Below are 50642 nucleotides of genomic sequence, written 5' to 3'. Positions count from 1 at the left end.
AAGCACCGAACCCTGCTTTTCTAAAAAAAAAAATATTAACCACCTAAATCGCCTGAGTGCATTTAAGTATTTAGCGGCTGCCCGTACCTCGCAGGTTTCAGAAACCTGCGAGGTCTTTAAAATAAAAAAATCCCGTTTAACCTCTCCAGGCAAAACGGGATAAAACCTAAAACAAAATCCGTTTCATTTGACAAAACGTAACAACTTGTGCGTTGTTAAAATAATAGACCATAAATTCTGTTTAAGGTTTAATGCCCAATGGATATTTTTATTTAATTTAAGGCAGATTATATAAAATATTTATAAAAGCCGCTGTGTATTGCCAATCAATAGATTGTTAATCTACCAGAAGAAATGATAAAACCACCAATATCAGCATTAGTAACGATTTGTGATTATTTTTTTTATTAATGCTGCGCAGTTTTATCTAAGTTTGTTCAATATTAAATTATTTAGGAAAGAAAATGTCGGTACGGGGTAACCAGTTTAAAACCAATACATTCAGAGATAAAGGTGCAGAAAACGCATCAGGCAGGCCTTCATCAAGTCGTCAGCCAAAAGAAAAAAGAGAATTTTTACCAAGGTTTGATCTGGCAGATGGACGTGCAATTAAAATTGTAGGTCTGTTTTTTGTGATCTTATCCTTATATTTTTTAATTGCCTTTACTTCGTATCTTTTTACCTGGCAAGACGACCAGAGCTATGTAATCGATGCAAATGGTGGCTGGAGTAATCTTTTTAAAACCACCGAAGAATTAAAAACTGCAGGTGTTACCATTCCGGTTGTTCAAAACTGGTTGGGCAAGTTTGGTGCTTTATTATCGCATCAGTTTATTTACGAGTGGTTTGGTATTGCCTCTTTTCTGTTCGTGCTTGCCTTTTTTATTATCGGATACCGTTTACTGTTTAAAGTTAAAATCCTTTCGATCTCAAAAACTTTAGGTTATAGCTTTTTCTTTTTGCTCTTCGTTTCCTTAACCTTAGGTTTTACGCATAGTTTCTGGTCAGAATCACCACATTACCTGGAAGGGGAATTTGGTTACTGGAGCAATAAATTATTAAGTGCCCAAATTGGCGCGGCAGGTGTTGCCGGGCTCATTGCTTTTGCCGGATTAACCATTTTGATTATTGCTTATAACATCGATTTTAAATTTCCTGAACGTAAAGCAAAAGAAGTTTACCTGGATAATGATACACCTGATTATGTAAACGACATCAGGGAGCAATCAACAAAGAATAAAATAGTTGAAGAAAATCCTGAACCGATTGAATTTCCGGTACGCGATAAACCTCCTGTAAGTAGCGAACGTAAGCAGCAAAATGTGGTGTTGCAACCGAGCCGTTATGAAGAAAAAGAGGCGGAAGAAGAAGTTGTTCCACCGGTTGTATTATCTCCACTGGCTACTAATTTACCATTGGCAACCGCTGCGGCTGCTGCTATGCCTTTAACGGTAGAACCACCAATTGAAGCAGAAAAAGAACCGGCGTTTACGATTGAAAAAACCGAAGAAGAGAAAAAATCAGAAGATTTGGTTGAGCAGTTTGGTAATTACGATGAAAAACTGGATTTGGCAGGTTATAAATACCCAACCATTGATTTATTGGAGAATTACGGAACCAATAAAATTTCGGTTAACGCAGAAGAACTGGAAGCCAATAAAAATAAAATTGTTGAAACGCTTAATCACTACAATATCGAAATTGATAAGATTAAGGCAACAATTGGCCCAACGGTTACGCTTTATGAGATTATTCCTGCACCAGGAGTCAGGATTTCGAAAATTAAAAACCTGGAAGATGATATCGCGCTTTCATTAGCAGCCCTGGGTATCCGTATTATTGCGCCAATGCCCGGTAAAGGTACAATTGGGATTGAGGTGCCAAACCAACACCCCGAAATGGTGCCGATGCGCAGCATTTTAAATACCGAGAAATGGAGCCAAACCACAATGGATTTGCCAATTGCCTTAGGTAAAACCATTAGTAATGAAGTGTTTATTGCTGATTTAGCTAAAATGCCTCACTTGTTGGTAGCAGGGGCAACAGGACAGGGTAAATCGGTAGGTATTAATGCCATTCTGGTTTCACTGCTGTTTAAAAAACACCCTGCACAATTGAAATTTGTGTTGGTCGATCCGAAAAAGGTAGAATTAACTTTATTTAACCGTATCGAAAGGCACTTTTTAGCTAAACTCCCGGGAGAAGCTGATGCCATCATTACCGATACCAAAAAAGTGGTGAATACTTTAAATTCACTTTGTATCGAAATGGATCAGCGTTATGATTTATTGAAAGATGCACAGGTAAGGAACCTGAAAGAATACAATGATAAATTTATCAAGCGTAAGCTTAACCCGAATAACGGTCACCGGTTTTTACCTTTTATCGTTTTAGTGGTGGATGAGTTTGCCGATTTAATGATGACTGCGGGTAAAGAGGTTGAAGCACCCATTGCGCGTTTAGCACAGTTGGCGAGGGCAATCGGGATCCATTTGGTACTGGCTACACAGCGTCCGTCGGTGAATATTATTACAGGTACCATTAAAGCGAATTTCCCGGCGAGGTTAGCGTTCAGGGTATTGTCTAAAATCGATTCGAGGACCATTCTGGATAGTGGCGGTGCAGATCAGTTAATTGGTCGCGGGGATATGCTTTTATCTACAGGAAGCGACTTAATCAGGCTACAGTGTGCTTTCGTTGATACACCTGAGGTAGACCGGATTTCTGAATATATCGGCAATCAGCGTGGTTATTCTGATGCTTATCAGTTGCCAGAGTATGTAGATGAAGCAGGAGAGGGAAGCAAAGCCGATTTTGATCCTAATGAACGTGATAAGTTCTTTGAAGATGCTGCCAGATTAATTGTAATGCACCAGCAAGGCTCTACCTCGCTTATTCAACGTAAATTAAAATTAGGATATAACAGGGCAGGCCGGATTATCGATCAATTAGAGGCTGCAGGTATTGTTGGCCCGTTTGAAGGAAGCAAGGCCCGTGAAGTTTTATATCCGGACGAATATTCTTTGGAACAATTCTTGAATGGTATGGATAGTAAAGATTAGATTAAACCATTTAACAGAAATCTACTCTAACGTTTCAAAGAAAGAAAAAACTTAAAAAAGAAAAGATGAAGAAATTAATTTCAGCATTAATGGTTGTTGTTGCTTTTACAACATCAACTTATGCTCAAACTGATGCGAAAGCTAAAGCAATTTTAGCTGATGTGAGTAAAAAATACAAATCGTATAATATTGTAAAAACTGATTTTACCTTCACCCTGGATAATCCAAAGGCCAAAGTAAAAGAAACCCAGCAAGGTACTCTTTATGTTAAAGCCAACTCTAATAAATATAAAGTGGCCATGACGAACCAGGAATTATTTAGCGATGGTAAAAGCCAATGGACTTACCTGAAAAAAGATAAAGAGGTACAAGTAAGCAATGTAGATAATAGTGGTGATGCGATTAATCCTGCTAAAATTTTTACTGTTTACGAAAAAGGATTTAAATACGTTTATACCGGCGACGAAAAAGTAGGTGGTAAAACTTACGAAATGATCGACTTAACACCCATTGATGCTAAAAAATCAATTTTTAAAGTTCGTTTAAGTATTGATAAAGCGGCTAAACAGATTGCAAACGTAGTTTTATTTGATAAAAACGGAAATAAATACACGTATAATGTGAAAACTTTTTCGCCAAATGTAAATGTACCAGAAACTACCTTTGCTTTCGATGCCAAAAAATATCCTGGCGTTGAGGTTGTAGATTTAAGATAATAGTAAATTCTGCATAAGTGGGATGAAACCTGAAAGGTTCAGTTGGAAACAGCTGAACTTTTTGTGTTTTTATCACTCCAGGTATTTTGTATACTGAGATGCGCTCAGGTGACTAAGGTGGTGAAAAACTATAGTTATGTATTTTGCTCATTTGGGTTGGTACTGTTGGCGGTTATCTGCAAGAGCGAAAATGATAAAAACTTACTTAATTAAATCTGTATTGTTTACATTTGTTCCAATGTCTTTGCCACTAACAAACCATACTTTAGAGAAATTAGAAACCCTGCTTTTTGCAATGGGTTATAAGGTACGTTACGAAAAGGGGAACTTTAAAACAGGCTCCTGTTTATTGGAACATAACAAAGTTGTTGTGGTAAATAAATTTTCTAATCTGGAAGGAAAAATAGCTGCATTGGTTACCTTGGTTAAACAAACCAACGCTGATGAAAATCTGCTGGAAGAAAAACAGCGTCAGTTTTATCAATCCCTACAACAAACCGAATTATTTTAATGGAGATACAAGGCAGAAATTATAGCTATAGAAAGGAAAGTTTAAGCTGATGAAAGTTACTTTTTTAGGTACTGGTACATCGCAGGGCGTTCCTGTAATTGCATGTAATTGTGAAGTTTGTTTATCTCCTGATAAAAACGACAAACGTTTAAGAACCTCTGTTTTAATAGAAACAACTGACAAAACCATCGTAGTGGATAGCGGTCCGGATTTTCGTTACCAATTGCTGCGCGAAAATGTTAAAGATTTAGATGTCGTTTTGTTTACCCACGAGCACAAAGACCATATTGCTGGCCTGGATGATATCAGGCCGTTTAATTATCTCCTACATAAGGTAATTGATGTATATGCTACAGAAAGGGTTCAAACGGCACTTAAAAGAGAATTTTATTATATTTTTGCTGAAACCAAATACCATGGTCTGCCGCAGATTAATTTACATACAGTAACCAATGGCGAAGACTTTAAAATTGGCGAAAATACCATCATTCCATTTGAAGTAATGCACCACTTATTGCCGATTACCGGTTACCGCATTGGCGATTTTAGTTACATTACCGATGCAAAAATGATATCGGAAGAAAGTTTTGGGAAAATAAAAGGATCAAAAGTATTGGTAATTAATGCTTTGCAAAAAGAGCCGCATATATCGCATTTTACTTTAAACGAAGCCATTGCCTTTGCTGAAAAAGTTGGAGCAGAAATGACTTATCTTACGCATATTAGCCATAATTTAGGTAAACATGAGGATATAGAAAAGGAACTGCCAAGTCATATCAGACTGGCTTATGATGGTTTACAAATAGAATTGTAAATCGTTGTTCCTAAAATCCAAAATTAAATTATATTTGCAGCACAAACCCAGGTGGCGAAATTGGTAGACGCACCAGCTTGAGGGGCTGGCGCCTGTATGGGTGTGGGAGTTCGAATCTCCTCTTGGGTACGCTAAAAGCTTCGGTTCTACCGAAGCTTTTTTGTTTATTAATGGCTTCAGTTTATATTATTTAAAAACTTAAAGCAATATCCTGAGCTGCTAGCTAAACTTATTGAACCATATTGTTAAAGGTAAGCCCGATAGCTCCTCTTGGGTACTATTTAAGTATTTATGCTTAAGATATTAAACAGAATTTGAATAATTTTGTAGTCCGTTTTTTTTTAATAAGTAAAGTCGAATAGCGCCTAAAATACTGATGGATTTTTTCCTGTATGCTTCTTAAATATTTTATTAAAATGACTGGCATCCGTAAAGCCCAATCTTTCGGCGATTTCATTAATGTTAAATCGCTTCTGTGCAAGTAATTTTTCTGCCGTTTTTAGCTTAAAATTAATAATATGCTTTTGTAAAGATAGGTCTGTGTGTTTTTTTACATATATGCTAATATAATTCGGTGACATTAAAAAATGAGACGCAATATATTGTATTGAAGATTTTTTGCGATCAAATGCATATATTCTAATGTAGGTTAATATATTGTTTAGCTTTTCGGTCTCTTTATCCAGATTGTCTGACTCAACAGACCGGGTTTTATTCAGGTTTCTGGTAATTAAAACCATTAATGAACCAAATAGCTCTAAGACGGACTCATTGTTAAACGGTAATGTGTTTTGAAATTCATATTTGAGTACTTTTAATATGGAAAAAACATTGATGTTATCTTGTATATTACTTATAATATTCCCTTGATTGATTGGTGTAGAAATCAATACATTTTTTAGTGCTTCTTGCCATTGAGATCTTTTTTTTGTGCCCATTTTTTCAATAAGAATCTGTTCGGTAAATTTTACATAGGTAAATACTGTTTTTTCCTTTATAACAAATTCATGAGCATCTTCTGGTGTTAGCAAAAATACATCTCCTTTTTTATAGGGATAATTCATTTCATTTAATAGATGATTTCCCCTCCCTTCTTCTATAAATATCAGTTCGTAAAAATTATGTTTATGTAATTCGTATTCCCATTTTTCCAGTTCGAGAGAAAAAACATTGATGTTATGAAAATTATTAAAACGTTTCATGAAAATGTATTTGTACAAATAAACAATGAATTTTTACAATAATCGAATTTCCTTAGCGCTATACTTTTGTGCAGGTAAACAGAAAATTATGAAAAAACAAATATCAATACTGGCAATAGCTTTGTGTTTAATGGTTGCTTCCTGCAATAAAGTAAATCATAAAGAAGCAAAAAAAACAGGAGCAGATAAAACTCACTGGCCAAACGGAGCCCAATTGGTTATTTCCATTTCAATGCAGTTTGAAACCGGTGGACAGCCCGAAGGCGCTGAAAGTCCATTTACACCAGCACTACCAAAAGGTAATCCCGATTTACCTGCCGAAAGTTGGTACAGGTATGGTGCTAAAGAAGGTATTTATAGAATGTTAGCTCTTTGGAAAAAATACGATATTAAAGTTACATCACATGTGGTAGGCGCTGCAGCAATAAAATATACTGAAGTAGCAAAGGCAATTGCGGCAGAAGGGCACGAAATTGCAGGCCATGGCTTTGCCTGGGGTAACCAATGGGATAAAACCTACCAGCAGGAGCTTGAATTTGTAAGAAAAGGAACAGATACAGTAGCAGCCATAACGGGGCAAAGAGCGGTAGGTTACAATTGTAATTGGTTACGTCGTAGTCCTAATACTTTAAAAGTATTACAAGATTTAGGCTACATCTACCATATAGACGATCTCAGCCATGACGAACCCTTTATTATTAAAGTGCGCGGTAAGAATTTTGTAACGATTCCTTATACCATACGTAACAACGATATTGTAAATATTGAGGGGAAACACTGGAGCCCGGATCAGTTTTTAGCCCAGTTAAAGATGGAATTTGACCAACTATATACAGAGGGTGCAACAAAACGCAGAATGATGAGTATTAGCTTCCATGATAGGATAGGAGGGCAGCCGGCTATGGTACATGCCGCAGAAGCGTTTATAAAATATGCCAAACAAAAAAGTGGTGTTGTATATATGCGTAAAGATGAAATTGCCAAAATGGTGCAAAATGATCCTGAAACACCAATCGATAATTCGGAAGCTAAATACAATAATTGATTTTTTGCAACACATAGGTTTCGCACTAAATAATAGAAGCCATCCTATTCTAAAATGATCATGCATTTACCAGAGAAAATTTAAATAATAATCACATTTATTGACTAAAAATATGACTTTCGATAAAAATAAAGCACTTGCTTACCTATTTCTCAGAGCGAGTATAGGATTGAGTTTTTTTGGACACGGTTTGGTACGCATACCCAAATTATTTGTTTTTAGGGATTGGATGGTGGGTAGTTTCGCAAAATCCATGCTGCCAGAACCGATTACCTATGCCTTTGCTACAATACTGCCCTTTGCCGAATTGTTAATTGGTTTACTCATCATTTCCGGATGGCGCATTCGGATCGGTTTGCTTTCAGGAGCAATATTGGTTTGCACACTGATTTTTGGCTCTTGCCTGATCGAAAATTGGGAAGCAGTATCAGCACAACTTATTTATGCAATTATACTTTTTGTGCTATTATGTTTTGCAGAACACAACCGATATGCTTTCGGGTCGAAAATATCAGTATAAATACTTAGAAAACGACACTCCGATAGTTATTGGTCGTTTTTGTTGATTATAATATCATTATTGAGTGTAAAATCAGAATCAAGGTTAATAAACCAGGCGTTATTGTAAAAAATTGTTGCTAATAGTTGTTAGCAAATCACCATTGTTAGATTTTTCAAAGATAATATCCCGGCATTTATTGAATAGGATAAATTCCTTTAATGTATCCACAAACTTATCAATGGTTTTGGCATCAAGTTCTACAGGTTCAAAATGGAGGTTATGAATAATGAGTGTTTTTTGCTTGCGGTTGGCTTTAGCGTCCATTCTTGCTATAAATTTTTCACCTGACAGGATCGGAAGTGAGAAATAGCCAAATTTTCGCTTTGTAGCAGGTACGAAACACTCAATCTGGTAATCAAAGTCGAAGAAATCTTTTAAACGGGCGCGGAATACGTTCAGCGTATCGAAAGGTGACAGGATAAAAACCTCTTCTTCAACACGCATATTAATGTCTGTGCCGGCAAGCATATATAAAGGACCTTTTATATCATCTACAGTTACCGTAGATACTTCGCCGGCCTGAAGCATTTTTTCGAGTTCTTTTTTAACCGGATTTCCTTTCACACGACGTGCACGCCAGGCCATTTCTTTTACTGAAGAAATTCCCAGCGCTCCAAGGGTTCGGCGGATCACGTAACGTGCATAATCTTCATCAGTAGGTATCGCCTGATCGGTATCCTGAGGTACCATATCCAGGGGCAGGTGATAAACTTTCTGAAAAGCGCCGTTGCGACTGATCATCAGTTTACCTTCCAGGTAAAGTCTTTCGAGTGCAACTTTTGCCGGCCGCCAATCCCACCATCCCGAACTGGCCTCTACGCGGTCGTTCTCGAAATCTCCTACCATAACAGCCCCATCACGCTCCACCTGCTCTAAAATTTGATTCATTAAATCTGTTTCTCTTTTTGTTAAGGCAATACCCTTTGTTTCAAATGCCTTTTTAACCGGTAATGAAAAGCGAAAATCGTGCATGGGCAGAAATCCTGCATCAGAAGTGAAGTATTCGAAAATATCACCCTGTTCGCCAAGTTCTGCCAGCCATTCTGTTTGATAATCTGGTACGCGGGCAAACATGGCATGGTGGTGGGCACGTTCTACCACGTAATTGGTATCCAGTTGTACATAACCCAACTGTTTAATTACCTCGTAAACGGCATCAATCCCTGTGCCGAACTGTGCTTTTTTTGATAGTCCCGCTGCGTGTATAATGATTTTTCGCGCCTGTGATCTGCTCAGTATGATGGGTTCCATGATACTAATATATTGATCATTTATGGTGCTGCAAAAATTAGCTTAACCCTTTTTTTCTTTTGTTAAACTGGATATTGCGAATGGGTTGGGCATTCTCCATTTAAGTTCGGAGATCAATGTCGCCATAAATATCAATCCGCCACCAACTAACAACCGTGATGTAATTTCTTCTCCCAGAATGAAATGAGCTGCAAAAGCACCAAATATGGGCTCAAAAAGATAGATAATCGATACCCTTTCTGCACTGATGTATTTCTGTGAGATATTGGATATGGTGTACATGTAGGCGGTTGAAAATAGTGCGCAGAAAATAATACCCACCCAAAAGGTATGTTCCTGAGGAATCCATGTTGCGTTTTTTTGGAAGAGCGCTAACGAAAAAGTCAGTATGGCGCAGGTGGCAAACATAGGCACAATGGTAGGAACGATATCTCCGGCCTTCGATTCTTTTTCAATCTGGATTAAATAGATTGCAAAACAAAAGGCGCCAACTATGGTGTATAAATCGCCGGTGCCGATTTTAAAGTTATCTGTTATTGAAATTACAAACAAACCAATTAGTGCGGTAAAAGCTGCGATCCATATTTTTAGCGGGGCCGATTTTCTGTAAATAATGAGTTTGATTACGGGGATCATCACTACGGTAATTCCCGCCACAAATGAACATTGCGATGCGGAAGTATGGGTAATGCCCAGTGTTTGTAAATAAATGCCCAGTACAAGTGGAATGGCCAGGCTGGCCCCGGTTTTTATTGTGGCATAATTTAGTTTTTTTACATGTTTCCAGAAAATTACCGATAAAACCATAGTGGCCAAAAAGAAACGATAAAATAAAAACAGCACAGGTTGATGCTGTCCGATGGCTAATTTAGTAACCGAAAAAGAAATTCCCCAGAAAGCTGTACCCAGGATCAATAAAATCAGAAAAAGGTTTCTTCTTTCCATTAAGATGCTTTTAATTCGTTTATGTTAGGCAATGCTTTTTTCATCAACAGATCGGTTTGCTCATCGTTTCCAAGCCAGAACGAATGTTTGCCAAATGGTGTAAAACCATTTTTCTCATAAAACCTTAAAGCCCTGGAATTTTCTTCCCAAACACCAAGCCACACCTTGTTGACCTGTATTTGGTAGGCAATATCAATTGCTTTTTGGTACAGTGCCTGTGCCACCTTTTTGCCATGGAACGCTTTTAGTACGTAAATACGCTCGATTTCGAGTGCATTATCCATTTTTTCATTTTGTGCTTCACCAACATTGATTTTTAAATAAGCAACCACATTTCCACCTACCAGGGCAAAATAAAACTGAGAATTCTTATTGTTCAGCTCCGCTTTCAATTTCTCTTCCGAAAAGCTATTCTCCAGGTAATCTTTCATGTTTTCTTCCGTATTTACCTCTGCAAATGCTTCAAAAAAGGTATTTCTCCCAATCTCCTGTAATTTTATGATGTCTGTACTGGTTACCTTTTCAATTGTGATCTGCTCCATGGCACGAATGTAAGGACTTCTTCAATGTTATAAAATGCTATTATTTCATTTATTAATGCGTATTTTGCATTAATGGATCTTCAGCGAATCAAGTATTTTTTAGCCCTTTCTGAGCAACTTCATTATTGGAAAACGGCCGAGAAGGTAAACATCACACAATCAGCACTTAGCCGGCAGATTCAGGCACTTGAAAGTGAGTTAGGCCTACAGCTCTTCGAGCGGAATAAACGCAACGTAAAACTTACCCCTGCAGGAAAATTTTTAAAAGAAAAATGGGAAGTAGAATTAAGTGAGCTCGAATATATCCACCAGTTTGCAAAACAGCTTCATTTGGGCGAACGCGGAACAATTACCATTGCACATCCCGATTCGATTTCGGCCTCGATTATGCCCGATATTCTGGCTAAAATTACCGAAGCGTTTCCACAGCTCCAGATTAAACTGGTACAGGTTTTATATGAAAATCAACTGGATTTTTTAAAGAATTACAAAATCGATCTGGCCATTACCCGTGATATCAATAGCGAACCGGGTATCAGGACAAAAAAGATATATTCCGATCACCTGGCTTTAGTGGTTCCACTGGAACATCCTTTTAAGGTTTTTGATGATTTGTCTACTGAAAACCTTAAGCAGCAGAAATTCATCCTGCCCACAAAAGATGAGGGGAGTAGTTATAGTGAAATTATCCAGGGACTTTTTAAATCCTATAATTTTGTTCCGGATGTATTTCTTCATTCAGAATTTGGTTCTACCATTATCGCGCTGGTAAGAAAGGGCTTAGGCATTGCCATCTTACCCGATTCCTATATGCACCACCAAAGTCCGGGATTGCGCTTTATTCCACTACCTTTTAAAACCGATTTATTGATCAATTGGCGCGCTGATGATCACAATCCCGTGCTTGCCAATATTTTGAAGCTTGTTTTTGAGGATTAGAAGCCTCTCTTACGTTACAAATTTTATTGGGATTTATTAATTAAAAGCATTAAAATAACCTTTCTGTAGATATTGATCAGCCGCTTGAAATTTATTTAAAAATAACGTAGATCTTAGTTTTAGATTCGAAATATTTATTTATATCTTGGCAACGGATTTAAAAAATACCTTGCTTTTCTGAACAAGAAAATGATGATGTTTCGTCATCGATGAAGAATATTTGACACTCGGCACTACCTGCAATCTTTATGGGGAGAACACGTACTATACGTACGGTTTCGGTTCCATACTCCGAGAGTTTAACCGTACGTATAGTACGTGTTCTCTGGAGTTGATTGATATAGTCCTATGAAAATACGAAGGATTTTGAATTCAGGCCCTGTTTTGTAAAAGAGACAGGGCTTTTTACTCTAAAATTAAGCTTCAAATGGCAGAAAAACTCAGTCGGCAGCAAATATACGACCGTATTCGGGCTACGTCTAAAGACAGTTATATCCTGGAGGAAATGCAACGCCTTGGTTTTTGGGAATCATCAGAAATGCCAGGTCTGTCAGAAGTGCTAATCAAAAGAGAAGCTGATGCAAGTCAAGAGTTGAATAATCTTTTGGCGCAGGATAGAAAATACAACAGCCAGGAACTGATGCTTAAGGAAATGCGGAAAGCCCGTATGAAACTTGCGAAAGAAAAACGGGCAGAAACCAAGCAGAGAAATAAGCAAAAAAGTATTGATAAAGCTGAAAACTGGAAAAATGTCCAATCGCAGCAAATTATTTACCTGGGCGATGGTGTTTCAGCTGGTTTAAACCATACCCAATCTGATCAGGATTTACTGCAGAAATTTAATCTGCCTGTTTTTGCTCAGGTTACCGATTTGGTTGCGGCTGTAGGGATAGATCTGGCGGCCTTAAGGTATCTGCTTTATCAACGGAAGGTGTCAAAAATAAGCCATTATCATAGTTTCGAAATCCCCAAAAAATCGGGTGGAAAAAGGTTGATATCTGCACCAAAGTCGCGTTTAAAAGCATTACAGCATTGGGTATTGGAACATATATTGGATCGCATCCCGATCAATAATACAGCTCATGGTTTTATTAAAGATCGATCTATTATTAGCAATGCAAAGCCCCATATAGAAAAAGACATTGTGGTGAATGTAGATCTGAAAGATTTTTTTCCAAGCATCAGCTATAAAAGGGTAAAAGGTCTATTTAATAAATTTGGATATTCGGAACAGTTATCAACCATATTTGCACTCATCTGTACCTATGCCGAAACCGAAACAGTTGAAATGGATGGGGTAACATATTATGTACAGAAAAGCAACCGGTTTTTGCCGCAGGGCTCACCCGCAAGTCCGGCAATAAGTAACCTCATCTCTTATAAACTGGATAAAAAAATACAGGGCCTGGCCGATAAATTTAATTTTAACTATACCAGATACGCTGATGATCTGAGTTTTTCTACCGATAAAGGAAATGAGAAACATATTGCAGCTTTACTCTTTTTTCTGAAAAAGATAATTGAGACGGAAGGATTTACTATTCATCCCGATAAAACGCATATTATGCGCAAGGGGAATCTGCAAAAGGTAACCGGAATTGTGGTAAACAAAAAACTAAATATACAGCGTAACCAGTTGCGTAAATTTAGGGCGTTATTGCACCATATCGAAACGGAAGGGTGGAAAGACCGGAAATGGGGAATTGCCAAAAACCTGATCAATGCCATTGAGGGTTATATCAACTTCGTAAAAATGGTAAACCCTGAAAAAGGGGCTGCTTTTAAACTACAGCTCGATCGGATTATATTAAAATATGGCTATCCGGCAATTAAAGAAGAAGCTGTGATTGCAAAAACTGATATTCCGGTACCGCAATCAACCGATGTTGAACCTGAAATTCCCGAAAGCACACCGCTTGAATCAAAGCAGTACGATTGGTGGAACATCCTTTAAACCTTTTCCGATATGAAACTCATTCAACAAAGTAAGTTATTTTTTAAAGAGGGGAAATCTGATAAGGTTTATGAGATTGATCTTTGCGAGCTTTCGGCCAGCGAATTTCTCGTTAATTTCAGGTATGGAAGAAGAGGAAGTGTTTTAAAAGAAGGGACCAAAACACCGGCTGCTATTTCGAAAGAAAAGGCAGATTTACTTTTTGCCGAACTCGAAAATGAAAAGCGGAAAAAAGGTTATCAGACCGAAACAGAAGTGTTTATGGAGCTTCCATCATTAGATGCCGTGGATCCCGGTTCGGTAAATGGTGCCATTTTACAACGTTTGCAGGATGCTATAGTGGGCAGAAACAGTTTTAAAACTGAATGGAAAACCAGTAGGGTAATATGGAAAGCTGGAATATTGAATGTTACAGAAGCCATTCCTTTTATCATAAAATTGGGTACCAGGGGCGATGACATGCAAACTTATTCGGCTTTGTGGGCACTGAATAAGCTCGAAGCTACCACGGCAAAACCTTTATTTGTTACGCTGGCCAATAATATCAAACAAAAAAATCATATTGTAACCCTGGCCTGGGAAGGTTTACTCACCATTTCAGGTGCGGATGAGCAACCTGCACTGCTTGTACAGCTGCTCGAAAAATTGCCGGCAGAGGTTCGGTATGCAATAGAAACAGATGATTTAAACCTGCTTAAAACTGTTTTAATGCAGTACACGGCCGATAAAGAGGTAGACTTTGCCACTACGCTCTATCTTTTGGCAAAAATAAAACCTCAGCTTTTACCCGTTTTAGTCGAAATCTTAAAAACGTGGCAATTTAGGCCACCTTATTTTAAACATATCCGTGCCATTTATAAACTGGCTCAGTTAAGAAACGACGTATCGGTACTTGCTGTGCTTTTTTATCAGTTCGAAAAGCAGGAGGCGATGTTTAAACGCACCACAGCTCTCGATTCGGGACAAAGGCAGCATCTTGCGGTTATAAACCAGATGGTAAGGGTTGGCGCTGAACTTAAAAGTAAAGATAGTAAGCTTGCATTTTCGCAATTTACCAAAGCTTATTTCCAAAAAAATGCAGTCGAATTTATTAAAAATGCCGGTGCATCTGCAAATGCCGGAACCTATCTGAAACTAGCGGTAAATACATTGCTCCAATACCGCGAAAAAGATTATTCGGCAGCAGAAGAAAAACCTTTCAATACTTACGGTAAATACGATTATAAAACCAAGCGTTATTCATACTTACTGTTAAAATACCCCGAATGTTCAGCATCACTGTTATTGTCGACCATTTTATTCGGCAACGATCCGTCGCGGAAATTACAGCCTAATTTAAAATTTATAACCGGTAGCAGAATGGTAATAAGCAGCAGTTATTATTATTCGGAAAATCAAAGCCAGGCACCTCAATATCCAGCAGGAAGTGTTTCGATAATTGATACGGCCAAAAATATCTTTAAAAGCCTTTTCGGGAAGAAAAGTGTCGATTTGCCCCATGAAGCGCCTAAAGCCGTTGCTTCCGCAATTGAAAAACCTGAACCTGTTGTAGAGGAACCGAGGTTTGAACTTTACCCCGCATATTGGGATACCATGCCCGAGGCCTATGTGCAGTTATTGATGCAGGCACAGATGAACAGGATACATCTTTTTGCCTACGAACGGCTTAAATTGCACCCCAGGTTTGAAGAAATTGTTAACCGGTTCGATCAGCGTGCAGTTTTACAACTGCTCGATAGTGATTTCGAATTGCCCGGCAGATTTGGTTTTGAAACACTCAGAACGAGGGAAAGTGAATGGGCCGGACAAATCGGGTTTGTTGCCCGGGTGCTGGATTGTAATAACGGGGATGCACGACAGTGGGCACAGAAAAAGGTAGATGAAAATATAGGCTTATATTTTAATGATATTGAATTTATATTACCAATTATCTTCAATTCACATCCCGAAAGCAATACCTGGATTAATGAATCATTACAAAACCATGCATTTGCTGAAGAAAGGGTGCAGGCCATTTTAGGTAAAACGATTGCCGAAATGCTGCAGTTTGAAAATACCGATATCAATAATAATAAAGCAAAAACAGCTATCTCCAGATTGATGGTTATTGCCGGGGCGTATATGGAAAAAATCAGCTGGGAAGTTGTTGAACAGTTAATTTCGTCTGCATTAAATGCCAATAAAATACTGGCGGGCAAAATTCTGCTCATCCGATCTAAAAACACCGAGCCAACGGCCATTCCGTTTTCTCTAACCGAACTTTTCCTGATTGACGAACTGCCTGAAGTAAGGCAAAATGGCATCGCACTCTTAAATCAATACCCTGATGCTTTTGTTGTAAAAAACATTAAACTTTTGCTTCATCTCATCGATAGCGATTTTGATGAGGTTTCGCTCGCAATATTGGTTTTGCTTCAAAAGCTTATTGCCAGCTATCCGGAAGAGGGAAATACCATTATCCCTTATTTTGCCTATGCATTAATGAGAAAGGAAAAATTTGAAGGGGCACATGCACGCATCAGTCAATTTTTACTGCAGGAACTAAAACCTTATTGGAATAGCGGGCTACAGCCAAAAGATATTACAAAATTGATGCATGCCCAATATCGGATAAGCCATTTAGCTGCATACGAGATTTTAAGGGCCCGTCATGGAACCGAAAATTTCTCATTAAAACAGATTATTTCTTTTGGAAGTCATGAAATCCTCGCCGTACGTCAATGGAGCTGGAACTATTTTAACCAAAATGTTGACCGTATCCGTAAAGAAAAAAATCAATCGCTCTACTTACTTGATGCCAAATGGGACGATACCAGGGCCTTTGCCTTTCACTATTTTAAAACAAAGTTTACCGTAACCGATTGGGATCCGGATACACTAATCGGTATTGTAGATTCGATTAAACCTGATGTGGAAAGCTTTGGAAAGGAAATGATTACCCTATATTTTAATGCCGAACATGCTGTAGATTATCTCACCAGGTTAAGCGAACACCCAAGTATAAACGTACAGGCCTTTGTAAGCAATTATCTTTCGCTTTATGCAAAAGACAACCCTGGTTTGTTAAAAGAGTTAACTTTTTACTTCCGTTCGGCACTTACCCGGGTAAATAAGGGGCGGGTTGCCAAAAACAGGATATTTAGCTTTTTGCACCACGAATCGTTAAAAAATGTTGAAACCGCCATTTGGGCAGTAAGCATTTTGGATGATGTTTCAGCCCAATCTACCGTGCAGGATAAAGCAAGCTGCATCGATATCCTAACCGGGATTAAAAAACATTATCCTGAGCTGGATATGCAACTTATGATTAAAAATTAAAGACATGTTATTCAATTATAAATACAGCGGAAACACGTCGGTTAGTAATGATGCAAATGGAACTGCAATGAGTTTTGCGCCGGATGCATTGCGCGATCCAACTTTTTTTGTCGGCAAATTAAATAGGAAAATAGCTTTTCGCGAAGCCATATCTGCACTTCATGATGTTGTGGTTTCAGATCTGCGGTTTAAACCGAAAGATAAGACCGAATATAAAGTATGGGCTGCCGAACAGGAAAAAATTTGGCTTGGCGAATACATGGCCGGTTTTCAGATCGGGGAGGTAAAAGCAAGGATAGAGGAGGTGCGTAACGAACTAAAACAGATTTATCAGGAGAAAAACCGCTTTTTAGGACCTTTTAACCGTGCCAAAAGCAATTATTTTGATTACCTGTATAAAAATGACAGAGATGCGTGGATTGTACTCGATCCGGTAATTACGGTTCATCCCGATGAGTTGTTTTTTGAGTGTTTTAGTCAGGATGAGTCTTCTTATGGTAAACTCAGTTGTAATTACAATGTATTTACAGAGATTAATGAGTTTAAATGTGGCACCACGAATATTGATTATTCTGCTGCACTTTATGGCGAATTTCAAAAAATAAGGGGATATAAAGATACTTCTTTCAAAATCGATCCATCCGGATTTGAATCTAAAACATCGGGTGAAGAACTTTATAAGGAAGTTAAAATAGATCTGCCCGACTCCTGGGTGAGGGGCTTTTTGCAGGTAAGCGCCGCAATGACTTTGCCTGCAACGGTTTTCGAACTGCACCCGATGGATATTTTTAGCTTGTGCCAATATTTACGGCGGTTTAAAGAAAATAACGGACCCCGTGCCCTGCGTTTTATTCTCGAACCCGGAAAAGCTGTGCGACTTGTAATTGAACCATGGTACGAAACTTTAACCTTTAGCCGTTCAATTTATACCGGATCTGAAGAGAAAACCATCAGAATTTGGGGAAGGCGCAGGTTAATGATCCTGGAACGGTTGATTCCTATTGCTAAAAGTTTCAAGGTAGTGTTGTTGGGATCGGGTTTGCCATCTTTTTTTATGGCCGACCTCGGAGATATGACTTTTACGCTGGGCTTATCAGGCTGGACAAATAATGATTGGAGCAGGGCCGGAAATTTTGATCTGATGGCACCCCGCGGACCGGTAGACCTAGTTACCAAACAGCAGGTTTTTGGCGCACTTAAAGATACCTGGTTTAGTTCTGCCGATGATCTTGCAAAGAAATTAAATTTAACCAGTGCCATTGTTTCAACTGCACTTACTGCTTATACGCAGGCAGGTAGAGTAGTTTATGATTTGAAGCAGGGAGTTTACCGTGTGCGGGAGCTTAGCGGGGAACCTTTAGACTTTAACGCGCTACGTTTCAGTAGTGAACAGGAAAGGCTTGCCCATGATTTTCTAACTCACGACAGGGTGAAAATCGAAACCCGGATACACAGCGATATCCTCGAGATAAAAGGAAAGGTAAAAGGGAAAAGCGAAACCTTTAGCACTTTTGCCGCAATTGATAAAGATCAGCGCTTAATTGATGGTATATGTGATTGTTCCTTTTATCAGATCAATAAATTGAAAAAAGGGCCTTGCGAACATATTTTGGCAAGCCGGATGAAATTGCAGGCCGGTATTGTTCAGCCTGTTTTTAATTGATTGGTCATCATGTTTATCTCTTGTTTTGCTCAACTAATTGATTAAAGTTGTAGGCTTTGACCGAAATGAGCCTGAAAAATAATTTAGAATGGCTTCAGCTCTGATGGGCTATTTCTTTAATCAAAAAAATATTTTGTTGCAGTATATAATTTACAATTTTAGTGCAAAAAAAGTGAGCAGTTTAAATAACTTTGTTTTTCAGTGATTGAGTCGGGAAATCGATTTAGCTTGTTTTAAACCAAATAATTTAAAATGCCTTTAATTATTCTTAACATTATTTTCTGCATCTCGTTTTTGGGCTTTGCTTATGTTAACCTAAACGACAACGATGCTTTTCTATGGGTATCCATCTATTTAAGTGCCGCAATATCTTGTGGATTGGCTGCTGCCGGTAAATTTTATCCTATCGTTTACCTGGTTTTAATTGCTTTCTACCTCATTTACGCCATTATTCTTTTCTTTGCAAAAGATGGTGTTCGCGATTGGATTACCAAATACCGGCGCGAAAGTTTAGTGCAGAGTATGCAGGCCACCAAGCCTTACATTGAGCAAACGCGTGAGTTTTTTGGCTTGTTAATTATTGCAGGCGCACTGTTAATCAACTATTTTGTTTCTGCGGGTATTACTGCATAAAAGCCTTCGGTAATTTTATTTATGAGCGGTTATAATATGAAGGCGGTAAAAGAAATAATATGGTCTGTTGTTAAAAACAATATAAGTTTAGAGGCCGAAAATTGGCTGGAGGATTTTATACAATCGTCAGATCAATCGGCGCAGTTAGCCAAAGTATTTGTGATGCTGCCACGTAAAACCGGCAAATTGCAGGTTGCAATTAACGAAGACCAGCAAAAAGCACTCGATACAGCAGGCTTTGGCTATATCCATCACTGGACCATCGATAGACTTAGCCGTGTATGGTTATTGGCCAATCTAAATACAGCCGGCAAAGATTTATTATATACAACAATCGAACGTTTATTCCTGTCGGCAGAGGTTAACGAAGCTGTGGCTTTATATTCGGCATTGCCATTTTTGGCCCATCCCGAAATTTGGATGAAACGCTGTGCCGAAGGGATCAGGAGCAACATTGGTTCCGTTTTAGAAGCCATTATGGAAAACAATCCATATCCTGCGGCAAACCTTGATGAAGCAGCCTGGAATCAACTTGTATTAAAAGCATTTTTCACCGAAAAAAACATTAAACTGATCATCGGTTTAGATGAACGTGCTAATCTTCAGCTTGCTTTAACACTTGTAGATTATGCCAAAGAACGCTGGGCTGCTGGCCGGCAGGTAAACCCACAGTTGTGGCGCCTGGTGGGTAAATTTATTAATGCCGAAATTTTTGAAGACCTGAAAATTGGTTTACAGCATTACGACCAGACAGAACAACGTGCCATTGCCCTTGCAGTTGATCAATCAAATGATCAGGCCGCAAAGGATTATATTAATACTTTTCCAGAACTGAAGTTGGCACTGGCTGAAGGAAGTTTAAACTGGAATTTATTTTAACGATTAAAAATTCAAAATAAAGATATGTGCTGTAGCAGTTCAATTGAAAGAGATAAAGCATTAATGGGGGAGCCCGAAGCTTTCGATATCAGTACCGTAAAAGGAATGAAATTCTTCGATCCACATGTTCACATGACTTCGAGAACCACGGATGATTATCAGGCCATGGCCGATGCGGGTGTTGTGGCACTTATCGAGCCTGCATTTTGGTTAGGGCAACCGCGTACGGGCCTGGATAGTTTCAGGGATTATTATAGCAGCCTGATTGGTTGGGAGCGTTTCCGTTCTTCTCAGTTCGGTATTAAACATTATTGTACCATCGGTCTTAATTCAAGAGAAGCCAATAACGAAAGTTTAGCTGAGCAGGTAATGGAAATCCTGCCGCTGTTTATTTATAAAGAAGGTGTGGTAGGGATCGGCGAAATTGGTTTCGACGACCAGACTGCTGCTGAAGAAAAATATTACAGGTTACAGCTCGAACTGGCTAAAGAAGCTGGTTTACCCGTACAGGTGCATACGCCACACCGCGATAAGAAAAAAGGCACCCAGCGGAGTATGGATATTGCCTTAGAGCATGGACTTGATCCTTATAGCGTAATTATAGACCATAACAATGAAGAAACTGTAAAAGAGGTATTAGACCGTGGCTTTTTCGCGGCCTTTACCATTTATCCTTTTACCAAAATGGGTAACGAGCGTATGGTCGACATTGTAAAACAGTATGGCGCAGAACGCATTATGGTAAATTCGGCTGCCGATTGGGGAATCAGCGATCCACTAGCCGTGCCAAAAACTGCTGCTTTAATGAAAATGCGTGGTTTAAGCGATCAGGATATTGAACTGGTTACTTACCGCAATGCCATTACAGCCTTTGCTCAAAGCGGACAAATTGATGAAGCCGATTTTAATGCACAGGCAGACCTTACAGAGAAATTTGAAGGCAATACCATTCTGCGTGGCGGACAACAACCCAGGCCCGATAAATCTTCGATCATCATCAGCTAAATTATATTGAAAAAATTAATTGTTTACCTGCGCATGATGCGCCCTGCCAATATTGTTACCTCTGTAGCCGATATTTTAGCGGGTATTGCCATTTCTGGTGTTTTAAGTAGCGGATTTTCCATTCCATGGCTTTCGATTTTGCTTTTAGCCGCATCAACAGCCTGTTTATATGGTGGCGGCATTGTTTTTAACGATGTATTTGATGCCGAACTCGATAAAATAGAGCGCCCCGAGCGCGCCATACCAAGCGGATTGATCAGTTTGCAAAATGCAGCCATTTTTGGTACCCTTTTACTCTCTGCCGGCATTGTATTAGCAGCTTTAAATAGTTTAACATCAGGTATTCTGGCGCTTTTAGTTGCCGTTTTTGCTTTGCTCTATAATAAATTTGGCAAGCATCATTCATTTTTCGGGCCATTAAATATGGGTTTATGCCGTGGCTTTAATCTGCTGCTTGGTTTAAGTATCGTACCCGAAATGCTTTGCAGCCATTATTTCCTGGCCATTATTCCGGTGGTGTATATTTTTTCCATCACCACGACGAGCCGTGGAGAAGTGCATGGCGGTAATACCAAAAATTTATACATTGCCGCTTTTTTATACGCCATTGTCATCTTTGCGATTGCCTATTTTGCTTTCGTAAACCACCGTTTATTATGGTCGCTACTGTTTCTGGTTCCTTTTACCTTTATGATTTTCAAACCGCTTTTAAAGGCGATTGATCAGCCTATTGGTAAAAATATCGGCGCTGCGGTTAAAGCTGGTGTTGTCTCCTTAATTTTGATGGATGCGGCCTGGGCCGTAACTTTCGATGCACTGATCCTGGCTTTTGTAATCGCCGCTTTATTGCCTTTATCCTTATGGCTCTCTAAATTATTCGCCGTTACCTAAACAACACACATTATCCAATCATATGGAACATTTACATCAATCGTTCACCGTACAATATAACTATAACGTTTTCTTCACTTCAGCACTGTTTTCACCACAAAACGAATTGCTGAACAATTTTTTGCTTAACCTTAATCCCGCGGTTACCGTAAAAAAGATTTTATTTGTAATTGATGAAGGCGTAGCCAATGCACATCGTGAACTTGTTGCAGACATTAAGTCTTATTTCTCTAAATACAATAAAACACAACTGGTTCATGATATTTTAATTATTCCCGGAGGAGAAGTGGTGAAAAATGATACCGGTTATTTCGATCAGGTGTTAAGTGCCATCAACATTCATGGTATCGACAGGCATTCTTTTGTTGCTGCAATTGGAGGTGGTGCCGTGCTCGATATGGTGGGTTATGCCGCAACTGTTGCACACAGGGGTATTAAACACATCAGGATTCCGAGCACCGTACTTTCGCAGAACGATTCGGGTGTTGGGGTAAAAAACGGGATCAACTATTTTAATAAAAAGAATTTTCTGGGTACTTTTTCACCACCCGTTGCTGTTTTTAATGATGAACTTTTTTTAAGTACCCTTTCTGACCGCGATTGGCGTTCGGGCATTGCCGAAGCCATTAAGGTGGCACTGATTAGAGATGCTGAATTTTTCGAATGGCTGGAAACCAATGCAACAGCGCTTGCTGCACGCGATAGAGCAGCGATGAATTACCAGATCTGGAAATGCGCCAAACTACACATGGAACATATCCGCAGTGCCGATCCTTTCGAAAACGGTTCGGCCAGGCCATTGGATTTCGGCCATTGGAGCGCCCATAAGCTCGAATACCTCACCAATTTTGAAGTAAGGCATGGCGAAGCAGTAGCGATGGGTATTGCCCTGGATAGCGTATATTCAAATTTATCGGGAAGAATTACAGCCAATGAGGCGCAAAGGATAATTAACCTGATCCAGCAACTTGGTTTTGAGTTAACACACCCATTATTACAGGTTACCGAAGGCAATAGTCCGATTTTACAGGGGTTGGAAGAATTCCGCGAACACCTTGGTGGCGAATTGACCATTACTTTGCTTACCGGTATTGGTAGTGGTGAGGAAGTGCACGAAATCGATGCTGAAATTTTAAAACAGGCAGCCGGAATTTTAAATAATCAAACCGCCACTATTCAACATTAAGCGATGAAACTAAATTCCGGACATTTAACTTTCTGTACCAATATTTATGCAGGAGAGAATTGGGAAGCCCATTTTGCAGTATTGAAGGCTAGTTTTCCTGTATTAAAAGCAGAATTATCTCCTGATTCGCCCATGGGGATTGGTTTACGCCTTTCTAACCTCGCCAGTATTGAACTTTTTAAGGAAAACAACCTAGGCGTTTTTAAACAGTGGCTCGAAAATGAAGGTGGATATGTGTTTACCATGAACGGTTTTCCGTACGGTGGTTTCCATCATACCAGGGTTAAAGATCAGGTACATGCACCCGATTGGACCACAGCCGATAGGGTAAATTATACCCTCCGTTTGGCTGAAATCCTTTCTCAACTGCTACCTGAAAATATGGACGGAGGCATTTCTACCTCGCCATTAAGCTACAAACCATGGTTTACAGATACAGAGGCTAGAAAAAATGCCACGATTACAGCAACCGCTAATATTATAAAAGTTGCCGAAGGCCTGCACCAGATAAAAGAACAAACAGGTAAGCTGATCCATTTGGATATCGAACCCGAACCCGATGGCTTTCTTGAATCCGGACCTGAATTTATCAATTGGTACGAAAACGTGCTTTTGCCTGCCGGAAAGGATGAAAACATGATCAAAAACCACATCCGTTTATGTTACGATGTTTGTCATTTTGCCATCGGTTACGAACCGCATACCACCATTATCAGCGAATTGAAGGATAAAGGCATCAAAATTGGTAAAATCCAGATCAGTGCGGCGTTGAAGGCAAAATTACCGGTTTTAGCATCCGAAAGAACAGCGGTATTGGATCAGTTGGGCCGTTTTGATGAACCAACTTACCTGCACCAGGTAATTGCCCGCAAAAACGACGGAACTTTGCTCCACTATCCCGATCTTGCCAATGCATTGGCAGAAGGAGATCACCTGGAGGTAGAAGAGTGGCGGGCGCATTTCCACGTGCCTATTTTTGTAGAAGATATGGGGCTGATCCAATCCACGCAAAGCGATATTACAGAAGTATTAAACCTGCAAAAAAGCAATCCCTTTACTGCCCATCTCGAAGTAGAAACCTATACCTGGGAAGTTTTGCCAGCAGCATTAAAAGCGCCTTTAAACGATTCTATCATTAGGGAAATGGCTTGGGTGAAAACATTATTAGAAGAATAAAATCATGCATAAAACCGTTGTTATCGACATAGTTGGCCTATCTTCATCCGTAATTGGAGCGCATACGCCTTTTATCCGGAAATATATTTCAGAAAATTATTTTACTACCATTGAGCCTTTGCTGCCGGCAGTTACCACTTCGGTACAGTCGAGCTACCTTACAGGGAAATTTCCTTCCGAAACAGGTATTGTGGGTAATGGCTGGTACGATCATGCCGATGCTGAAATCAAATTCTGGAAACAGTCTAACAAACTGGTTAATGCCGAAAAAATATGGGATCAGGCTAAAAAAGAAGATCCGAATTTTACCTGTGCCAATATGTTCTGGTGGTACAATATGTATTCTACAGCTGATTTTTCGGTAACCCCACGGCCGAATTACCTGGCTGATGGCCGTAAACTGCCCGATTGTTATTCGCAACCAGCAGAACTGCGCGATTACCTGCAGGATAAATTGGGTCAATTCCCCTTATTCCAGTTCTGGGGACCAGGCGCTAATATTAAATCAACCAGGTGGATTGCCGATGCGGCGATGGAAACCGAAAAACTCCATAATCCTACGCTTACTTTAATTTATTTGCCTCATTTAGATTATTGTCTGCAAAAATTCGGACCAGATGTAGAACAGATCAAAACCGAATTACAGGAAATTGATCAGGTAGTATCAGAACTGGTGCGTTTTTATGAAGAAAAGGGGGCACGCATCATTTTACTTTCCGAATATGGCATTGCACCCGTAAATAATCCGGTACATTTAAACCGTTTGTTCAGGGAAAATGGATTGATCCAGATCCGCGAAGAAAGGGGATTGGAATTGTTGGATCCGGGCGCATCAAAAGCGTTTGTAGTGGCCGACCACCAAATTGCACATGTGTATATCAACGATAAAAGTGTAACCGAACAGGTAAAGGCTTTATTGAAAAATGCTGCCGGTATCGAGTTGGTTTTAGATAAAGAAGAACAGAAAAAATACCACATCAAGCACGAACGTTCTGGCGATTTGGTACTGGTAGCCAAAGAAAACAGCTGGTTTACTTATTATTTCTGGCTTGATGATGCCAAAGCACCCGATTACGCCAGGGTGGTCGATATTCATAAAAAACCCGGCTACGATCCGGTAGAAATGTTTATGACTTCTAAATTGAGAGCAGGTTATAAATTACTGAGGAAAAAAGCAGGTTTCCGTTATGTAATGGACGTAATTCCATTGGATGCTACACTGGTTAAAGGATCGCACGGCCGCACCAATGTAACAGATGAATATAAACCTGTTTTGGTTACTTCAAAACCTATAGGTAAAACTTTGCATGCACCAGATATTTATGAGGTGATTTGGGAGAGTTTAACGGTCATTTAGTTTGTCATTCTGAACGCAGTGAAGAATCTTTTTCTTACTTGCATATTCTAAAATAAGCACACATATTTATTTGGGTTCTATGCTTCGTCGGTTAGAGATCCTTCGCTGCGTTCAGGATGACAAATCAATAGATTTGCACCTTGGAAATTTACGAAAGAAATTGTTTCGGTTTCCTTTGAGCCAGCCCTGTAGTGATTGATTTATTGCGTTGAAATAATGTGATAAATCCCCCGGCTCCATGATATCCAAGCCTTGATTGTTTGTTTCTTTATCATCAAGGATAGAGAAAGAGCCCTTCGCCGGCGTTGAGCCGGGGCAAGGAGGTGTGCGGGACTAAAACAAAAGGCCAAATGAGTAAATAAAGGAAGTACTAAACACGCAGGGATCCTTCGCTGCGCTACCATTGACGTTATTTTGTAATAGATTAGAAATAAGCGTTTTATGTGAAATATGCATTTCCAGCCAGCTAGGCCGCAGCACTATATCCCCGTTTTACGTAAATCCGGCCTAACAAATTTTTCGGGCCCCACTGTTCTAGCCATACCACTGGCTTCGAAAGAAAAATTTTCAGCCGGTGGTTTTTGTTTCTTTTTGGCAGCAAAAAGAAAGAGCCCATCGGCGGCGAGCCGAGGAAAGACTGTGCGGATGGACAACGTCACTAATATTGATTTTTATACCATAAATTATCCCTCAGGATGACAGCGCAGAAGGGGCCGGATTTGGCAACAAATCTACCGGATTAGCCTACAATTATCATTTCTGGAAACAGGATATTTGTAATGATAAAAATGAGTACAAAACCTATCGGTTGGTATCTCACCAACCGAAATTAATTATTCAGAAATGAAAACAGTTTTAATTACCGGGGCCAATAAAGGCATAGGCTTCGAAACAGCAAAACAGCTATTGGAACAAGGCTATTTTGTTTACCTGGGAAGCAGGAACGAGAACAATGGCAAAGAAGCAGAGGCACAGTTAAAGGCAGCGGGTTTAACAAATGTAGCATCAATTGAACTTGATGTTACAGATCTAAACTCCATCAATAAGGCAAAAGTATTTTTGGAAAATACGTTGCCGGCGCTGGATATACTGATCAACAATGCAGGCATTCCCGGCAATCAGCCACAAAATATTTCGAGCTGTGACATGGCGAACCTTCGCGAAATTTTCGAAACCAATTATTTTGGCGTAATCCAAACCACCCAGCAGTTTTTACCCTTGCTCCGTAAGGCTGAAACGCCATCAATAATTAACGTTTCGAGCGAAGTAGGTTCTTTAACCATGCACACCTCCACTCGAAGAAACACCAATTGGGATAATTACCATGCTTATGGCTCATCAAAAACTGCACTTAATGCTTTCACGGTAATGCTGGCAAACGAGTTAAGCGATACAAACTTCCGCGTAAATAGTGTTACTCCTGGCTATACTGCTACCGATCTGAATAATTTTCAGGGAGTAAAAACGGTAGAGCAGGGAGCGAAAGTCATTGTAAGTCTTGTTAACCAACCGCTTCCCGGCACAACGGGTAAATTCTTCAAAGAGGATGGCGAAATCCCATGGTAATTTTACCATTTCAGGTTTTTTTCTTAGTTATGTATCATAAATATCTAAATTAATGGCCAATCAACAGGTTCAACGGATCAAAAGCATCAGTGAGTTTCATCGGGTGAGGGGACTGTCCAAGCCGGAACATCCCCTTATCAGTCTGATAGATTATAGCGAGATGAAACATTCTCCTACCATTAATACCATCAGCTGGGTATTCGATTTCTATTTCATTGCGCTGAAAAAGAATATGAGCGGCAGGTTTAAGTATGGGCAGCAGGAATACGATTTCGATGAGGGCACTTTATTCTTTATTGCTCCCGGACAGGTTTTTAGGATCGAAGTAACAGATGATTCGCCCGATAAATCAGGTTGGATGTTGCTTGTTCACCCTGACTTTCTATGGAATTTCTCTTTAGCCAACACCATCAAAAAATACGCTTATTTTAGTTATTCAGTTCACGAAGCTTTGTTTCTTTCCGAAAAGGAAGAGAACACCATGTCGGCTATTATACAGCATATCCAACAGGAATACCAGGCCAATATTGATGCTTTTAGTCAACAGATTATTATTTCTCAGATAGAAGTGCTACTTAATTATGCCGAACGTTTTTACCACCGCCAGTTTATTACCCGCAGGATTACCAATCACCAGGTTTTAGACCAGGTAGAAAGTTTCCTCGATCGTTATTTTGATGGAAATGCCGTAGATAATGGTTTGCCCACCGTAAATGATCTTGCGGCTGAATTAAACCTCTCGCCTGATTATTTAAGTAGTTTATTGAAAGTAACCACCGGGCAGGGTACCCAGCAACATATTCATGATAAACTGATTGAAAGGGCTAAAGAAAAACTCTCCACAACAACACTTACCATTAGCGAAATTGCCTATCAATTGGGGTTCGGGCACCCTCAATCCTTCAGTAAATTGTTTAAATCAAAAACAAATCTTTCTCCAATTGCTTTCCGCCAATCCTTTAATTGATTTCGGAAACTTACAATTTTAGGCAGACCGGCTGCTTTACTTTTGAATCATTATCTCAATAAAAATAATGATGAAAAAATTGATTAAAATAGCAGGCCTTATCCTGGTAGTATTGGCTTTAACCGTTGCCGGATTGGAAATAGACAGTTCTTACCAGGCAACCAAAAATATCCACGAAAATGCGCCTGTGGTTACCAAACTCCAAATTGTTATCGACGCCCCGATTGATAGCGTTTGGAAAGTTTTCGCTAATGTAAACCGCTGGCCGCAATGGCAAAAGGAAATTCCGGGCAGTAAAATGGATGGTTCTTTTAAGGAGGGGACATCTTTCGACTGGAAAACGCACGGTTTAACCATTCGCTCAACCTTTCATACGGTAGAAAAGAATAAAGAAGTAGGATGGTCTGGTCCTGCATTCGGATCATTTGCCATCCACAACTGGCATTTTATTAAGCAAGGGAATAAAACGGTTGTAAAAGTAGAAGAAAGTATGGAGGGCTGGCTGGTTTGGTTGCTGAAAGGGAAGTTTCAAGCGGTAAACAAAGGTTCGCTTATTTACTGGTTGAAAGCTCTGAAAACTGCTTCGGAGAAATGATGTTGATGTTATGATATATTGCTGAAAAGGTCGTCATTGCGAGGAGGCTTTTTCAGCCGAAGAAGCAATCTTACAACGATCGTGATTAGCGAGTTTTTTAAGATTGCTTTCCCGAAATCGGGGCAGACTGTGCCACGCAATGGCGGCGTTTTTATTTAAATCTGTCAAGGTAGATCTCTCCATTCCACTACGTTTCAGTCGAGAGGACGTAACCCATTAAAGGATAATTTTCCCAAAAAATGATCATCTTTGATCATGGGAAATCATGATGCATACATTGGCTACCGGATTGCAGTACCTGCTGAGTTTGACGAATTGTTTTCGCACTTTTATTTTGCAGAGAACAAATCCAATCATCCCATTACCCAAACCTTATTACCCACTTTTCAAACCATGATGGTTTTTAGTTTTGCTGCACCACTTTTGCTGGTTACGAAGGGAAATGAGGAAATATCAATGGATAAATGCCTGGTTTTAGGGCCGATTAAACAGGCTTTTACTTACATTCTCCCCGCAAGTGGCAAAATGCTGGTGGTTAATTTTAAGGACGATGCTTTTTTTCGTTTTTTCGGTACTGCTTCGCTTACGGAGTACCTCCATCCAGATGATTTGCTGAGCGATAATTGTTTCACCTCCCTTTGGACAAGCCTCAATAAGATGGATACAGTAAATGAAAGGGTAACACAGCTTCTCGAATTTAGCCGTCCTTATATTCAAAAACGACATCCTTTAACCGAGCAAATCATTGCTGCAGGCAATAGCGCCATGAGTCCGGTAAAAGAGATTTCTGCCCAGGAAAAGCTTTCTGAAAGATCTGTACAAATGAACCTGAAGAAGCATCTTGGTTATTCCTCTCGTGAGATGGGCCGTTACATGCGCTTTTTAAAAGCAATCGAACTTGTACAGCAACTGACAATCGATGATAAACCGGTAAATTGGTTTGAAGTGATCGAAACCTGTGGCTTTTACGATCAAAGCCAGTTAATTCACGATTTTAAGCATTATCTCAACCTTAGTCCATCAAAATACCTGAAATTTCAGCAGGGAATCTGTAATTCCAGGGGCTGATGCCCGTATTTATATTACTCCCTTACAAAGCGATATCCACAACCCTCAATACAGGGCGGATTAAGTTCTAAAGTATTTGCCGAAACTTTGTAGTAGTAAGTAGATGGCATTTTATAAGTATTGCTAAAAACTTCCATTCTTATGCTATCCAAAATCCTGAATGCAAATATATCCGGGATGGCATCACCTTTAAATTTTCCAGCTTTATCCGCTGATTTTTCTAAAGTAAGGTATTTAGCCTGGCCTGATACTTTCTGATATGGAGTATTTCCGCTTCCAATATCAAACCTTGTTTCGGTCAGTTTCCATCTGCCGTAAACTTCAACAGGCCCATTGTTATCTTTGTTGGTTTTCTTGCATGATACATACAAAAGGACTATTACAGCCAGGAGGAACAATGATGTTTTTTTCATAAAGCTTTAATTTACAGCTTATACGGGGCAGAGAACCAAAACGCTACTTACAGGCCTTTTTTTTGTTAATTAAACATTTTCCTGAATGCCAATGGCGAAACCCTGGTTTTAGCCTTGAACAGTTTATTGAAAGATTGCGGATGTTCAAAACCGAGTTCGTAAGCCACCTCACTTACCGATAAGCTAGTGCCAGATAGCTTCTCTTTTGCTTTTTCGATTAGTTTCTGGTGGATATGCTGTTGTGCATTTTGTCCGGTAAGCGAACGAAGCAAATCACTTAAATAACTGGGCGAAACGTTTAAATGATCAGAAAGATATTGTACCGTTGGCAATCCCTTAAACATGGCTACTTTATCGTTAAAATAGTCTTCTAACAGTTCCTCCAGGTTTTGCAACAGGTCATTGTTCAGTACCTTGCGGGTAATGAACTGGCGTTTGTAAAAACGGTTACCGTAGTTTAATAACAGTTCGATCTGTGTAATGATTACATCCTGGCTAAAATCGTCAATCCGGCTATTCAGTTCTTCTTCAATGCTTCTGAAAACACTGATAATGGTTGATTTTTCTTTTTCCGACAGGTGTAATGCTTCATTGGCGGAGTACGAAAAGAAACCATAAGTTTTAATTTTTTTTGCAATCGGGTACGACAATAAAAAATCCGGATGGATCAATAATGTATATAACGAACATACACTGGAGCTTAAATCTTCCTCATGACCGATAATCTGGTTGGGAGCAGCAAATAATAAACCGCCTTCATCAAAATCGTAATAACTCTGCCCATATTTTAGCCTGCCGCTTAATTTTGGTTTATAAGAGATCTTATAAAAGTTAAGAATATGCGAATTTGGCTGCCCGTTCATTTCAACCGGATGATCTTCATTATTGATCAGGCTGATGAGCGGGTGTTTCGGTTGGGGCAAGCCCATCATGCGGTGTGCTTCCGATAACGAACTGAATTTATAAGGGCTATTGTCTTCCTTTTTCATATTGATGTAATACAAATATAACCGATAAGCTTTTACTTATCGGTTATATCAATGGTTTTCTGTTGATTAACCCTGGGCAGCGTTTGATACCGATTCCCATTCTTCCCAGCTTGCTATACGCTCAGCATAAGCTGTACGTACCCAAGGTAGGTTATGGCTACCCAGAGATAGACGTAAAGGTGGGTTTTCGGTATCAACAATTTTAAAAATGGCATCCGGAGTCGCTTCCGGATTACCTCTTTCCATTTGTTGTAGGCCTTGAAAAAATTGCGCTTTAAAGTCGGTATACACATCTAAACCATCGGCAAATTTCAACGATTCCTGACTTCCGAATTCGGTAGCATAGGCTCCTGGCTCTATAATGGTTACTTTGATTCCAAAAGCTTTTACCTCAGCTGCCAAACTCTCGTGGATGGCTTCGAATGCCCATTTAGAAGATGCATAATAACCTATAACTGGTAAAACTACGTGCCCCAGATTGCTCGATGTGCCTAAAATATGTCCATAACCTTGCTTGCGTAATAAAGGTAAGGCAGCTTGAATCACCGCTATTGTTCCGAAAATGTTGGTATCGTACATGGCTTTAACCTGATCGATGGTGGCTTCTTCAATGGTGCCCACAAGCGAATAGCCTGCATTATTTAACACAATATCCAATCTTCCAAAATGTTCGTGGGCCTGTTTAATTACGTGTTCTACATGGCTGTAGTTCGTTACATCCAGTTCCAGTGTGAGTACGTTTTCTTTGTATTTTTCCTGAAGATCTGCAATGCTCGAAAGGTTACGGGCCGTTGCAGCCACTTTATCGCCGCGTTCTAATGCAGCAGTTGCCCATACCCGGCCAAATCCACGCGATGCACCTGTAATAAACCAAACTTTATGTGTTATTGCGGTATTTGTACTTTTATTTTCTTGTTGATTTTCCATGATTTTTTATTTGAATAAATGATTAGTCAAAGGTGGGCATGGTTCATTTGTAATTTGTAGCCTAACCGGGGACTTTTGTAGCCAAAACGAGAAAATGCAGCTGGATGGATGATTAGAATTTCAGAACAGCCAGTATGAGGATCAGGCTTAAGATTAAGGCAAAAAAGGAAAACTTGAAATAAAACGTGAAAAAGGAGAATTTTCTTTTCTGAACACCGTAATGGTTTAAGTTTTCTTCAAGTTGCTGTGTAAACTTTTCATTTTCCTGCTGCTCCTGTCTGAGTCGTTTAAAATCTTTAAATTTGGTATTATCCTGTGAGGTACCTGGTACCAATATCCAAAGCTTCTGATCCGTTTGCAGGTAAATTACATTTAACAGCAAGCCATTTTTTTTGATTTCATAATGAGTGATATTAACCGCGTTTTCTGCTACAACAGGGCCATTTTCCCATGTAATGTTTACGCGGTGATAAGCATTATAAATTAAAGATATAACTATGCCTGCTCCGATAGGAAACATGATCTTCTTGCTCAGGATGGCATCAACAATTTTTGGATATGGAAGCGTATCATAAACATCAAGCTCTCCGATCAGCATTACGAACATTAAAATGGTAATCAGGTTGAAAATAATACCTAAGATAGAATAAGCTTGTTTTAAATCTGCGCATTTTAGGTGTACACTGAACATTTTTTGACCAAGGCCATAAGCTTCGGGCAATATAATAGGGGTGTTAGCGGATTCTTGCTGATATTTTGTATTCCGGTAGCGGATTACAAGGCCCAACAATACCATAATGAAGACGGCAAGCCCGATGAGCATGTAAATGAGATGTTGTGGGTTCAAAATCGTTCGTTTAAATGGATTTTATTAGGAGGATAACAACTGTTAGAGCAGTATGTTTTTGCTGAATTTTTAAAAAGAAAGACTTGTTCGAAATCAGGATTTACGGCCATAAAAAATCTCTGTTTCACTGTTGTTTTTGATGTTTAAAATACTGTTCTTTGCATCCTAATTTTAAAACAGTCTAAATAAGAATTAAATGATTATAAATTTACTTTCAGGTTATGGCGTTTCTAAACCGAAAACGGGCGCTGTAATTTTGTTTTTCATATGTTTTTTTACGCTGGGCTCGGCAATGGCTCAAGGCAATAAACCAGAAAAAGGTATAATTACAGGTAAGATTACCATTAACGATGGGAGCAGTGCCCAGGGTGTTACCGTGAAACTTAAAGAAATCAAAAAGGTTACGGTAAGTGATGGCGACGGAAAATTTGAGTTAAAAAATCTGCCTTTTGGTAAATATACTGTTCAAATGGTTCGGGTAGGTTTTGATGGTGCTACACAAACTGTAGAAGTTACTCCTGAAAACCCTGTTGCTAATCTCGAACTGAAACTCGATTTTACTTCGCAAAAGCTCGAAGAGGTAATCATCAGCACCGGAGGAAACAGGTTTGCCAAAAAAGAGAGTGAGGATGTTTCTAAAATGCAGTTGAAAAACATGGAAAATCCGCAGGTTTACAGTGTGGTAAGTAAAGAGCTAATGAAAGAGCAGGTAGTAACTGATTACAATAGTGCTTTTAAAAACGTTCCGGGGGCAGGCATTGCCGAGGTGCGTAACCAGGGTAGGACTACCAATATTTCGAGAGGTTTTGCCACGCCGCAACTCGTAAGAAATGGTGTGGGTAGTTTCACTTATAATACCATCGACCCAGCCAATTTGGAGCGTATCGAGGTAATTAAAGGTCCTGCAGCAACTTTATTTGGCAGTACCATTTCTTCTTTTGGTGGTTTATTTAACCGTGTAACCAAAAAACCTTTCGATACTTTTAAAGGTGAAATTTCTTATTCGGGCGCCAGTTATGATCTGAACCGTTTAACTGCGGATGTAAATACCCCGTTAAATGAAGAAAAAACAGCTTTATTGAGGATCAATACCGCTTTACACAGCGAAAGAAGTTTTCAGGATGCGGGTTTTTATAAAAGTTATTTAATTGCGCCAAGTTTTTCTTACGCCGTGAACGACAGGCTTACCCTGGCATTGGATGTAGAATTGAGTGGTTCGAAAGCTACATCTCCAACACGATTGGTGATTGCACCAACATTGGTTAACTTAAAGGCCAGAAGCATCACCGACCTGGGCATACCTTATAAACTTTCTTTTGCCAATAATACGGTTAGTTACACAGGTCAGCAGTATAATATCTTTGCGCAAGCTAAATATAAAATCTCTGAGCAGTGGAAATCGCAAACGATTGTATCACGGACCCGTTCATCTTCTGAAGGTTATACCGTGGCCTTAAACTTATTAACCGATTCTACCTTAAGGCAGCAAGTTACCAACCAGGATTCTCCTTTTTATGGCACTGATATTCAGCAGAATTTCAATGGCGATTTTAAAATCGGCAGCCTGCGCAACAGGGTAGTATTAGGCGTAGATTTTTACAGCCTGCGTGCTACGCGTAATGATTTTATAATCAATATGCCGGCTTTAAACTTTAAAAAACCAGGTGCTGCCTATAACAACTTTACTTTAACCAAAATAGCACCTTTGTTCAATAATCCTGATAATAAATATGTAAACCAGGTTTCGAATGATGAAACTACTTACAGTGCCTATGCATCTGATGTGTTAAATGTTACCGATAGGCTATTGATCATGGCAGGTGTAAGGGTAGACCGTTATTTTAATGGAGGAACTTATGATTTTGCTACTGATGTGACCAAAGGAAAATACAATCAAACGGCTTTCTCACCAAGATTTGGTGCCGTTTACCAGATCGTAAAAGATAAAGTATCGGTATTTGGTAATTATATGAACGGTTTTAGCAACAATGAAGGTTCTGATTTTAATGGAAATACTTTTAAGCCAAGTTATGCCAACCAGTTTGAGGGTGGTGCCAAATTTGATCTGGATAAAATCAGTGCTACTTTTAGCTATTATGATATCAAGGTTACCAACATGAAATACGATGATCCGGCTCATGGTGGCTTTTTTTTGCAGGATGGTACACAATTGAGTAAAGGATTTGAGGCCGAGCTTATTGCTAATCCTTTGCCGGGTTTAAATATTGTTGCTGGTTATACTTATAATGATAGTAAGTTAACGAAGGCCAAGGCAGATGTAGAAGGCTTACGTCCACCAACTGCGGGTGCACCTAAAATGGCCAACTTATGGATCAGTTACCGTTTAATTAATGGTCCTGCACAAGGTTTGGGCTTTGGTTTTGGCGGAATTTATGGTAGCGCCTATAACCAGGTAAATACGGCTACATTTACCTTCAGCATTCCTTCTTATACCGTACTTGATGCCGCTGTATTTTACGATAAACCAAAATACAGGATTGGTTTAAAGGTTGATAATATCACCAACGAACAATACTGGTCGTTCAGGTATGCCGCGCAAAGCCCTGCAAAGGTTACGGGTAACTTTACTTTCAAATTTTAGAGGTAATTTTTTTAGAATTTTATAAGGCTGATATCTAAATGGTATCGGCCTTTTATTTTACCACAAAGACCATAGAGGGGAGGTACAGAGGAATACAGAGAAAGGCGTTATGAGCTAATCAATATTTTATTATCATTGTCATTCTGAACGCAGTGAAGAATCTGCTTCCGATGAAATACAACCGCTTAATGCTTTATTTAGATATAATACAGATCCTTCGATTTCCTTATCAATGACAGATTCTAAAGAATGGTCGTCATTCCCGCCTGCGCCTATCGTGTGGACACAATTAATTATAAAGATTCTTTTCCCGCTCTATGCCGCGGGGCATCAAAAGTATGCAAAAATGCTTTGTCAATCCGGCAATGTGGCTTCTCACCATCCCACGCTCATCAAAAAAACATCGGCAATTGTTTTGCTCGTTTCTGCTCAATGAAAGTTTGATTGATATTTTCACAAAACCACTACGTTTCAGGTTTGGTAGTGAAGTTGTCCTATTGTGAAACTGTTTTTTTGATTCTTCCGCCACTTGGGATTGACGGAGTTCTTCGGTTAGGGCTGTGTTATTTCAAAGCAAGCTAGCATAACGCCACAAAAATTTAAAAAAGATGTGTCCACACGATAGGCGCAGGCGGGACCTTAATGCAACCTGCAACCCCCTACCAAGGCATTACGATTGCAGTCAAGCTGGCAATGACGATTCTACGCACTATCATTAAACCTCCGATGTATTTGAAAAATTCTAAGCTCAATCATTCACAGAATCCAATAGAATATTCGTCATCACGACCGAAGCAACGCAGAGATACTATGTGCAAAATTAAAATGGAAGATAGATTTCTCGGCTGCATTGCATTCCGCTCGAAATGACGACGCTCCGAGGAGGTTTATTTCCTTAAATTCTCTTGTCGCTCATATTGATTTTTATTCAATAAATTATCCCACAGGATGACAAACCCTATTCATACATTCCATTATCCATTTTACATCTTCCATCATTTAAAATATGACAAATCAATTAAACACATACTCTCCAATCATTCTATCTTTGCCAACATACCAATTAGTATGTTATGTCCAAGGCAGCTGATACCCGGATGATGATTTTACAGAAATCTTTTGAATTGATATACCGAAAGGGATATCAGGCAACGAGTATTGACGAAATTATTGCGACTACGCAGGTAACCAAGGGGGCTTTTTTTTATCATTTCAAAACCAAAGATGATATGGGACTGAGCCTCATTAACGAAGTTTTGTATCCTGGCATGTACAATGTGATGATCAGACCGCTGGAAGAAGGGAAGGACCCTGCGAAAGCTATCTACAAGGTAATGGAAAACCTGCTGAACGATTTTGTCTTTTTCAATCCTGATTATGGCTGTCCGGCTATTAATTTGATCGAAGAAATGTCGCCGATGAGCCCGATATTTAAAAAAGCGTTGTCCAAATTGGTAAAACAATGGCAAAATGCAATTGTAGCCGCGCTGAGTAAAGGACAAACAGATTACCTATTTACCAGCACTTTTGTACCTGAAGAAGTGGCCATGGTGGTCATATCAGGTTATGGTGGCGTAAGGAATATTGGCAAAGCGCTGGGCAAATCGAGTTATAAAACCTATCTAAAAGGGCTAAAAAGCTATTTATCAAATCTCTAAATTTTTTTATACCATAACATACTAGTTAGTATGTTTTAATTCGTCTTTTATGCATCAGATTCTTTTAAACTTACATTCGATTAACCGCTGGCTTGTGCTTTTATCACTTTTGTACAGTATCTATTTAGCTGCAAGAGGACGTTTACAACACCTTAAATTTACTGCCCATGCCAACTTTATGCGGCACGTTACCACCACCATTTCACAGGTTCAGCTCTTGTTGGGTTTGAGTTTGTACATGATCAGTCCGGTGGTGAAGTACACCATGGCAGAAAGTGATACCAGCCATCTGGTAAGCGAACATGTATTTTTTAAGTATATCCATATCTGGCTCATGGCCACTTCTGTGGTGCTGATTACGCTCGGTTCGGCAAAGGCAAAAAGAATGCAAACAGATGATCATAAATTCTCGACTATGCTGCTTTGGTTTAGTTTGGCACTTTTGGTCATTCTTATCGCCATTCCATGGCCTTTTTCGCCCTTTGCAAACCGTCCATTTTTAAGATCATTTTAAAATCCCCAAATTGTTATGTTAAATCTGTTAAAAACCCCGATCGGAAGATTGCGGATCATCGGTTTCTTAGAAGGAATCTCATTATTAGTACTCGTGTTTGTTGCCGTACCGCTAAAATACATCGTGCATAAGCCCGAACTTGTAAAATTGATGGGCCCAATCCACGGACTACTGTTTTGTCTATTTGTATTTATTACTTTCAGTGTAGGTGTCGCCTATAAATGGGCATTCTCTAAAATTACCTGGAAGGTGCTTTTGGCCTGCATTATTCCTTTTGGTACTTTTTATATTGATAAATATATCCTGGTGCCGCAATCAGTGATACATGAAGGAGACGATAACCTGGACCAGGCAGATTAAATGAAATATAAAAAATATACCATTATTGCAGCCGTATTGCTATGCCCGGTTTTGTACGTATGGGCATGTCACAGTTCGGGGAGGGAGAAAATCGGTAACGGGATCAGTTTTAATAGAAAATTATCTTCTTACCGACTTTTTAAAGGTGAAATGTCGGCAATTGAAGCCGCTGATGGAGTAGAACTTCTTCAACTTTCTTCTACACTTTTTACCGACTACGCTGAAAAACAACGCCTGATCAAATTGCCAAAAGGGAAGAAAATAATATTGAATGGTGAAGGCCTTCCCATTTTCCCTGAAGGGACTATTATGGCCAAAACCTTTTATTATTCGAAAGTTAAAGGTAAAGGCAGGCAATTGATAGAAACACGATTATTGATCCTGCATCAAACGAAATGGAGTGTAGCTACTTTCCGTTGGGATGCACAACAGCATGATGCTGATCTGATGAATGATGGCGCAAATGTTCCGATGGATTTTATAGGTTTGGATGGGGAAAGGAGAAAAATTTCCTATCATATCCCCAGTAAAGAGGAATGTGGGAGTTGCCACAGGCAGAACGATGAAATTATTCCCATCGGGCCAAAAGCGAGGAACCTGAACATCACGATTGAAAGGGCAGGTAAAAATATTAACCAGTTGATTTACCTGATGAAAAAAGGAACAATTAAACAAACCAAAATTGATTCTTTAACTCATTTACCCAATTATCATGATGATACTTTGCCTTTGGAGCAACGGGCGAGGGCTTATATGGATATCAATTGTGCGCATTGCCATCAGGCGGGTGGCTTTGCAGGTAATACCACGTTAAACCTCAGTTACAGAACGGATTTAGCACATACGGGAATTAAGTTTAATAAAAGTAATATCATCATCCGGACAAATGAGATGGGCGAATTCCACATGCCAAAATTGGGGACAACTGTTATCGATAAGGAAGGAGTGGAGTTAATGAGAAAGTATATTAGTGGGCTTAAGTAGTATTGTCATTCTGAACGCAGTGAAGAATCTGTAAAGGCATTACTATTTGCTTTAAAAAGCCTTTTCCTCGGGTGTATTTTATAGTTTTATGTTTCATCGGCCAGGGATTCTTCACTGCGTTCAGAATGACAGAATGTTTAGCTTAACTTCTCTCCGGCATCATTTTATGCACTTTTTTCCGGTACGACCAATAAAATACAATCGGATAAACAAAAAGGTTAAATAACGTGTTCGTAACTAAACCTCCTATAACCACAATGGCCAGTGGTTTGGATGCCTCAGAACCGATCCCGGTAGAAAGTGCTGCGGGCATTAAACCGATGGCTGCCATTAAAGCGGTCATGAGTACCGGCCTGAACCTGCTGGCAATCCCGTCACGCATGGCATCGGTAAAAGTCCAGGTTGGATGATGCTTTAAGTCGGCAATGTTGGTTTTGAAACGGGTAATAAGGATTACTCCATTTTGTACACAGATGCCGAATAATGCAATAAAACCAATCCCCGCAGAAATATTAAAGTTTACACCTGCAGCTAACAGCGCCAATATGCCACCGATCATGGCAAAAGGAACATTATTGAGTACCAATAAAGCATCTCTGAAATTTCCGAAAAGTACAAACAGGATAAAAAAGATGAGTAATAAACTTACCGGAACGGCCTGCGATAATCGTGCAATGGCCCTTTGCTGGTTTTCGAAATCGCCGGCCCATTCGAGCTGATAACCCTGAGGCAATTTGATTTTTGCATTTACTTTTTCCTGCGCTTCGGCAATTACGCTACCCATATCCCTGCCACGAACCGAGAATTTAATGGCACCATAACGTTTGTGTTTATCGCGGTAAATCATACTCGGACCAGTAATTTTACGAATACTCGAAATTTCTCCTAATTGTACATTCGATCCTGATAAGGTAGGTACGCGTAGTTTACTGATCGAGCTTTCATCATTCCTGAAATCTTCCGGATAACGGATAATCAGGTCGAATTTCCGCTCACCTTCATAAATTTGCGTAGCGGCTTTACCACCAATGGCCATTTCGATTACAGCGTTGGCATCAGCTGTGCTTACGCCATAAAGTGCCATTTTTTTCTGATCGAGGTTAATCTGCAGTTCAGGCTGACCGAGATTTCTTAAAATCCCCAGATCTTCAATACCATCAACCGTTTTTAAAATGCTTTCTATTTTTTCTTCTTCATTTTCGATGTATTCGAAGTTTTCGCCAAAGAGTTTTACCACAATCGAACCTTTTACACCTGAAACAGCTTCTTCCACATTATCAGAAATGGGTTGCGAAAAATTAAGACTGATGCCGGGAAAGCTTTTTAATTTTTCCTGCATGCGCTCAATCAGCTGTTCCTTGGTCTGTTTGCGCTTCCATTCTTTCCGCGGATAAATATCCACGTGGAATTCCATATTATAAAAGCCGGTGGCATCGGTTCCATCGTTTGGCCTACCGGTTTGCGACATCACCTGTTTTACTTCTTCGAAACTTAAAAAAATCTTCCTCATTTCGTTCGAAAGCTTTTTGGTTTCATCGAGCGAAATACTCAAAGGTCCGGTGGCGCGCACATAAATAGAGCCTTCATCCAGGCTGGGCAGAAACTCGGTACCCAAAAATTTAAAGCTAAAAGCACCCAACAGAAGAACAATAATGGAAATGCTAAAAACGAGTTTCTTTTTTTTGAAGCAGATATCGTAAAATTTAAGGGTTGCTTTGGTAATCCATTCTAAAAAGATATTGTGTTTTTCTTTTACGTCCTTTTTTAAGAGTACGCTTGCCATGGCAGGTACCAGGGTGAAAGTTAAGATCAAAGCGCCCAATAAAGCAAAACTTAAGGTCCAGGCCAGTGGAGAGAACATTTTACCTTCCACTTTTTCAAAAGTAAAAATGGGCAGCAAACCGGTAATGATGATCAGTTTTGCAAATAAAATGCCTTTTCCATTTTCGAGGCTGGCTTTTTTAATGAAACCGAGTTTGCTCATTTTATTAAACTTTTCCATGCCCAGTTTTTTGGCTTTTGCATCTAAAACCACAAAAATACCTTCAACCATGACTACGGCACCATCAATAATAATCCCGAAGTCGATTGCGCCCATAGACAGCAGATTGGCTGGCATACCTTTTAATTTAAGGCAGATAAAGGCAAAAAGCAGTGCCAAAGGAATGATGATGGAAACGATTAAGGTAGTGCGCCAATCGGCCATAAAAAGGAATACGATCAGGGTTACAAACAAAATTCCTTCGAGCATATTGCCCATTACGGTATGTACGGAATAATTTACGAGGTCTTCGCGATCATAAAAAGATTTAATTTTTACATCACCGGGTAAAATGGTGCTGTTTATGACGTTGATTTTTTCTTTCAGTCTGGCAATTACTTCGCTAGGGTTGCCGCCTTTCCTCATCACGATAATACCTTCAACCACATCAGGATCTCTGTCGCGACCAACCTGACCCAATCGTGGCAGGGCCGATTCGGCTACATCGGCAATGGTTTTAACATAAACGGGTGTGCCATTGATGTTATCGACCACCACATTCCTGATTTCGTCGATATTGTTGAGTACGCCAATGCCGCGTACCACATAGGCCTGACCGCTCTGCACGATCACATCGCCTCCTACATTGATGTTGCTTTTAGATACTGCTTCGAAAAGTTCGGTTGCGCTTACGCCATATTGAATGGCTTTCTGCGGATCAACAGTAATCTGATAGGTTTTTACCTCTCCACCAAAACTGACTACGTCGGCGATACCCGAAACGGACAAAAGCTCGCGCTGGATCACCCAATCCTGCAGGGTTTTTAACTCGCGGACCGATTTTTTATCGCTGGTTAAGGTATAACGGAAAATCTCTCCGGTTGGCCCATACGGTGGCTGTACCTCAGGCTGAATGCCTTCGGGCAGATCGGCTTCTTCGAGGTGGTTGTTTACCTGTACACGCGCCTCGGCATAATCTACATCATCTTCGAAACTTACTTTTACAATGGATAAGCCGAAAAGGGAAGAAGAACGGATACTGGTTCGTTTTTCGGTAGGGTTCATGGCAATTTCCAGTGGTCTGCTCACAAACTTTTCTACCTCCTCGGCACTGCGGCCCGGCCATTGGGTAATGATGGTGATGTTGGTATTGGTAACATCGGGAAAGGCATCGATGGTGGTATGTTTGAAGCTTAAATAACCAGCCAGGATTAAAATAAAGGTGGCAAAAAAGATGAAATATTTATTCTTCAGTGCAAAGCCGATAATGCTTTTTATGAATTTATTCATTGTTAAAATCTAGGGGATGAAAAGAAATTATTGTGTTTTCAGGCTTTCGAACAAGAAAACCTGTTTAGAGGCAATAATGCGGTCGCCTGCCTGTACACCTTTGCTGATATAGGTTTTATCGGCGGTTTTGCGGCCAATTTCGATCTCCTGAATCCTTACTTTATGATCCTGGCCCAAAACAAGCACATAATTTTTGTTTTCATCGAAAATAACGGCTCTCGAATTTAATACCGGAAGATCGATGACTGAATTTGCCGAGACTTTAACCGTTCCAAGCATGCCCGGTTTTAACAAGAAGTCCGGATTCGGGATCACCACCCTGGCATTCATTACTTTGCTTTCCTGATCAACCTGGTTGTATAATTTCTCTATTTTACCTTTAAAAACATGATCTGGATAGGATAGGGTTGATAAACTCACTTCATTGCCAGCTTTTACACGCGAAATATCCGATTCGTAGATATTGATCATGGCCCAAACGTTCGATAGATCGGCAATGGTGAAAAGGCTTTTGTCGTTATCGCCACGTAACTGCATGTTCTGGGTAACGTTTTTTTCGATCACAAAACCATTAATTGGCGATTTAATGGCATATAATCCGTTGCTACTGCCGCCATTGAGTTTTAATACGGAGTTGGCTCTTTTTACTTCTGCTTTTTTGATCTGATAATCGTTTTTGGCTTCTTCCAATTCTTTTGCCGATGATAAACCACTCTGGAAAAGTTGTTCGGCCTGTTTAACCGATCGTTCTGCATTTTTAAGTTCAGCATTGGCAGCGATAACCTCTTTGTCAAAGCCAGCCATTTCGGAACTGGTGAGGGTGGCCAGCGTTTGTCCGCTAATAACCTGATCGCCCAGCCTTACCCCAACATGGTTTACCATACCGCTTACCATAGGGAAAAGTTCCGACCGGCGCTCTTCGTTTGCGGCTATTTTAGCAGAAAAGATCAGTTCGGTTTTGCTGTTGGCCTGTTGTACGGTATCGATCAGTAAACGGTTGATCAATGAATCGGTGATGGCAAATTTTTCGGCTGGTGTCGCCGTTTTATGTTCGCTACAGCCAAAAATTAAACTGGTTGAAGCAATTAATATGGCATTTTTGTAAAGGTTTTGCATGGGGATTATTTAAAAATATTGGAACCGGTTACATAATTGAGTTCGGCACGGGTACTCATTCTTTCGAACTGGAGTTTGTTTAATTGCAGCGTATTTTCTTTGTAGGCATCGTAGAGGTCTAAAAATTCAATCAGACTGATGTTTCTTGCCTTGAAATTTTTGATCAGGCCTGAAATGAGTGTATTGAAGTCGCTACAGAATGCGGGATCAATTTCGGTATACAGTTTTTCGTTGCGTATGGCAGTTTTGTAACTGTTAAATACCTCGTTCTCGAGTATTGCTTCCTGTTTTTTAATATTTACATCTGCTGCAGCTATGCCAACCTGTGCTTTTTTGATTTCACCCTGATTCCTAGAAAAAAGTGGAATGGGGATTTTAATGCCTAAACCAGTATATTTTTCGGGATAATTACCTTTAAGGTCATAACTCAGGCCAATTTCTATGTCGGGGATAGCCATTGCCTTTTGCAGTTTTAAATTACGTTCGTTATAAAGCAAATCTGTTTTGGCGAGTTTAAGATCAGCGCGGTTGGCCCTTGCCGAATCAAGCAATGCGCTGTAGGGTACCTTGTCGGGTGACAAGTAATCTGTCTGATCTAAAACCAATGATATTGAAGCACCTGCGGAGATGCCACAAAGCAATTTTAAATCTTTATAATTATCTTCCAGTTCGTTTAATAAACCAGCCTGTTCGGCTTTAAGGTTGATCAACAGTGATTTAATCCTGATCACATCCTTTGCAGCAACATTCCCCATTTTTAGCTGGAGATCATAGGCTTTTAGCAATTGATCGGTTGAGCCGATCTGTTCCTGATAAACTTTTACCGATTGTGCCGAGAAGGAGGTTTTGTAAAAGGTATTTACGAGTTCGAATTTGAGTGTTCTTAACAGGTCGAAATATTCGTATTCGGCCAATTTAACTCCTGTTTGGGCGAGTTTGATGTTTTTATTGCGTTTACCTGCCAGTTTAAACAATTGAGAAATAGATCCGGCGTATTGTCCATAAGCATAAGAAGTTTGCAGAAACTTTTTTGTTTCGTGGTTGTAGAAAAGATTTTCGTACTCAAGAGTAGGATTTTCGAATAGTTTGGCGGTAATGATTTCTGCCTTTGCTTTATCAATGTCATAATTGCTTGCCAGGAGGTCGAAATTATTTTTTAAAAATAGGCTTTCGGCCTGGCTTAGGTTTAAGCTTAGCGTATCAGTTTGTGCGAAAGTTGCTCCTGCCGTTATGGAGAAAAAGAAAATGAACAACGTAGATATTTTTACCATATTGGCAAAACTATCCTTGCCGGATTAAAGGGGGATTAAATTGGGCTTAAAAGGGGATTAAAGTTGGAAGGTATACTTACGCTCTGTGAAACTCAGGTAAGCTTAGGTGTCTCAGGTGGTGATAATAAAAAAGGGATAAACTGTAATTTACCACCTTAGTCACCTAAGAACACCTAAGCTGTTAAATGCTTTTTTTACAGTTGTCTATTCCTTTGACCATATAAGGAATATAAGAACCATGTAAACTTATATGCCCTTAAATACTCATGCTTGCGCTCGTTTCCAAACGAGCGCATAAATAGTTACACGATTTTATCGTTGTAAACGATATACTATTCAACGCTCGTTAGAAACGAGCGTTAGCGCAGGGGGCGAGGAACTTATCGCTAGCAACTAAAGTTTCCCCAACCTCACTGTAAAAGTGCAGCCACCCTTATCAAGGTTGTTTACAATTATTTAACCTTTAAGCAGATCGACGATTTTCTGTGCCATGTAAAGTCCCATGCCTTCGCCCTTATGTCCCTTCTCGTTGGCCCGGGTATAAAAAGGTTTAAAAATATCAGCCTGATCTTCGGTAGCGATGCCAGTTCCGTGATCGGTGATGTGGATGAGATAATCATTTTCAGTGGCTTCAACCAGAATGTTTACCTCCTGATTATCGGAAAATTTAAAGGCATTTGAAATGATGTTGTCTAATGCAATCTGTATTAAAATCGCATTGGCCAGGATTTCAGGTTTCGGTTCAATTTGGTGCGCATAAATAGTTACACGATTTTATCGTTGTAAACGATATACTATTCAACGCTCGTTAAAAATGAGCGTTAGCGCAGGGGGCAAGGAACTTATCGCTAGCAACTAAAGTTTCCCCAACCTTACCGTAAAAGTGCAGCCACCCTTATCAAGGTTGTTTACGGTTATTTCGCCATTTAAAAGATCGACGATTTTCTGTGCCATGTAAAGTCCCATGCCTTCGCCCTTATGTCCGTTCTCGTTGGCCCGGGTATAAAAAGGCTTAAAAATATCAGCCTGATCTTCAGTAGCGATGCCAGTTCCCTGATCGGTGATGTGGATGAGATAATCATTTTCAGTGGCTTCAACCAGAATGTTTACCTCCTGATTATCGGAAAATTTAAAGGCATTTGAAATGATGTTGTCTAATGCAATCTGTATTAAAATCGCATTGGCCACGATTTCAGGTTTTGGTTCAATTTGGTTTTGATCAATAATTTTAAGATCGCGGTTTTTCTGCGATTTCCATTCGGTTTGGATTTTGGAAAGTAAATCATCCAGGCTGATCGGAACAAGCTGCGAATTGATCAGTTCGAGGTCCATTTTGGCCAGGGCAACTAAACCGGTAATAGTGTGCTCCATTTTTTCAGCATCTTCGAGCATTGAAGCGATTACTTTTTGATAAGCTAACTGATCCCTTTCTTTTGATAGGGCAAGTTCGGCGGTCATCATGATCCGGGTTACGGGTGTCCGTAACTCGTGTGAGGCATTTGCAACAAAGGTTTTCTGTAAAATAAAAGCCTGTTCAAGCTCTTCCATCAAATGGTTAAAACTTTGGGCAATGAGGTTAATTTCGTCTTTATTGTTATTTTCTTCCACTCTAAATTCCATGTGCTGCGAACCGGCCTGTTTTACTTCGAGCATGAATTTTTGCAGGGGTTTTAGCATTTTCTGAGCAACCCAGCGGCTTAATAATAATACAACCAGCGAAATAAGGATGAAGATAAAAATCATGATCTTCAACAGTTTGTTTAGCCTGTTGTGTGATCCCTGATCGTCGGCAGAAGCGAGGATTACAAAGTCGCCCTGATTATCCTTGTAATAAATACCTACTACCTGGCGCTGACCGTCGGTATATTTTAAACGTCCTTTTCGGCGTACTTCATCGATGGTGGCGGGCGCCCAGTATTGTGCGGTATCGCCTATAAAGGTGGCCCTGTTTTTTTTGTCATAAACGCGGATCACTTCACTGTTTAGCTTTTGCAGGTATTTATGGCGTACGGTGTTTAACGCATCGCGACTGATTTCGTCGGCTTCGAGGTACAGTTTGGCAGTAACCATGGTACGATCGGTTAGGCGCTCGAAGAAATCGGCTTCCAAAAACTTCATAAAAGTAAAATACACGGTACAGAGTACCGCAAAGAGCATTGAAGTGCTGATCAGGGTAAAATATAGTGCTATCCGATCCTTTATTTTCATCTATTTCAAAATGTAGCCCATATTAATTTTAGTGTGGATGAGTTTGCGCTCAAAATCTTTTTCGATTTTTTTACGCAGAAAATTGATATACACATCAATTACATTGGTACCGGTTTCAAAGCTGATATCCCAGGCCTGCTCGGCAATAAACTGCCTGGAGAGTAAACGGTTGGGATTGCGCATAAAAAGCTCGAGCAAAACAAATTCTTTGGCACTCAATTCGATTGTTTTACCGGCGCGACTTACTTCCTTGCTATAGGTATCAAGTACAAGATCTTCAAAATATAATTTATGGTCTGTTTTAGCATCAACAGGAGGTTGCCTCCTTAAAAGTGCTGCCACCCTGGCCAAAAGTTCTTTCAGGTGGAAGGGTTTTACGAGATAATCGTCGGCGCCGGCTTCGAGGCCCGTAACTTTATCATCAATGGTGCCCATGGCGGTAAGCATGAGGATTGGTGTTTGTAAAGCATTTTCCCTGAGGTGCTTACAAAGCCGGATGCCGTTGAGTCCGGGCATCATCACATCGATAATGAAGAGGTTAAAACTTTCGCCCAAGAAAAGATCCAGCGCATCAATCCCATTGGCTTCGGTAAGTACCTGGTAATCGTTTTCTTCGAGAGCTGATTTTAACAGTTCGGCAATTTTAGGGTCGTCTTCCGCTATTCCAATCTTTAGCATGTAACAAAAGTAACCATCTCATCTTAAAACGGGATTAAAATGGATGGTCTTTCTGTCATTTCAGGAGGTTTTCAGTTTTGGTGAGGAATTTTGCCGTGGCCTCATTGATATCCAGATCCATGCGATTTGCGAGTACCGTTAACCACCAGATACATTCGCCCAGTTTATGCTCTAGTTCGGGAATGGTTTGTTCGCCTTTGGGCCAGCGCCCCTGTTGCGACATGGTTAACCTGCCAACCAAACCTGCGTCGGTAAGAAAAGCTAGTGCATCTTCTTCAACCGTCCACTCGCTGCCATGGTGTAGCAGTTCGAGTTCGTGGTAACGTTTGCGGAGTGCCAGCGATCTTTCTTTTATTGCTGTTGAATCTAAATTTTCCATCTAATTTTTATAAAACGACTGTTTAAAAGCCACCGGGGTTTGATTGGTTTTCTTTTTGAAAATCTTATTGAACGATTGGGGATGTTCGAAACCTAAATGATAAGCCACTTCGGCAACGGTCAATTTATCTGAAGCCAGAAATTCTTTTGCTTTTTCAATCACTTTATCGTGGATGTGCTGTTGGGTATTCTGTCCGGTAAGGCTGCGTAACATATCGCTAAGGTATCTTGGCGAAAGATTTAATTCTTCCGCCAGGTACGAAACCGTAGGCAATCCTTTGGTGAGTGTTTTTTCCTCATTGAAATATTGGTTCAAAATGGCCTCCAATTGCATCAGCAAATTGTGGTTTGCCGCTTTTCGGGTTATAAACTGCCGCTTGTAAAAGCGGTTACTGTAGTTGAGGAGCACTTCGATATGCGAAATAATTACATCCTGACTAAAATCGTCGATCCTGCTGTTCAGTTCCTGTAAAATGTGCTTAAAAACTTCAGAAATGGTGATTTTTTCTTGTTCCGACAGATACAGGGCTTCATTGGCAGAATAAGAGAAGAAACCATAATTGCTGATACTTTTAGCCAGTGGATAACTCCTTAAAAAATCGGGGTGGATCAATAAAGTATAACCGGAATAATCTTTTTCATCTTCTGCTGCGGCGATGATCTGGTTGGGTGATAAAAAAGAAATGCCACCCTCCTCAAAATCGTAATGGTGCTGACCGTATTTTATTTTACCCTGTAAGTTTATTTTGTAGGATATTTTATAAAAGTTGAGCAACAACAAGGTTGGCAGTTCGGCCTCAGGCGTGGTAATGTCGGCATAGTTAACCAGGCTCAGCAACGGATGTAGTGGCTTTGGCAAACCCAATGCACGGTGCAGCTCGGATATAGAATCGAATTTTTGAGGCAGGCGCTCTTCCTTTTTCATTGTGCAAATTTATTATTAATTTGGTGTTCAATCTGGTTAATGTTCCATGCTACAGTGCTTTGGTCGATCATATCATGTACAACAGATTCGCTTAGTTCGTCCATCAGCTTGTGCATGGATTCGGTTCCGTTTTTCACACTATCCCAAATCAGCATGTCGACAATAGTACGGTCTGTTTTTTGGAAAATCCTTCTGGAGATAAATCCGGGCTGACGTTTCAAAAAATCGTCGATTTCATTATTGGCAGCAATAAACTGTTCGCAGGTATAACCTTTTAACTTAAAGGTAGTGATTTCTACGGCTTCTGATTTTATCATAACTCTTAATTTAATTCCGGTGCATTGAGATTTAACGCTTGGCGCAGGTTGATCCTGAAATTCTCGCTTCCCTGATCAAGACGCTGCCGGGCAATTTTTTTAGCATCTTCTCCAGCTAAATAGCGCAGTTGATCTTTGCCATCGGTAGCAGCTTCGTAAACTACTGCTGCAATTTTTTCGGCTTCAGTAAAGGTAATGAGTGTGCCATCGGCAAAAAGTTCGCCCAATCTTTTATTCAACGTTTCGTAATCCTGATCTATAGTAGCCTGCATGCCCTTAACAAAATCACTTTTAATGCCACCCGGAGCTACTGTTTTAATACCGATATTAAACTGGGCAAGATCGTAAGAAATACTTTCACTAAATCCTTCCAGTGCCCATTTAGTTGCATTGTACACTGGAGAAAGGGGATTGGAAGAGAAGCCGCAAACGGATGTGGTGGTGATAAATAAACCGTTTTTGAGTGTTTTAAAATAGGGGATAAAAGCTTTGATCACCCTTAATGCGCCAATGAGGTTGGTGTCGATCTGTTGCAAAATCTGTGCTTCGGTGTAAGATTCTAAGGCACCAACTAAACCGTAACCGGCATTGTTAAATACGAGGTCGATATTGCCCATTGTAATAGCCTTTGCTATGGTTGCTTCAATCTGGTTGGTATTGGTTACGTCGAGCGGTAAGAGGATCACATTTTCGAGATGTTGCAATTCTGTTTCCTTTTCGGGATTCCGCATGGTGGCGATCACTTTCCAGCCTTTTGACAGAAATAATTTTGCGGTGGCTTTGCCCAAACCTGTTGAAGCACCTGTGATGAAGATTGTTTTCATTTTTACTGTTTTAAATATTACGTCACAAAGGTGTAGAATGCTTAAAAGGCCCGATGATCCAAAATGAGTTATGTTGTAGCTGAAATGACGTTATTGTCAATCCTGAGCCTGTCGAAGGATGCGCGGGCTTAATCTAATTTAACAATGATACAGTCCTGCTTATTTGGGTTTTAACGCTTAACATCAGCCGGATCGGCACTGTAGGCTAAACTTTTTACCTGCAGACTGATACCGTTTATGGCATCATCGCGTCGCTTATCCAAAGCCTCTATTTCTGCAGTTACCAAACTGGCCTGACTGATCTTAAAAAGTTTTTCAACATCATCTTTTGCTGCAAGCAGCGCATCGTACTGTGCGCTAACATTAAGGGCGGCTGGATTACTTTTCAATACAATATTCAAGGTATCGGTTAAGTACTGGATATACGCTGCGTTTCTGAGTGGTTGTAATGCGATTGAGTTAATCATAGGTTTTTTAATTTAATGGTTGATGTTATTTTTACGTTTTACTTTG

Annotated in this window: 45 protein-coding genes, 1 tRNA gene and 1 pseudogene; 28 read left to right on the top strand and 19 right to left on the bottom strand. The window is 39.8% G+C overall.

Annotated elements, in window-relative coordinates:
- Nucleotides 1–464 precede the first annotated feature (464 nt).
- The 5 genes from R2R28_RS27725 (at nucleotide 465) to R2R28_RS27705 (ending at nucleotide 5232) form a co-directional block, all read left to right on the top strand.
- Complete coding sequence (locus R2R28_RS27725; protein WP_316828915.1) at nucleotides 465–3062, top strand: DNA translocase FtsK; 2598 nt, start codon at nucleotides 465–467, stop codon at nucleotides 3060–3062.
- Between the two features lie 65 nt (nucleotides 3063–3127).
- Nucleotides 3128–3778, top strand: a complete 651-nt coding sequence (locus R2R28_RS27720; RefSeq protein ID WP_316828914.1) for an outer membrane lipoprotein carrier protein LolA — start codon at nucleotides 3128–3130, stop codon at nucleotides 3776–3778.
- 238 nt (nucleotides 3779–4016) lie between these two features.
- A complete protein-coding gene (locus R2R28_RS27715; protein WP_316828913.1) occupies nucleotides 4017–4289 on the top strand; it encodes a hypothetical protein in 273 nt (90 codons plus the stop codon).
- 49 nt (nucleotides 4290–4338) lie between these two features.
- Nucleotides 4339–5103 carry an MBL fold metallo-hydrolase gene (locus R2R28_RS27710; protein ID WP_316828912.1) on the top strand — a complete coding sequence of 255 codons (765 nt, stop codon included), beginning with the start codon at nucleotides 4339–4341 and terminating at the stop codon, nucleotides 5101–5103.
- 45 nt (nucleotides 5104–5148) lie between these two features.
- Nucleotides 5149–5232 (top strand) — tRNA-Leu (locus R2R28_RS27705).
- A gap of 236 nt (nucleotides 5233–5468) precedes the next feature.
- Here R2R28_RS27705 and R2R28_RS27700 read toward each other — a convergent pair.
- Entirely contained in the window at nucleotides 5469–6305 is an 837-nt protein-coding gene (locus tag R2R28_RS27700; protein WP_316828911.1) for an AraC family transcriptional regulator, read from the bottom strand.
- Nucleotides 6306–6393: 88 nt separating this feature from the next.
- Here R2R28_RS27700 and R2R28_RS27695 point away from each other — a divergent pair, with 88 nt between their 5' ends.
- Complete coding sequence (locus tag R2R28_RS27695; RefSeq protein ID WP_316828910.1) at nucleotides 6394–7350, top strand: polysaccharide deacetylase family protein; 957 nt, start codon at nucleotides 6394–6396, stop codon at nucleotides 7348–7350.
- A gap of 112 nt (nucleotides 7351–7462) precedes the next feature.
- Nucleotides 7463–7870, top strand: a complete 408-nt coding sequence (locus R2R28_RS27690) for a DoxX family membrane protein (protein WP_316828909.1) — start codon at nucleotides 7463–7465, stop codon at nucleotides 7868–7870.
- Between the two features lie 99 nt (nucleotides 7871–7969).
- Here R2R28_RS27690 and R2R28_RS27685 read toward each other — a convergent pair whose 3' ends face one another.
- Genes R2R28_RS27685 through R2R28_RS27675 form a run of 3 tightly spaced genes read right to left on the bottom strand, consistent with a single transcriptional unit; the run spans nucleotide 7970 to nucleotide 10650 of the window.
- On the bottom strand, nucleotides 7970–9163 hold the full coding sequence (locus tag R2R28_RS27685) for a winged helix-turn-helix domain-containing protein (RefSeq protein WP_316828908.1): 1194 nt from the start codon (nucleotides 9161–9163) through the stop codon (nucleotides 7970–7972).
- A gap of 42 nt (nucleotides 9164–9205) precedes the next feature.
- Nucleotides 9206–10108, bottom strand: a complete 903-nt coding sequence (locus R2R28_RS27680) for a DMT family transporter (RefSeq protein ID WP_316828907.1) — start codon at nucleotides 10106–10108, stop codon at nucleotides 9206–9208.
- A complete protein-coding gene (locus tag R2R28_RS27675; protein ID WP_316828906.1) occupies nucleotides 10108–10650 on the bottom strand; it encodes a GNAT family N-acetyltransferase in 543 nt (180 codons plus the stop codon). The genes R2R28_RS27680 and R2R28_RS27675 overlap by 1 nt, the downstream gene beginning before the upstream one ends.
- Nucleotides 10651–10722: 72 nt before the next feature.
- On the opposite strand from R2R28_RS27675, the gene R2R28_RS27670 reads away from it, so the two are divergent.
- From R2R28_RS27670 to R2R28_RS27600, 15 genes and pseudogenes are all read left to right on the top strand, one after another.
- Nucleotides 10723–11589 carry a LysR family transcriptional regulator gene (locus R2R28_RS27670; protein ID WP_316828905.1) on the top strand — a complete coding sequence of 289 codons (867 nt, stop codon included), beginning with the start codon at nucleotides 10723–10725 and terminating at the stop codon, nucleotides 11587–11589.
- A 427-nt stretch (nucleotides 11590–12016) separates the two neighbouring features.
- On the top strand, nucleotides 12017–13543 hold the full coding sequence (locus R2R28_RS27665) for a retron St85 family RNA-directed DNA polymerase (RefSeq protein ID WP_316828904.1): 1527 nt from the start codon (nucleotides 12017–12019) through the stop codon (nucleotides 13541–13543).
- Nucleotides 13544–13555: 12 nt separating this feature from the next.
- Entirely contained in the window at nucleotides 13556–16861 is a 3306-nt protein-coding gene (locus tag R2R28_RS27660; RefSeq protein WP_316828903.1) for a WGR domain-containing protein, read from the top strand.
- Between the two features lie 4 nt (nucleotides 16862–16865).
- Nucleotides 16866–18524 (top strand): hypothetical protein, encoded by a 1659-nt coding sequence (locus R2R28_RS27655; RefSeq protein WP_316828902.1) that lies wholly within the window; start codon nucleotides 16866–16868, stop codon nucleotides 18522–18524.
- 252 nt (nucleotides 18525–18776) lie between these two features.
- Complete coding sequence (locus R2R28_RS27650) at nucleotides 18777–19157, top strand: transmembrane 220 family protein (RefSeq protein WP_316828900.1); 381 nt, start codon at nucleotides 18777–18779, stop codon at nucleotides 19155–19157.
- Between the two features lie 36 nt (nucleotides 19158–19193).
- Nucleotides 19194–20036, top strand: coding sequence for an EboA domain-containing protein (locus R2R28_RS27645; RefSeq protein WP_316828899.1), 843 nt, complete (start codon nucleotides 19194–19196; stop codon nucleotides 20034–20036).
- Nucleotides 20037–20060: 24 nt separating this feature from the next.
- Nucleotides 20061–21041 carry a TatD family hydrolase gene (locus R2R28_RS27640; RefSeq protein WP_316828898.1) on the top strand — a complete coding sequence of 327 codons (981 nt, stop codon included), beginning with the start codon at nucleotides 20061–20063 and terminating at the stop codon, nucleotides 21039–21041.
- 6 nt (nucleotides 21042–21047) lie between these two features.
- Nucleotides 21048–21932: a UbiA-like protein EboC gene (eboC, locus tag R2R28_RS27635; RefSeq protein ID WP_316828897.1), complete on the top strand. Its 885-nt coding sequence runs from the start codon at nucleotides 21048–21050 to the stop codon at nucleotides 21930–21932.
- A gap of 19 nt (nucleotides 21933–21951) precedes the next feature.
- Nucleotides 21952–23118: pseudogene (locus tag R2R28_RS27630) on the top strand (3-dehydroquinate synthase); the annotation flags it as partial.
- Nucleotides 23119–23121: 3 nt separating this feature from the next.
- A complete protein-coding gene (gene eboE, locus R2R28_RS27625) occupies nucleotides 23122–24294 on the top strand; it encodes a metabolite traffic protein EboE (protein WP_316828896.1) in 1173 nt (390 codons plus the stop codon).
- Nucleotides 24295–24298: 4 nt separating this feature from the next.
- The gene (locus R2R28_RS27620) at nucleotides 24299–25651 is read left to right on the top strand and encodes an alkaline phosphatase family protein (protein ID WP_316828895.1); all 1353 of its coding nucleotides are present in this window, start codon (nucleotides 24299–24301) and stop codon (nucleotides 25649–25651) included.
- An 843-nt stretch (nucleotides 25652–26494) separates the two neighbouring features.
- Nucleotides 26495–27217 carry an SDR family oxidoreductase gene (locus R2R28_RS27615; RefSeq protein ID WP_316828894.1) on the top strand — a complete coding sequence of 241 codons (723 nt, stop codon included), beginning with the start codon at nucleotides 26495–26497 and terminating at the stop codon, nucleotides 27215–27217.
- A 52-nt stretch (nucleotides 27218–27269) separates the two neighbouring features.
- Nucleotides 27270–28184, top strand: a complete 915-nt coding sequence (locus R2R28_RS27610) for an AraC family transcriptional regulator (protein WP_316828893.1) — start codon at nucleotides 27270–27272, stop codon at nucleotides 28182–28184.
- A gap of 67 nt (nucleotides 28185–28251) precedes the next feature.
- Complete coding sequence (locus R2R28_RS27605) at nucleotides 28252–28779, top strand: SRPBCC family protein (protein ID WP_316828892.1); 528 nt, start codon at nucleotides 28252–28254, stop codon at nucleotides 28777–28779.
- Nucleotides 28780–29034: 255 nt separating this feature from the next.
- Nucleotides 29035–29847: a helix-turn-helix domain-containing protein gene (locus R2R28_RS27600; protein ID WP_316828891.1), complete on the top strand. Its 813-nt coding sequence runs from the start codon at nucleotides 29035–29037 to the stop codon at nucleotides 29845–29847.
- 14 nt (nucleotides 29848–29861) lie between these two features.
- Here R2R28_RS27600 and R2R28_RS27595 read toward each other — a convergent pair whose 3' ends face one another.
- The 4 genes from R2R28_RS27595 to R2R28_RS27580 form a co-directional block, all read right to left on the bottom strand.
- Nucleotides 29862–30260: a hypothetical protein gene (locus R2R28_RS27595; protein WP_316828890.1), complete on the bottom strand. Its 399-nt coding sequence runs from the start codon at nucleotides 30258–30260 to the stop codon at nucleotides 29862–29864.
- A gap of 65 nt (nucleotides 30261–30325) precedes the next feature.
- Nucleotides 30326–31249 (bottom strand): helix-turn-helix domain-containing protein, encoded by a 924-nt coding sequence (locus R2R28_RS27590; protein ID WP_316828889.1) that lies wholly within the window; start codon nucleotides 31247–31249, stop codon nucleotides 30326–30328.
- 66 nt (nucleotides 31250–31315) lie between these two features.
- Complete coding sequence (locus R2R28_RS27585) at nucleotides 31316–32176, bottom strand: SDR family NAD(P)-dependent oxidoreductase (protein ID WP_316828888.1); 861 nt, start codon at nucleotides 32174–32176, stop codon at nucleotides 31316–31318.
- Nucleotides 32177–32288: 112 nt separating this feature from the next.
- Nucleotides 32289–33023, bottom strand: coding sequence for a hypothetical protein (locus tag R2R28_RS27580; RefSeq protein ID WP_316828887.1), 735 nt, complete (start codon nucleotides 33021–33023; stop codon nucleotides 32289–32291).
- Between the two features lie 196 nt (nucleotides 33024–33219).
- On the opposite strand from R2R28_RS27580, the gene R2R28_RS27575 reads away from it, so the two are divergent.
- The 6 genes from R2R28_RS27575 to R2R28_RS27550 all read left to right on the top strand — a co-directional run bounded on the left by R2R28_RS27575 (nucleotide 33220) and on the right by R2R28_RS27550 (nucleotide 39141).
- Nucleotides 33220–35625 (top strand): TonB-dependent receptor, encoded by a 2406-nt coding sequence (locus R2R28_RS27575; RefSeq protein WP_316828886.1) that lies wholly within the window; start codon nucleotides 33220–33222, stop codon nucleotides 35623–35625.
- A 232-nt stretch (nucleotides 35626–35857) separates the two neighbouring features.
- A complete protein-coding gene (locus tag R2R28_RS27570) occupies nucleotides 35858–36061 on the top strand; it encodes a hypothetical protein (RefSeq protein WP_316828885.1) in 204 nt (67 codons plus the stop codon).
- Nucleotides 36062–36698: 637 nt separating this feature from the next.
- Entirely contained in the window at nucleotides 36699–37283 is a 585-nt protein-coding gene (locus R2R28_RS27565) for a TetR/AcrR family transcriptional regulator (protein WP_316828884.1), read from the top strand.
- 49 nt (nucleotides 37284–37332) lie between these two features.
- Nucleotides 37333–37797 (top strand): hypothetical protein, encoded by a 465-nt coding sequence (locus R2R28_RS27560; RefSeq protein ID WP_316828883.1) that lies wholly within the window; start codon nucleotides 37333–37335, stop codon nucleotides 37795–37797.
- 15 nt (nucleotides 37798–37812) lie between these two features.
- Entirely contained in the window at nucleotides 37813–38157 is a 345-nt protein-coding gene (locus R2R28_RS27555) for a DUF3817 domain-containing protein (protein ID WP_316828882.1), read from the top strand.
- Entirely contained in the window at nucleotides 38158–39141 is a 984-nt protein-coding gene (locus R2R28_RS27550; RefSeq protein ID WP_316828881.1) for a hypothetical protein, read from the top strand.
- A gap of 142 nt (nucleotides 39142–39283) precedes the next feature.
- On the opposite strand, the gene R2R28_RS27545 is transcribed toward R2R28_RS27550, so the two are convergent.
- The 11 genes from R2R28_RS27545 to R2R28_RS27500 form a co-directional block, all read right to left on the bottom strand.
- Nucleotides 39284–42412 carry a CusA/CzcA family heavy metal efflux RND transporter gene (locus tag R2R28_RS27545; RefSeq protein WP_316828880.1) on the bottom strand — a complete coding sequence of 1043 codons (3129 nt, stop codon included), beginning with the start codon at nucleotides 42410–42412 and terminating at the stop codon, nucleotides 39284–39286.
- Between the two features lie 27 nt (nucleotides 42413–42439).
- Nucleotides 42440–43528, bottom strand: a complete 1089-nt coding sequence (locus R2R28_RS27540) for an efflux RND transporter periplasmic adaptor subunit (protein ID WP_316828879.1) — start codon at nucleotides 43526–43528, stop codon at nucleotides 42440–42442.
- A 5-nt stretch (nucleotides 43529–43533) separates the two neighbouring features.
- Nucleotides 43534–44799 carry a TolC family protein gene (locus tag R2R28_RS27535; protein WP_316828878.1) on the bottom strand — a complete coding sequence of 422 codons (1266 nt, stop codon included), beginning with the start codon at nucleotides 44797–44799 and terminating at the stop codon, nucleotides 43534–43536.
- Nucleotides 44800–45255: 456 nt separating this feature from the next.
- A complete protein-coding gene (locus tag R2R28_RS29260; protein ID WP_410479204.1) occupies nucleotides 45256–45507 on the bottom strand; it encodes a sensor histidine kinase in 252 nt (83 codons plus the stop codon).
- Nucleotides 45508–45654: 147 nt separating this feature from the next.
- Nucleotides 45655–47007 (bottom strand): HAMP domain-containing sensor histidine kinase, encoded by a 1353-nt coding sequence (locus R2R28_RS27530; RefSeq protein ID WP_316828877.1) that lies wholly within the window; start codon nucleotides 47005–47007, stop codon nucleotides 45655–45657.
- Entirely contained in the window at nucleotides 47008–47685 is a 678-nt protein-coding gene (locus R2R28_RS27525) for a response regulator transcription factor (protein WP_316828876.1), read from the bottom strand.
- A gap of 55 nt (nucleotides 47686–47740) precedes the next feature.
- Entirely contained in the window at nucleotides 47741–48064 is a 324-nt protein-coding gene (locus R2R28_RS27520) for a MazG-like protein (protein WP_316828875.1), read from the bottom strand.
- On the bottom strand, nucleotides 48065–48988 hold the full coding sequence (locus R2R28_RS27515) for a helix-turn-helix transcriptional regulator (protein WP_316828874.1): 924 nt from the start codon (nucleotides 48986–48988) through the stop codon (nucleotides 48065–48067). It lies immediately after the preceding gene.
- Entirely contained in the window at nucleotides 48985–49305 is a 321-nt protein-coding gene (locus R2R28_RS27510; RefSeq protein ID WP_316828873.1) for a hypothetical protein, read from the bottom strand. Before R2R28_RS27510 ends, R2R28_RS27515 begins: the two co-directional genes overlap by 4 nt.
- A gap of 5 nt (nucleotides 49306–49310) precedes the next feature.
- A complete protein-coding gene (locus tag R2R28_RS27505; RefSeq protein WP_316828872.1) occupies nucleotides 49311–50129 on the bottom strand; it encodes an SDR family oxidoreductase in 819 nt (272 codons plus the stop codon).
- 170 nt (nucleotides 50130–50299) lie between these two features.
- Complete coding sequence (locus tag R2R28_RS27500; protein WP_316828871.1) at nucleotides 50300–50596, bottom strand: hypothetical protein; 297 nt, start codon at nucleotides 50594–50596, stop codon at nucleotides 50300–50302.
- Nucleotides 50597–50642 lie beyond the last annotated feature (46 nt).

The sequence above is a fragment of the Pedobacter miscanthi genome (assembly GCF_032678605.1).
In the GTDB taxonomy this organism is placed as follows: Bacteria; Bacteroidota; Bacteroidia; order Sphingobacteriales; family Sphingobacteriaceae; genus Pedobacter; species Pedobacter miscanthi_A.
Note: the sequence above shows the minus strand (reverse complement) of the source record. Positions and strands in the feature narration are given on the sequence as shown.

Bases quoted from the DNA above. Each gene is read 5' to 3' on its own strand.
- R2R28_RS27725 (WP_316828915.1), top strand. From the start codon at position 465: ATGTCGGTACGGGGTAACCAGTTTAAAACCAATACATTCAGAGATAAA.
- R2R28_RS27720 (WP_316828914.1), top strand. From the start codon at position 3,128: ATGAAGAAATTAATTTCAGCATTAATGGTTGTTGTTGCTTTTACAACA.
- R2R28_RS27715 (WP_316828913.1), top strand. From the start codon at position 4,017: ATGTCTTTGCCACTAACAAACCATACTTTAGAGAAATTAGAAACCCTG.
- R2R28_RS27710 (WP_316828912.1), top strand. From the start codon at position 4,339: ATGAAAGTTACTTTTTTAGGTACTGGTACATCGCAGGGCGTTCCTGTA.
- R2R28_RS27700 (WP_316828911.1), bottom strand. From the start codon at position 6,305: ATGAAACGTTTTAATAATTTTCATAACATCAATGTTTTTTCTCTCGAA.
- R2R28_RS27695 (WP_316828910.1), top strand. From the start codon at position 6,394: ATGAAAAAACAAATATCAATACTGGCAATAGCTTTGTGTTTAATGGTT.
- R2R28_RS27690 (WP_316828909.1), top strand. From the start codon at position 7,463: ATGACTTTCGATAAAAATAAAGCACTTGCTTACCTATTTCTCAGAGCG.
- R2R28_RS27685 (WP_316828908.1), bottom strand. From the start codon at position 9,163: ATGGAACCCATCATACTGAGCAGATCACAGGCGCGAAAAATCATTATA.
- R2R28_RS27680 (WP_316828907.1), bottom strand. From the start codon at position 10,108: ATGGAAAGAAGAAACCTTTTTCTGATTTTATTGATCCTGGGTACAGCT.
- R2R28_RS27675 (WP_316828906.1), bottom strand. From the start codon at position 10,650: ATGGAGCAGATCACAATTGAAAAGGTAACCAGTACAGACATCATAAAA.
- R2R28_RS27670 (WP_316828905.1), top strand. From the start codon at position 10,723: ATGGATCTTCAGCGAATCAAGTATTTTTTAGCCCTTTCTGAGCAACTT.
- R2R28_RS27665 (WP_316828904.1), top strand. From the start codon at position 12,017: ATGGCAGAAAAACTCAGTCGGCAGCAAATATACGACCGTATTCGGGCT.
- R2R28_RS27660 (WP_316828903.1), top strand. From the start codon at position 13,556: ATGAAACTCATTCAACAAAGTAAGTTATTTTTTAAAGAGGGGAAATCT.
- R2R28_RS27655 (WP_316828902.1), top strand. From the start codon at position 16,866: ATGTTATTCAATTATAAATACAGCGGAAACACGTCGGTTAGTAATGAT.
- R2R28_RS27650 (WP_316828900.1), top strand. From the start codon at position 18,777: ATGCCTTTAATTATTCTTAACATTATTTTCTGCATCTCGTTTTTGGGC.
- R2R28_RS27645 (WP_316828899.1), top strand. From the start codon at position 19,194: ATGAAGGCGGTAAAAGAAATAATATGGTCTGTTGTTAAAAACAATATA.
- R2R28_RS27640 (WP_316828898.1), top strand. From the start codon at position 20,061: ATGTGCTGTAGCAGTTCAATTGAAAGAGATAAAGCATTAATGGGGGAG.
- eboE (WP_316828896.1), top strand. From the start codon at position 23,122: ATGAAACTAAATTCCGGACATTTAACTTTCTGTACCAATATTTATGCA.
- R2R28_RS27620 (WP_316828895.1), top strand. From the start codon at position 24,299: ATGCATAAAACCGTTGTTATCGACATAGTTGGCCTATCTTCATCCGTA.
- R2R28_RS27615 (WP_316828894.1), top strand. From the start codon at position 26,495: ATGAAAACAGTTTTAATTACCGGGGCCAATAAAGGCATAGGCTTCGAA.
- R2R28_RS27610 (WP_316828893.1), top strand. From the start codon at position 27,270: ATGGCCAATCAACAGGTTCAACGGATCAAAAGCATCAGTGAGTTTCAT.
- R2R28_RS27605 (WP_316828892.1), top strand. From the start codon at position 28,252: ATGATGAAAAAATTGATTAAAATAGCAGGCCTTATCCTGGTAGTATTG.
- R2R28_RS27600 (WP_316828891.1), top strand. From the start codon at position 29,035: ATGGGAAATCATGATGCATACATTGGCTACCGGATTGCAGTACCTGCT.
- R2R28_RS27595 (WP_316828890.1), bottom strand. From the start codon at position 30,260: ATGAAAAAAACATCATTGTTCCTCCTGGCTGTAATAGTCCTTTTGTAT.
- R2R28_RS27590 (WP_316828889.1), bottom strand. From the start codon at position 31,249: ATGAAAAAGGAAGACAATAGCCCTTATAAATTCAGTTCGTTATCGGAA.
- R2R28_RS27585 (WP_316828888.1), bottom strand. From the start codon at position 32,176: ATGGAAAATCAACAAGAAAATAAAAGTACAAATACCGCAATAACACAT.
- R2R28_RS27575 (WP_316828886.1), top strand. From the start codon at position 33,220: ATGATTATAAATTTACTTTCAGGTTATGGCGTTTCTAAACCGAAAACG.
- R2R28_RS27570 (WP_316828885.1), top strand. From the start codon at position 35,858: ATGACAGATTCTAAAGAATGGTCGTCATTCCCGCCTGCGCCTATCGTG.
- R2R28_RS27565 (WP_316828884.1), top strand. From the start codon at position 36,699: ATGTCCAAGGCAGCTGATACCCGGATGATGATTTTACAGAAATCTTTT.
- R2R28_RS27560 (WP_316828883.1), top strand. From the start codon at position 37,333: ATGCATCAGATTCTTTTAAACTTACATTCGATTAACCGCTGGCTTGTG.
- R2R28_RS27555 (WP_316828882.1), top strand. From the start codon at position 37,813: ATGTTAAATCTGTTAAAAACCCCGATCGGAAGATTGCGGATCATCGGT.
- R2R28_RS27550 (WP_316828881.1), top strand. From the start codon at position 38,158: ATGAAATATAAAAAATATACCATTATTGCAGCCGTATTGCTATGCCCG.
- R2R28_RS27545 (WP_316828880.1), bottom strand. From the start codon at position 42,412: ATGAATAAATTCATAAAAAGCATTATCGGCTTTGCACTGAAGAATAAA.
- R2R28_RS27540 (WP_316828879.1), bottom strand. From the start codon at position 43,528: ATGCAAAACCTTTACAAAAATGCCATATTAATTGCTTCAACCAGTTTA.
- R2R28_RS27535 (WP_316828878.1), bottom strand. From the start codon at position 44,799: ATGGTAAAAATATCTACGTTGTTCATTTTCTTTTTCTCCATAACGGCA.
- R2R28_RS27530 (WP_316828877.1), bottom strand. From the start codon at position 47,007: ATGAAAATAAAGGATCGGATAGCACTATATTTTACCCTGATCAGCACT.
- R2R28_RS27525 (WP_316828876.1), bottom strand. From the start codon at position 47,685: ATGCTAAAGATTGGAATAGCGGAAGACGACCCTAAAATTGCCGAACTG.
- R2R28_RS27520 (WP_316828875.1), bottom strand. From the start codon at position 48,064: ATGGAAAATTTAGATTCAACAGCAATAAAAGAAAGATCGCTGGCACTC.
- R2R28_RS27515 (WP_316828874.1), bottom strand. From the start codon at position 48,988: ATGAAAAAGGAAGAGCGCCTGCCTCAAAAATTCGATTCTATATCCGAG.
- R2R28_RS27510 (WP_316828873.1), bottom strand. From the start codon at position 49,305: ATGATAAAATCAGAAGCCGTAGAAATCACTACCTTTAAGTTAAAAGGT.
- R2R28_RS27505 (WP_316828872.1), bottom strand. From the start codon at position 50,129: ATGAAAACAATCTTCATCACAGGTGCTTCAACAGGTTTGGGCAAAGCC.
- R2R28_RS27500 (WP_316828871.1), bottom strand. From the start codon at position 50,596: ATGATTAACTCAATCGCATTACAACCACTCAGAAACGCAGCGTATATC.